Origin of the sequence: Serinicoccus shuyuelongi, from assembly GCF_045032955.1 — a bacterium.
Lineage (GTDB): Bacteria > Actinomycetota > Actinomycetes > Actinomycetales > Dermatophilaceae > Ornithinicoccus.
On record NZ_JBJFZU010000006.1, the window covers coordinates 224,341 to 278,471 of the forward strand.

Here is a 54,131-nt window from a genome sequence, read left to right on the forward strand (position 1 = left end):
AAGAGAACCTCGCGTGTCGGTGACCTGCTGGACGGGCGCGGACCCTCACCTGCGCCGGACGCCGGGAGTGACACACACCGACCTACCAGAGTACCCGAGCAGGTCGGTCTCACTCAAGTTCGCGCAAAGCGGCCAGCACCCCGCCCGGGACCAGGGCCGAGACGTCACCGCCGTACCGGTGCACCTCCCGGACCAGCGAGCTGGAGACGTGCTCGAGCCCGGGGTCACCGGGCAGGAACAACGTCTCCACCCCGCTCAGGTGCCGGTTCATCAGCGCCATCGGCAGCTCGTAGGCGAAGTCCGTGCCGCCGCGCAGGCCCTTGACGACGGCCTGGGCCCCGACCTCGCGGCATACGTCGACGAGCAGCCGGTCGGCGTAGGCCTCCACCCGCACCGTCGCCCGCAGCTCCTCGCCCAGCGCCTCGCGGACCAGCGCCAGACGTCGCTCCACCGGGAAGGTCCCCTGCTTGGCCGGGTTGTGCAGCACGGCCACCACGACCTCGTCGTAGAGGGCCGCGGCACGGCGCAGGATGTCCAGGTGGCCCAGGGTGACCGGGTCGAAGGAGCCTGGGCAGACGCAGCGGCGGGTGGTCATGCGCTCGAGCCTAACGAGCGGGTGCCCGGCTCAGTCGTCCTCGTCCTCGAGCAGCCCCTCTGCGTGCGCGTCCTGCACCAGCGCGCGCACCGTCTCCACGGTGACGCCGGCGTCCAGGTGCTCGCCCCGGACCGTGAGGAAGGCCGAGCCCAGGGCCTGCCGGTCGGCCTCGCTCACCTCGTCCCGCGCCGGGTTGAGGATCGTCAGCTCCTCCTCGGTGAGGTGGTGCTGGAGCACCTCGTTCACCTTCTCGACGGCGTCGTCGAACTTCTGCGTGTCGGTGCCCTTGCACTCCAGGAGCTCCAGCAGCGCCTGGTTGATCTCGGCGTGCTCCTCCTCGCCGTGCTCGGCCTCGTGCTCGTCGATCGCGTCCTTGCGCCGCAGCCGGGGGTAGACCTGCTGCTCCTCTGCCTCACCGTGCGCGACCAGCACGGCCGCGAAGGCGTCCCGGGCACCTGCCCGGTCGGAGGAGCTGTCGCGCATCTCGCGCATCAGGCTCTCGAAGAGGCGGTGGTCGTCCAGGATGAGCTCGACGACGTCACCGGACACGGGGCGGGGGATGGAGTAGTCAGTCACCCTCCGATCCTGACACCGAGGCCGTTCACCCGCTCGGCGAGACGGCGTCCCCCTCCCCGCCCGGGGTCCGTTCGGCCAGGTGCACGGCGGTCTCGCCGTAGCGCCGGGTGTCGAGCCGGTGCAGGCCCGTGGGCCACGTCGGTGCCGGGGAGCGGGAGCTACGCTCCAGGACGACGAGGGCCTCGTCGGTGAGCCAGCGGTGGGTGACCAGGGCGGACAGCACCTGGGTCAGCTCCTCCTCCCCCATCGGGTAGGGCGGGTCCAGCAGCACCAGGTCGTAGGGCTCGTCGGGGTGCGACCCGGTCAGCACCACCTGCACCGGCCCGCTCCGGACCTGCACGTGCCCGCCCAGGTCGAGCCCGTCGGCGTTCTGCTCGATGAGCCGGGCGGTGGGTCGGTGCCGTTCCACCGCGAGCAGGTGCCCGGCCCCCCGGGAGAGCGCCTCCAGCCCGAGCGCCCCCGACCCCGCGAAGAGGTCCAGCACCCGGGCGTCGTCCAGCACCAGCAGCGACTCCACCCGGGAGAAGAGCGCCTCCCGCACCCGGTCCGTGGTGGGCCGGGTGTCCCGGCCGGTCGGCGTCCGGATCGTCCTGCCCCCCGCGCGGCCGGCGATGATGCGCGTCACCGCCGGCTCACCCGCGCTCCAGGAAGGCGGCCCGGGCCTGGTCCAGCCGGTCCAGCTCGGCGGCCAGGGCCGGGTGCCCGGCCAGCTCCGGGTCGGCCTCGACGGTCCGCCAGGCCGCCTCGTGGGCCGCGACGATGAGGTCCTCGTCGCGGGCCAGCCGCAGGAAGCGCAACGTCCGGCGCCCCCCGGACTGGGTGGCTCCGAGCACGTCGCCCTCCTGGCGGGTCTCCAGGTCGAGCCGGGCCAGCTCGAAGCCGTCGGTGGTGGCCGCCACCTGCTCCAGCCGTGCGACCCCTTCCGGGTCCTGGCCCTGGGTCATCAGCAGGCACAGCCCGGACCGTCCGCCCCGACCGACCCGGCCCCGCAGCTGGTGCAGCTGGGAGATGCCGAACCGGTCCGCGTCCAGGACCACCATCGTGGTGGCGTCCGGGACGTCGACGCCCACCTCGATCACGGTGGTCGAGACCAGGACGTCGACCCGGCCGGCGGCATACGCCTGCATCACCGCGTCCTTGTCCTCGGCCGGCATCCGACCGTGCAGCACCTCGATGCGCAGGTCGCGGGTGGCGGCCAGCTCCCGCAGGGACCGGGCCACCTGGTGCACCCCGTGCAGGGACGGTATGCCGCTCCCCGCCCCGGCGGCGGCCACCTCGAGCAGGTCGGCACCGTCCTCCCCGGCGCTGCGGGCCTGGTCGGTCGGCGGGATCGGCAGCCCCGGGCCCTCCTGCGCCGAGCCCGGGAGGTCGGCGTCGTCGACCTCGCCGATCCGGGGGCAGACGACGTAGGCCTGGCCGCCGCCACGGACCTCCTCGGCGACCCGCTCCCAGGTGCGCCGCACCCAGCCCGAGCGCTCGGCCTGCACGACGAAGCTGCTGATCGGTCGGCGTCCCTGCGGCAGCTCGCGCAGGGTGGAGATCTCCATGTCCCCGAAGACCGTCATCGCCACCGTGCGGGGGATCGGGGTGGCGGTCATCACCAGGACGTGCGGGGAGGAACCGGCCCGTGCCTTGGCGCGCAGCGCATCCCGCTGCTCCACCCCGAACCGGTGCTGCTCGTCCACGACCACCATCCCGAGGTCGGCGAACTGCACGTGGTCCTGGATCAGCGCGTGCGTCCCGACGACGATCCCGGCCGCACCGGAGGCGGCGTCGAGCAGGGCCTCCCGACGGTCGGCGGTGGACTGGCTCCCGGTGAGCAGCGCCAGCCTGGTCCCCTCCGCGGCCCCGCCCAGCATCCCCGCCTCGGCGAGCGGACCCAGCAGCATGGTCATCGACCGGTGGTGCTGGGCGGCGAGCACCTCGGTGGGCGCCAGCAGCGCGGCCTGCCCACCGGCCTCGACCACGGCCAGCATCGCCAGCAGCGCGAGCACCGTCTTGCCGGAGCCGACCTCACCCTGCAGCAGGCGGTGCATGGGCACCTCCCGGGCGAGGTCCCCCAGGATCTCGGCGAGCACCTCCTCCTGGCCGTCCGTCAGCGCGAACGGGAGCCGCTGGCGCAACGCGTGCGGCAGCCCGTCCTCCCGGGCCACCCTGGGCACGGCGGGGACCGCGTCCGCGGAGCGTCGGGCGCGGGCCAGCTGGGCCTGGACCACGAAGGCCTCCTGGAACGCCAGCCGCCAGCGGCCACGGCGGTGGTCGGCCTCGGTGCGGGGCCGGTGCACCAGCCGGTAGGCCTCCAGCAGCCCGGGCAGTCCGACGCTGCTGCGCACCTCCTCCGGGAGCGGGTCGGGCAGCTCCTGCAGCTGGTGCAGGACCAGGTCCAGGGAGTCCCCGTGGACGATGGGCGAGAGGCCCTTGGTGGCCGTGTAGACCGGGACCAGCCCGTCCAGCAGCCACTGTCCGGATCCGCTGCCGGCAGCCGAGAGCACGGCGTAGTCGGGGTGGGTGAGCTGGAGGGTGTCGCGCCAGTGGCCGATCTGTCCCGAGCAGACCACCTTGGCTCCCGGGCGCAGCCGCTCCTCGTGCCCCCAGGGCTTGAAGAAGGTCAGCTGGATGACGCCACCGGCGTCGTCGGAGACGTCGGCCACCAGCCGGCGGCCGCGTCGGTTGCGCATCTGAAGGGTGCGGGCCGACACCACGGTGCCGACCACCACGACGTCCTCGCCGTGGGGCAGCTCCCGGAACGCGACGGGCCGGCTGGCGTCGAGGTAGCTGCGCGGGAGCCAGTCCAGGAGCTGGCCGACGGTACGGATCCCCCGGGTCTTCTCCAGGACCGGGCCCCCCTTGCCCACGATGTCCCGCAGCGGCGCGTCCAGCTGGTCGCTGCCGTCGTCGGCCACCGGGCGCAGGTGCCGGGCCATCACTCGACCCCGAGGAGGACGGGGTAGGTGGGCTGGCCCCCGTCCCAGGTGGTGACCTCGACCGGCTGTCCGGCCAGCACTTGGTCGAGCACGGCGGCGACCTCGGCCCGCACCTCGGCGGTGGCGTCCTGCCCCTCCAGCACGGTGACGACCTCGGCACCCGGGTGCCAGATCGTCTCGAGCACGGCACGGGCGGCCGGGCGCACGGTGTCCGCGACGGCGACGATCTCGTGGTCGACGATGCCCAGCCACTGGCCGGCACGGCACCGTCCGACGGGCGTGTCCGCGGCGCGCTCCGCCCGGGTCAGGGCGCCGCCGTGCACCCCGGCGACCGCCGCGGCCATCCCCGCCACGACGTCCGCCGGCCTGCCGGCGGGGTCGTGCACCGCGAGCGCGGCCAGTCCCTCCACCAGGGTCCTGGTCGGCACCACCTCGACGACCAGCCCCTCGTGGCGGGCCTCCAGGGCCGCAGCCCTGGCCACCATCACGGTGTCCTCGTCGTTGGGCAGGACGACCACCGCGGCGGCGGTGCCGGCCCGGACCGCGGCCAGCAGCTGGCCGGCCGAGGCGCGGTGCCGGGGACCGCTGGGCACCACGGCGGCCCCCGCCTGCTCGAAGAGCGCCACGACCCCGGCGCCGAGGGCGCAGGCGACCACCCCCACCCCGGTGGGCAGGGACGCGGCGGGAGCCGGGTCGTGGGGACGCCCACCGTCCAGGGACGAGAGCCGGACCTCGCCGACCACCCCGGCCAGGCTGCCTGCCTCGACCGCGAGCGAGGGGTCCTCCAGGTGCACGTGCACCTGGTACTCCTCCGGTCCGCCGGCGACGGCGACGGAATCGCCGAGGTGCGCCAGGTGGGTCCGCAGCCGGTCGGCTCGTTCGGGGTCGCTGGCGGTGAGCAGGTACATCACCTCCATGGCGCCCTCCCCCTCCCCCGCGCCGGGGCCGGCACCGGCGCCGCGCGGCGCGGCGGCAGGCGGGCGTCCGGTGCCGTGCCACCACTGCGGCAGGTCGGTCTCGACGTCGACGGGCCCCCCAGCCAGGACCGCCTGCAGCGCCTCGACCACCAGCAGCAGCCCGGCCCCACCGGCGTCCACCACCCCGGCGGCACCCAGCTCGGGCAGCAGCTCGGGGGTGCGTGCGAGCGCTTCCTCGGCCGCGTCGTGCGCCGCGTCCACCACCTCGGTGACGTCATCGGCCCCCCTGTCGACGGCCGCGCGGGCGCCCGCACCGGCCGCCCTGGCCACGGTCAGGATGGTGCCCTCGACCGGTGCCGCCAGCGCGTCCCAGGCCGTGCGGGCGGAGGCCTCGAAGGCGGCCGCCACCTCGTGCGGGCCGGCCTCCTCCACGTCCGGTCCGACGGCGTCGGCCAGGCCGCGGGTGAGCTGGGCGAGGATCACCCCGGAGTTGCCGCGGGCGGAGAGCAGCATCCCCCGGGCGATCAGCGCGAGCCCCTGCTGCAGCCGGTCGGTGTCGACGCCCAGCTCGAGCTGCACCCGGACGTGCTCGAGGGCGCCGTCCAGGGTCAGGTACATGTTGGTCCCGGTGTCCCCGTCGGCGACCGGGAAGACGTTGAGCGCGTCGATCCGCTCCCGTGCCGCGCCCAGCGAGAGCCGTGCCGTCATCGCCCACCGACGGGCGGTCACGAGGTCGAGGGCGTGGCGGGACACGGCTCAAACCTAACGCTCGGCGGGTCGGCGCCGGTGCGCCCGTCCACCGCGGCAGTGATTTGGGGCGGACCCGCATGCTCCGGTACTCTGGACCGGTTGCCTGCCGGTCCCGACCGCAGGCCCCGACGACCACTCACCGGACGACCTTCAGGAGAACACCGTGGCTGCCACTTGCGACGTCTGCGGCAAGCGACCGAGCTTCGGTCACAGCATCTCGCACTCGCACCGCCGCACCAAGCGTCGCTGGAACCCGAACATCCAGCGCGTCCGCGCGACGGTGGGCGCGACCCCCAAGCGGCTCAACGTGTGCACCTCCTGCCTGAAGGCGGGCAAGGTCACCCGCTGACCCCCTTCCGCACGCAGGTCGAGCCGGCGACACCCACGGGGTGACGCCGGCTCGTTCGTGTCCGGGGACGTATGCCCCCGCCACCACACGGCACGAGCGGTTCAGCGGCTGAAGTGGTCCCACCCGCCGCGGCCCGGGTCCAGCCGCTCGGTGCCGAGCAGCACCCCCGGGTGTCGGTGCGGGCCGGGCTCCTGGGCACGGCCGATCTCGAACCATCCCGAGGGCACCGCACCGGGCGGGAAGGTCGCGAGCAGCTCGTGCTCCTCACCCCCGCCCAGCACCGCCCGGTGGGCGGCCTCCGTGCCCAGCGCCGGGGTCAGGGCCACGGCCAGCCGGTCGACGGCCGCCGGGTCCAGCACGAGCAGCACCCCGCTGGCCCGGGCTACCCGGTCGGCGTCCCGGCCGAGGCCGTCCGAGACGTCGATCATCGCCCGCGCCCCGGACCGCGCGGCCCGGGGTCCCTGGGACAGGTCCGTCAGCGGCCGGCGGTGGTAGTCCACCCACGGGCCGTCGCGGTGACCCGCCGCGAGCAGCTCCAGCCCCGCGGCCGACCGGCCCAGGGGCCCCGAGCAGGCCAGCACGTCGCCGGGCCGGGCGCCGGAGCGGAGCACCGGCGCGTCCACCCCGGGCCCGAGCTCCCCGAGCGCGGTGACCGAGACGGTGACCACCCCGGCCGGGGCGGCGCTGAGGTCACCACCGAGCACCGGCACCCCGGCCCGACGCCCCGCCCACGCCAGCCCCTCGGCGAGCCCGCGGGCCCACCGCAGCGGCAGCTCCGGGTCCGCGACCAGGGTGACCAGGACGCCGGTGCCGAACCCGCCCATGGCGGCCAGGTCGGCGAGGTTCTGGGTCATCAGCTTGACGCCGACGTCGGTGGGGCCGGACCAGTCGTCCCGCCAGTCGTGACCCCGCACCATCGCGTCCGTGGTCGCCAGCACCGCTCCCCCGGCCACCCGCAGCTGGGCCGTGTCGTCCCCGGGCCCGACCGGCACCCGGTCGTCGAGGGGGTGCCCGTCGGCCAGGGCCGCGAACACCTCGGCCAGCACGCCCCGCTCCCCCACGTCCCCGATGCGCGGCTCCTGCGGACGGGGCGGACCCTGCGCCCCCTGGTCGGCCCGGTCGTCGCCCGCTGCCATCCTCTCCTCCCACGCGTCCACCCCTGCACGGTAGCCTCCCCTGCACGGTCCGGCGACGACAGAGGAGGACGCCATGATCAAGGCATACATGCTGGTGCAGACAGAAGTCGGTGCCTCGGCCTCGGTCACCACCGCGATCCGGCAGATCCCCGGCGTGGTGACCGCGGAGGACGTCGCCGGCCCCTACGACGTCATCGCCGAGATCGAGGCGGCCACGGTGCGTGAGCTGGGGCGGGACGTCATCTCCACGATCCAGGCGGTCCCCCGCATCACCCGCACCACCACATGCACCGTCGTCGAGCTCTGAGGACGGGCACCCTCACGGCCGTCTGTCTGCTGGTGCTGACCGGGTGCGGCGAGGCCGCCGTCCGGGCGGTGCCCTTCGAGGCCTCGGACTCCGCCGCCTGCCAGGAGGTCGCCCAACGCTGGCCCACGACCGTGGGGCCCTACGAGCCGCGGGTGACCGCCGTCCAGTCCCCCGGGGTCGCGGCCTGGGGCGAACCGCCGATCGTGGCCCGGTGCGGCAAGCAGCCGCCCGGGGCCACCACCGACCCGTGCATCGACGTGAACGGGGTGGACTGGGTCGCCACCACGCTGGACGACGGGGGCACCATGTTCACCACCTTCGGCCGGTCCCCCGCGATCGAGGTGCTGGTCCCGGAGAGCTACGACAGCCACCCGCTGCTGCTGCCGCCCTTCGGCGAGGCCGCCGAGCAGGTGGAGCAGACGCTGGGCCTGTGCACCTCGCCGGACGACTGAGACGGCTCAGCGCAGTCCCAGCGGCCGGTCCAGGGCCAGCGTGATGAGCTCGTCGACGAGCTCGGGGTAGCTCACCCCGGAGGCCGCCCAGGCCTGCGGGTACATGGAGTAGGGCGTGAACCCGGGCATCGTGTTGATCTCGTTGAGGACCACGTCACCGGTGGGCGTGACGAAGCAGTCCACCCGGGACAGCCCCTCACCGCCGGCGACCTCGAAGGCGAGCGCGGCGATCCGGTGGACCTCCTCGCGGACCGGCGCCGGCAGGTCCGCGGGGGCGGTGATCCGGACGCTCGACTCGTCCAGGTACTTCGCCTCGAAGTCGTAGAAGGCGTGCTCGCCGCTGACGACGATCTCGCCGCACTCGCTGATCCGGGGCGGTGCGGTGCCACGACCGGCGAGCACCCCGCACTCGACCTCCCGACCCTCGATGCCCTGCTCGACGAGCACCTTGGGGTCGTGGTCACGGGCCTTCTCCACCGCCACCTCGAGCTCCTCGGGCCGGTCGACCTTGTGGACACCGACCGAGGACCCGGCCCGGGCGGGCTTGACGAAGACGGGGAACCGCAGGCTGGTCGCGGCGTCCAGCGCCGCGGCCCGGTCCCGCCGCCACTGCAGGTCGGTGATCACGGTGAACGGCCCCACCGGGAGCCCGGCCGAGGCGAAGAGGACCTTCATCACGTGCTTGTCCATCATCGCCGCCGAGGCCAGCACCCCGCACCCGACGTAGCGAAGGTCCGCGAGCTCCAGCAGGCCCTGGATGGTGCCGTCCTCGCCGAACGGCCCGTGCAGCAGGGGGAAGACCACGTCGACCACCCCCAGCGGGCGCACCTCGCCGTGCGCGTCCACCACGCTCCACTCGTGCTCGACGCCGCCGAGCGGCACGATGACCCGCTGCCCGGTGTCGCCGACCGCGGGTAGCCGGCCGTCCCGGATGTCCAGCGCCGCGGGGTCGTCCTCGACAAGCACCCAGTGCCCCTCCCGGGTGATGCCGACCGGCACCACGTCGTAGCGGTCCCGGTCGATGGCGCGCAGCACGCTGGCGGCGGTCGCGCAGGAGATGGCGTGCTCGTCGGAGCGACCGCCGAAGACGAGGGCGACCCGGGTGCGGTCGGTGGCCGGCGGGGTGCCGGTGCGGGGCGAGATGTCCATATCGGCACGAGACTAGTGCCCGGCCCACGCTCCCCCGGGCGGGACGCGCCTGTCAGTGCCGTTCGTGCTTGCGGGCCCGGGTCATCAGCTCCCCGGTGAGCCGGTCCGGGGTCACCTCACCGGCGACCACGGCGCTCACGCCCTGGCAGATGGGCATGTCCACCCCGTGCCGCCGGCCGAGCTCGACGACGCTGCGGCAGGACTTCACGCCCTCCGCGGTCTGGTGCGGCACGGCGAGCACCTCCTGCACGCTGCGGCCCTGCCCGATCGCCACCCCGACCCGGTGGTTGCGGGACAGCGGCGACATGCAGGTGGCGATCAGGTCGCCGACGCCGGCCAGCCCCATCAGGGTGGCCGGGTCGGCGCCGAGCGCCTGTCCCAGCCGGGCGGTCTCGGCGAGCCCCCGGGTGATGAGCGTGGACTTGGTGTTGTCCCCGTAGCCCAGACCCTCGGCCATCCCGACGGCCAGCGCGATGACGTTCTTGACCGCACCGCCGAGCTCGGCCCCGACCACGTCCGTCTGGGTGTACGGCCGGAAGTAGGAGGTCATCACCGCCTCCGCCACCCGGTCCGCGGTGGCGTGGTCGGCCCCGGCCACCACCCCGGCGGCGGGCTGGCGGGCGGCGATCTCCCGGCTCAGGTTGGGGCCGGTGACCACGACGACGCGGTCCCGGTGGACCCCGCTGCTCTCGACCACCTCGCTCATCCGCAGCCCGGTGCCCAGCTCGATACCCTTCATCAGCGAGACCACCGGCACGTCCGCGGGCAGGTATGCCCCCCAGTCCGCCAGGTTCTCGCGCAGGCTCTGCGAGGGCACGGCCAGCACCACCAGGTCGGCGTCCGCCGCCGCCCGGGCAGGGTCCGAGGTGGCGGTCACCGAGGGCGCCAGCTCCACCTCGGGCAGGTAGTCGGGGTTGCGGTGCTGCTCCCGGATCCCTGCGGCGACGCTCTCCCGACGGGCCCACAGGGTGACCTGGTCGGCCCCCGCGTCGGCCAGGACCTGGGCGAACGCGGTGCCCCAGCTCCCGGCCCCGAAGATCACCACCCGCCTCACGGGGTGGCCTCCGGGCGACGCCCCGGGTCGAAGGGCTCCTCCGGCGGTGTCTGCCCCCGCAGCGCGGCGAGCTGGGCGGTGATCGCCACCATCACCCGTCGGGTGGCCTCTACGTGCGCGGACGGCTCCTCGGCCCGGTCGTAGAGGTCGTCCAGGTCGACGGGAGCGCCTGCGGACACCTGCTGCACCGGCCGCTTCAGCAGGTTCCCGGGGCGGCGCGCGTAGTGGCCCAGCACGTGCTGGGCCCCCCACTGCGCGACCGGCACCAGGGGGGCCCGCGAGGTCAGGGCCAACCGTCCGACCCCGGGCTTGGCCCGCATCGGCCACAGCTCGGGGTCACCGGTCAACGTGCCCTCGGGCATGATCCCGATGCACCTGCCCGCCGCCAACGCCTCCCGGGCGGCGACCAGGGCATCCCCCGCCCGGGACGTGGTGCGGTAGACGGGCACCTGCTCGAGGCTGCGCAGCGCGGTGCCGAGGACGGGGACGTCGAAGAGGGACGACTTCGCCAGGAAGAAGGGGGCGTGGCCGTGGTCGACGAGGTAGTGGGCGAGCATCACCGGGTCGGCCTCGGAGTAGTGGTTGCTGGCGACGATGAAACCGCCCTGCGGAGGCAGGTGCTCACCGCCGGACCAGTCCCGGCGGGTGATGCCCATCAGGACCGGCCGGACCGCGCCGATGACGGCACGGTAGGACCAGGGCAGCTCGTGGCGGATGGGCTGGCGTCTCACGCCCGTCATCCTTGCATCCGGGCCGCGCGGTGGCGAGGATGCACCGGTGACCGGTGAGCCTGCGACCCCTGACCGCGCGGGCGTCCGGTGGCGGGTGGTGGTCCCGGTCAAGGAGGCGGACCGGGCCAAGACCCGGCTGCAGCCCACCCACCCGCTCTCCCGACCGGCGCTCGCCCGGGCCGTGGCCCAGGACACGCTCACCGCGGTCTGCGCCGCGCTCCCGCCGCGGGACGTGCTGGTGGTGACCACCGACCCTGCCGCGGCCGGCGCCGCCACCGCGCTGGGCGCCACCGTGGTGGCCGACCCCGGCGCCGGTCTCGACGCCGCGGTCCGGACCGGCCTGGCACGGGTGCTGCCGGTCGACGACGGGCATACCCCGGGATGGGCGGTGCTGCTGGGAGACCTGCCGTCGCTGCGGCCGGAGGACCTGCGGGATGCGCTGGCCCGGTGCGCGGAGCACCCGCGAGCGGTGGTCCCGGACGCCGACGGGACCGGGACGGTGCTGCTCACCTCGACGGTGGGCCCTCCCGAGCCCCGGTTCGGTCCCGGTTCGGCCGCGCGGCACGGTGCGGACGCCACCGTGCTGGAGCTGGCCCTGCCCCGGCTTCGGCGGGACGTGGACACGGCCGCCGACCTCGCCGCCGCGCTCACCCTCGGGGTGGGGACCGCCACGGCCCGGGTGCTGGCGGGTCCACCCGGCTGACCGGTGCCCGGTGGTGCGGGTGCCTACAGTGGGGGTATGCAGGCCAGCGTGCACAGCTTCGACCTCGACCGCCGCTGCGGTCAGGTGCTCCTCGACACCGGCCGCCTGGTGCCCTTCGACGCCGAGGTGTTCGACGGCAGCGGGCTGCGCCACCTGCGTCTGGGGCAGCGGGTCAGCATCGACGTGGAGGGTGACCCGGAGGCCGCCGACGCGCGGTTGGCCCGGCTGTGGATCGTCGGCATCGGTCCTGGTGAGGTCATCCGCTGACCTGACGCCCAGGGGGCAGGATCGCCGGCGGGCGGCTCAGCCCTTCGTGCCCTTGTTCTTCTTGCCGTCCTTCTTCTTGGCCTTCTTCTTGGTGTCCTTCTTGTGCTTCTTGTCCGCCTTCTTCCGGGCGGCGGTCTCGTCGTCCTTGACCCGCGCCAGCTGCGCCTTCTTCGCGGTGATCATGCCGGCGGTGATGTCCTCGCCGCCGGGATAGGTCCCGGGACCGGCGGCGGGCGGCGTGTGGGCACCGTCCGGCAGGTCGGTCCGCGCGGCGGGTGGCTCCGGTGCCGGCTCCCTGCGCACCGTCTGCGGTGTGCCGCTGGTCGCCGGCCGGGGCCGGTCCTGACCGCGCGGACGCTGCTTCTGGGAGCCCTCCTGCCCCGGTGCCGCGCCCGCGGAGGTGCGGCGCACACTGGTGGGGGTCCCGGCGCCGGCGACGGCCGTCGAGGCCGTGGGGGCGGTCCGTCCGGTGCTGCCGACCCGGACCCCGGCAGGGCCCTCCGCCGGGAGCGTGCCCGGGTCGGAGACCACGTCGCGGAAGTAGCTGCCCGGGCGGAAGCGCGGGCTCGGGGTGCCCGCGATCGGCACCGCCTCACCGGTCCGGGGGTTGCGACCGGTGCGGGGGGCCCGCTCGATCTGCTCGAAGGTGCCGAAGCCGGTGATGCCCACCGTCCCGCCGGCGGCCACCTCCCGCAGCACCACGTCGACGACGGCCTCCACCGCGGCGGCGGCCGCGGCGCGGCCCCCGAGTCGGGGCGCCAGGGCCTCGATCAGATCCGACTTGTTCACCAGTGACACCCTCCTCGGTCCGGCACGACGTCCCCCAACCTACGCGTCGGACGCCTCCGGCGGGGCCGGGACGGAAGGACAGAGGAACGGCCCCCACCGCTGTCGCGATGAGGGCCGTTCGACACGGGTAGCCCCGACGGGATTCGAACCCGCGCTACCGCCTTGAGAGGGCGGCGTGCTAGGCCGCTACACAACGGGGCCGTGTCCGACGCGCGTGCGCCGAGCGGAGAGCCTACCTGATCGGTGGGCCTTCCTGAAATCGAGGCTGAACGCCTCGATCTGCGCTGGGGTACCAGGACTCGAACCTAGAACAACTGAACCAGAATCAGCCGTGTTGCCAATTACACCATACCCCAAGGGGTGTCACCGGCCCTGTTTCCAGGACGGCGAACCGAGGATCAACCTTACCGTGCCGCAGGCCCGAGCCAAAATCCCGACGCGTCCGGGTCACAGCCCCGCGCGGAGACGGCGCAGCCTGTCGAGGGTCTCCTCCTTGCCGAGGATCTCCATGGACTCGAAGAGCGGCGGGCTGACCCGCTGCCCGGAGACGGCGGTCCGCAGAGGGCCGAAGGCCAGCCGCGGCTTGAGACCCATCCCGTCGATGAGGGCCTCCCGCAGGGCCTGCTCGATCCGCTCGTGAGTCCACTCGACCCCCTCGCCCAGCGGCCCGGGGCGGGCGCCGGAGATCGGCTCCAGCGCCGCCACCGCGGCGTCCAGCACGGCGGGGGCGTCCTCCTTGAGCTGGGAGCGGGCCTCCTCGGCGACGGGCAGCTCGGCGGCGTCCAGGTAGAACGGGGACACCATCGGCACCGCCTCGGAGAGCACCTGGATCCGGGTGTGGATCAGGTCGGCGACCGCCTCCAGCCGCGCGAGGTCGCCCATACCGGCCTGGGCCCCCAGGACCCCGCTCTCCCGCAGCGTCGGCAGCAGCCGGGTGGTGAACTCGGGCAGCGGCAGCCGGCGCAGGTGGTCGCCGTTGATGGACTCCGCCTTCTTCTGGTCCCACCGCGCTGGGTTGGGGTTGACGTCCCGGACGTCGAAGGCCCTGACCAGCTCCTCCGGGTCGAAGATGTCGCGGTCGGCGCCGATGGACCAGCCCAGCAGCGCGAGGTAGTTGATCATGCCCTCCCGGACGAAACCGCGGTCCCGGTGCAGGAAGAGGTCGGACTGGGGGTCCCGCTTGGACAGCTTCTTGCTGCCCTCGCCGAGGACCAGGGGCAGGTGCGCGAAGGTCGGCACCCGCTCGGCGACCCCGATCTCGATGAGCGCACGGTAGAGCGCGATCTGGCGCGGGGTCGAGGACAGCAGGTCCTCCCCCCGGATCACGTGGGTGATCCGCATCAGGGCGTCGTCGACCGGGTTGACCAGCGTGTAGAGCGGCTGGCCGTTGCCCCGCACGATGACGAAGTCCGGCACCGACCCGGCCCGGAAGGTGATCTCGCCGCGCACCAGGTCGTGGAAGGTGATGTCCTCCTCGGGCATCGCGAGCCGCAGCACCGGCTCTCGCCCCTGCGCCCGGAGCTCCTGCCTCTGGTCGTCGGTGAGGTGGCGGTCGTGGTTGTCGTAGCCCAGCTTGGGGTCACGGCCGGCCGCCCGGTGCCGCTCCTCGACCTCCTCGGGGGTGCTGAAGGACTCGTAGGCGAGGCCTGCCTCCAGCAGCCGCCGGGCGACGTCGGCGTGCAGGTCCGCGCGCTCGCTCTGCCGGTAGGGGCCGTAGGGGCCGCCCACCCCCGGGCCCTCGTCGTAGTCGAGCCCGAGCCAGTCGAGGGCCTCGAGCAGCTGGTCCATGGAGTCCTGGGAGTCCCGGGTCGCGTCGGTGTCCTCGACCCGGAAGACGAAGGTGCCGCCGTGGTGCCGGGCGAAGGCCCAGTTGAAGAGGGCGGTCCGGGCCAGCCCGACGTGCGGGGTGCCGGTCGGGCTCGGGCAGAAGCGGACCCGGACGTCGGCGCCGGTGGCCTCGTCGTGCTCGGTCGGGGAGGCAGGGGCTGGCGTCGGGTGCGTCGTCATGATGGACGTCAGCCTAGGACAGCAGCGCCGTCGTCACCGACTCCTGCACCCAGGAGAGGAAGTCGTAGTAGGCCATCTTCTGCGCGGTGGCGGGGTCGATCTCGCTCTCCCCGGCGAGCGCCGCCTCCAGCTCCTCGTGCAGCCGGACGGAGTCCTCGTCGGTGCGCAGCCCGAGCCGCTCCCCCAGGATGAGCCGGGCGTCGGTGAGGCCCATCGCGAGCGCCCTGGCCTGGTCGAGGTCCAGCTCCAGGCGGGGCGGCACGGCCTCCTCCAGCGCCGCGATCGCGGTGGCCAGGGTGGCGGCCTTGCGCCGCCGCAGCCCGTGCTCGGTGAGCCGCCGGAACTCGGTCGCCTGGGCCTCGTCGTCCCGGGACGCGGGCGGCAGGAGGCGGGCCAGCGCCGGGTCGCTCGGCTCCTCGGGGTCGACCTCGTCGCCGAGGCCGGCGACCAGGTCGAGGAAGGGGTCACCGCTGTCGGGACGCTCCGGGGCCACGAAGTCCCTGGTCAGCCGCAGCACGTGCACGACCACGGCGATCTCGTCGGCGTCGAAGCGGGCCACCAGCCGGCCCCGCTTGCGGCGGAAGGTCGTCGCCACGGCTCAGGTGTCCTTGCTGAAGGTCGCCCACAGGCCGTAGCCGTGCATGGCCTCGGTGTCGGCCTCCATCTTCTCCCGGCTGCCGGTGGAGACCACGGCCCGACCCCGGGTGTGCACGTCCATCATCATCCTCTCGGCCTTCGCCCGGGGGTAGCCGAAGTGGGTCTGCAGCACCCAGGTCACGTAGCTCATCAGGTTCACCGGGTCGTTCCAGACGAGCGTCACCCAGGGGGTGTCGGCCTCGGGGCGGTCCAGGACGGCGACGTCGCCCTCCTCCTGGGGCGCACCGGTCGGTCCCGCGACGGCGGACGGCGGAGCGGAGGTGTCGGTCGGCACCCCACCACCATAGGGTGATCGGCGTGAACCCGAGCACGGCCCTGCTGACCGACCACTACGAGCTGACGATGATCCAGGCGGCGCTGGCCAGCGGCCACGCGGACCGGCGCTGCGTCTTCGAGGCCTTCGCCCGCCGGCTCCCCGACGGGCGACGGTACGGCGTCGTCGCCGGGACCGGCCGGGCGCTCGAGGCGCTGCGCGACTTCCGCTTCGGGGAGGAGGAGCTGGACTTCCTGGCGCGGCAGCGGGTGGTGGACCGGCGCACCCTGGACTGGCTGGCCGACTACCGCTTCACCGGCGACATCACCGGGTATGCCGAGGGCGAGGTCTACTTCCCCGGTTCACCGCTGCTGGTGGTCGAGTCGACCTTCGCGCAGGGGGTGGTGCTGGAGACGCTCTTCCTGTCGATCCTGAACCACGACTCGGCGGTGGCCTCCGCGGCCTCCCGGATGAGCGGTGTCGCGCAGGACCGGCCCTGCGTGGAGATGGGGTCGCGCCGCACCCACGAGGAGGCGGCGGTGGCCTCCGCCCGGGCCGCCTACCTCGCCGGCTTCGCCTCCACCTCGAACCTGGAGGCGGGTCGCCGGCACGGCATCCCGACGATGGGAACGGCCGCGCACTCCTACACGCTGCTGCACGGCGACGAGCGGGAGTCGTTCACCCACCAGCTCGCCAGCCTGGGGCCGGCCACCACCCTGCTGGTGGACACCTACGACGTCACCGGTGCGGTGGACCTGGCGGTCGAGCTGGCCGGGACGGCGCTGGGCGGCGTCCGGCTGGACTCCGGCGACCTGGTGAACCAGGCCTTCGAGGTCCGGGCACAGCTGGACCGGCTGGGGGCCACGGACACCCGGATCGTGGTCACCTCGGACCTCGACGAGTACGCCATCGCCGCCCTGCAGGCCGCCCCGGTGGACGCCTACGGGGTCGGCACCAAGGTCGTCACCGGCTCCGGGCACCCCGCGGCGGGGATGGTCTACAAGCTGGTCAGCCGGGAGGGCGACGGCGGCGGGATGGAGGGGGTGGCCAAGGCCAGCAAGGACAAGGCGAGCGTGGGCGGTCGCAAGTACGCCCTGCGTCGACGCTCACCCGAGGGTGTCGCCACCGAGGAGATCGTCGGGATCAACGAGACGCCGGAGAACGACGGGGACGACCGGGGGCTGATGGTCCCGCTGGTCCGGGCGGGCGAGGTGGTCGCCCCCACCGACGTGCACACGGCCCGGGAGCACCACACGCTGGCCCGGGCGGAACTGCCACCCTCGGCGTGGCGGCTGTCCCAGGGGGACCCTGCCCTGCCGACGACCTACCTGGACGACTGGAGCTGAGCGCCGGCCGCCTGCATGGCCTCCAGGGCCTGCTCGGTGGTCTCCGGGGCGACCCCGGCGCACAGCGAGGTCAGCACCGTCGTCCCCAGGCCGGCCGCCAGGGCGTCCAGGACGGTGGCCCGCACGCAGTGGTCGGTGGCCAGGCCGCACACGTCCACCTCGGCGACGCCCCGTTCGGTCAGCCACTCCCCCAGGCCGGTGCGTCGTCCGTGCACCTCCGCCCAGCCCTCGAACCCGCTGTAGGCGGCCTCCCGCTCCCCTTTTCGGAAGACCTCCTGGACGTGCTCAAGGGCACCGGCCAGCTCGGGCCGGAAGTCCGCCCCCTGGGTGCCGACCTTGCAGTGCACCGGCCAGGAGTCGCGGTAGTCGGGGTCCTCGGACCAGTGGTCGCCCGGGTCGATGTGCCAGTCCGCGGTCGCGACGACCGCGGCGTAGTCGCGCGCGTGCCGTTCGACGTGCTCGCTGATCAGGGTCGCGACCTCGACCCCGCCGGGGACCGCCAGCGAGCCGCCCTCGCAGAAGTCGTGCTGGACGTCCACGATGATCAGCGCTCGGCTCATACCCCGATGGTGCCAGACCGGCACGGGTGGTGGCCGGGGTCCACCCGCGGGGTCGGCGGCGGCGCTGCTCAGCTGGTGCTGAAGACCTCGTCCTGACCGGGCGGGTCCTGGCGGGGTCGCCCGCCGGCCAGACCGCGGACCCAGGACCGGGCATACTCCCCGTCGTCCACCGCGGCGCCGGCCTCGCCGAGCTCCAGCGGCCGGAAGGTGTCGACCATGACCGCGGTCTCGTCGAAGTACTCGACCCCGATGGAGGCCTCGGTGGCCCCGGGCTGGGGACCGTGCGCGTGCCCGCCCGGGTGCACCGAGATCGACCCGAGGCCGATGCCGCTGCCCTTGCGGGCCTCGTAGTCGCCGGCGACGTAGAACATGATCTCGTCGGAGTCCACGTTGGAGTGGTAGTACGGCACCGGGATCGACAGCGGGTGGTAGTCCACCTTGCGGGGTACGAAGTTGCAGACGACGAAGTTCGTGCCCTCCCAGACCTGGTGCACCGGCGGCGGCTGGTGGACCCGGCCGGTGATCGGCTCGAAGTCGGCGATGTTGAGCACGTAGGGGTAGAGGCAGCCGTCCCAGCCGACGACGTCGAAGGGGTGGAAGGGGTAGGTGTGGATCGTCCCGACCATCCCGCCGCTCGCGTGCTCACCGGTGCCGCGGTGCTTGATGTAGACGTCGGTCGGCTGGTCGGCGTCGGCGCCCACGTGCTCGGCGAGCAGCGGCCCCTCGGGCAGGCGCAGGTCGCGCTCGCAGTACGGCGCGTGCTCCAGCAGCTGGCCGAACCTCGACAGGTAGCGCTTGGGCGGACCGAGGTGGCTGTTGGCCTCGATGCAGTAGGCCCGCAGCGGCTCGACGTACCCGGGGTCGCCTTCGACCAGCGGGACCCAGCGGTGCGTGGTGGCGCGGGGGATGATCATGTAGTCGCCCTCACCGACGACGAAGGACCCGAAGACGGTCTCCACCCGCGCCCCGCCACGCTCGAGGTAGACGCACTCGTCGCCGATACCGTTGCGGTAGTAGGGACTCGGGGTGTCCGCGACCACGTAGCAGAGCCGGACGTCGGCGTTGCCCAGCACCAGCCGGCGTCCGGTGACCACGTCCACGCCGGCCTGCAGCCCGCCCTCGGCCGCTTCGTCGGTGAACAGGTCGTGCAGGGTCAGGTGGCGGGGCACCAGCGGGTGGTTGGGGGTGGTGGCGAAGTCGCCGAGGTCCCAGACCCGGGCGTCGGCGATGGCAGAGGGGATGTTGCGGTGGTAGAGCAGGGAGGAGTCGGAGGAGAAGCCCTCCTCCCCCATCAGCTCCTCGTAGTAGAGGTTGCCCTCGGGGTCCCGGTGCTGGGTGTGCCGCTTGGGGGGCACCGCCCCCCGGTGCTGGTAGTGCGCCATCGTCCGCCTCCCGTCCAGCCGTCCGACTATCGGACGACACCGTCACTCCTGCTGTCACCATGCAGTAGCGTGCTCGGCATGTCAACGAGCGGGCGAGGACATGCTGCGCTGCTCGCCGGGTGGGTCGACGACGCCGCGGTCTTCCCGCCCGGCAGCTCCCCGCTCCCGCAGGCCTGGCGCGATCATCGGGCGCTGCGCGCCGGGAGGTATGCCGGCCTGCTGGGTCCGCTGCTCATCGGCACCTCCATGGCGCCCGGTCTGGTGGAGCTGCTGACCGGCGCGGACGGACCGGCGGTGGCCGAGGAGCCCACCGCGCTCGCCGTGGTGGCCCGGCCGGGGACCAGGGTCGAGGAGCTGCTCGAGGCCGTGGACCTGCTGCGCGGCTGCCCCGCCCTGCGGCTGGTCGGTGTGGAGCTCGCCGAGCCCGCCCCCGCAGATCTGGACCGGGTCCTGGACCTGGCGCACCGGCTGGGTGCGGGCACCGCGGTCGAGCTGTCCCGGGACGCCCCGGCGTCGGCCTTCGAGGCGCTGGCCGAGCGTGCCGTGCGTGGTGGCCGGGCCGACGAGGCCGGTTCGCCGGACCACCCACCCGTGCTCGCCAAGCTCCGCACCCAGGCCACCGCCGGGTCGCCCCCACCCACCCCCGGCGAGCTGGCCCGTTTCCTGGTCCGGGCATACCGCGCGGGGCTGCCGGTCAAGCTCACCGGTGGGCTGCACCGGGCCGTGCGGCACGGCACCGGGGACGACGCCGAGCACGGCTGCCTCAACGTGCTGGTGGCGGCCGGTGAGCTGGGCCGCGGTGCCGACCAAGACCTCGACGCCCTGGTGCGGATCCTGGAGCTCCGGACCCCGGAGCCGCTGGTGGGTGCCCTGCGGGACTGGACCCCGCAGGAGGGGACGGTGGCCCGCACGCTCTTCCGCTCCTTCGGGTGCTGCGGTGTCCTGGACCCGATCGGCGACCTGGCCGACCTCGGCCTGCTGACCGCGCCCGGCCTGCCCTGACCCGATACCCGACCGCCCTACCCGAGGAGATCGATGCACCCGTTCGACCTGTCCGACGACCACCCCTTCGGCCCGCACCACCTGCCCTACGGCGCGGTGAGCGAGCCGGGTGGACGACCGCAGCTGGCGGTCCGGCTCGGGGAGCACGCGCTCGACCTGTCCGGCGTCGCCGCCGGCACCCCGTGGGAGCAGGCGGTGGGCGAGCCCACCCTGAACGCGCTGCTCGAGCTGGGTCCGTCCGCCTGGGGCGGGCTGCGGGCACACCTGCAGGAGCTGCTCCGCGACCCTGCGCGGCGGGGCGAGGTGGAGCCCCACCTGCGTCCGCTCGACGGGCTCACCGAGCACCTGCCGGTCGACGTCAAGGACTACGTCGACTTCTACGCCAGCGAGCAGCACGCCACGAACGTCGGCTCGATCTTCCGCCCCGACGGGGACCCGTTGACGCCGAACTGGAAGCACCTGCCGATCGGCTACCACGGACGCTCCTCCACGGTCGTCGTCTCCGGGACCCCGGTGACCCGACCGACGGGGCAGCGCAAGGCCCCGCAGGACAGCGCCCCCACCTTCGGGCCGAGCACCAAGCTCGACATCGAGGCCGAGCTGGCGTTCGTGGTGGGTGGCGGCACCCCGGTCGGGTCCCGGGTGGGTGTGGACGAGGCGGCGGGGCACCTCTTCGGAGTGGCGCTGTTCAACGACTGGTCGGCGCGTGACATCCAGGCCTGGGAGTACGTCCCGCTCGGCCCGTTCCTGGGCAAGAGCTTCGCCAGCTCGATGGCGGCCTGGGTCACCCCGATGGAGGCGCTGCGCGCCGCCCGGGTGCCGCTGCCGGAGCAGGACCCGGTCCCGATGGACTACCTGAGGGGGCAGGGCGACTCCCTCTTCGGGCTCGACCTGACGATGGAGGTGCGGCTGCGGGACACCGTGGTGGCGCGTCCGCCCTACGCGACGATGTACTGGTCGCCGACGCAGATGCTGGCGCACCTGACCGTGAACGGGGCCGCCCTCACCAGCGGTGACCTCTTCGCCTCGGGCACCACCTCCGGTGCCGGTGCGGGCGAGCTCGGGTCGTTGCTGGAGCTGACCTGGAACGGCAGCCGGCCGCTCAGCCTGGACGACGGGCGCAGCCGCACCTTCCTCGAGGACGGGGACACGGTGACGATCACCGCGACCGCCCCCGGGCCGGGGGGCAGCGTGATCGGGCTGGCCGAGGTGAGCGGCACCATCACCCCGGCCGGCTGAGGGTCAGCGGTTCTTGACGACGTTGGTCTTGGCGACCTTGTCGTGGATGGCCTGCTTCTTGCTGTCCCAGAGCGGCCACAGCACGTTGATGAGGTTGAACAGGCCGAGCACGCTCAGCGCGGCGTTGAGCTGGGCGATCAGGCCGACCCCCTGGTAGACCAGCGCCCGCATCACCGAAGGGCCCCAGCCGATCTTGCCGGGCTCGTCCCGCAGGCGGACCCGCAGCCCGGTGATGAGCTTGCCGACGGTGCCCCCGGCCAGGCTCACCATCACCACCTCGTAGAGGATGCCGATGATGCCGAGGGTCAGGGTCCAGCGCAGCTGCAGCGCGACCAGCTCGGCCGGCGGCGGGGCGAACGGGTCGTCCATCGTGGCCGCCCAGTCCATGTAGCCCTGGAAGAACCCGGGCACCAGGAAGGTGGCCAACGCCCCGCCGACGATCCCGATCAGGAGACCGTCCAGGATCCGGGCCCCCACCCGGTGCCACCAGCCGGCCAGCGGTTGGCCGTCCGGGGTGCTGGGTACGTTCTGCTGCTGGTAGCCCCCCGGCGTCATCTGCCCCTGCCACTCGCCCTGGTAAGGGCTCTGCCCGGTCTGGCCGGCGTAGGGGTTGGGCTGGCCGTAGCCGCCCTGCTGCTGTCCGTACCCCTGCTGGCCGTAGCCGCCCTGCTGCTGGCCGTGCCCCTGGGTGGACCCCTGCTCCCCCGGTGCCTGCCACTGACCGGCCCGGTCCAGGTTGGGCTTCTGCTTGGGGGCCGTGTGGTTGGTCCACTGCACGCCGTCCCAGTACCGAAGGTTCGCGTCGTCCTGGGGGTCGTCGTACCACCCTGCTTGCTGACTCATGCCGCTCAGCCTAGCCGCGACGGCGCCGCGTCAGGACGAGCGGCGCCGGGCATACCTGCGGGCCGGTATGCCGAACGGTGGGTGACGCATCCCAGTGCGTCACCCACCGTCCGTGTCCGGCCCCGGTCAGAGGTTGCCGCGACGCTCCTGCTCGCGCTCGATCGCCTGGAAGAGGGCCTTGAAGTTGCCCTTGCCGAAGCCGAGGGACCCGTGCCGCTCGATCAGCTCGAAGAACACGGTGGGCCGGTCCTGCACCGGGCGGGTGAAGATCTGCAGCAGGTAGCCGTCCTCGTCCCGGTCCACGAGGATGCCGCGCTTCTTGAGCTCCTCGATGGGCACCCGGACCTCACCGATCCGCTCGCGCAGGCCGGCGTCCTCGTAGTAGGAGTCCGGCGTCTCCAGGAACTCGACACCGTTCGCACGCATGTGGTCGACGGTGGAGAGGATGTCCCCGGTCGCCACCGCGAGGTGCTGGGCACCGGGTCCGCGGTAGAACTCCAGGTACTCGTCGATCTGGCTCTTCTTCTTCGCGATCGCCGGCTCGTTCAGCGGGAACTTGACCCGGTGGTTGCCGTTGGCGACGACCTTGGACATGAGCGCGGAGTAGTCGGTGGCGATGTCGTCACCGATGAACTCGGCCATGTTCGTGAAGCCCATGACCTTGTTGTAGAAGGTCACCCACTCGTCCATCTTGCCGAGCTCGACGTTGCCGACGATGTGGTCGAGGGCCTGGAAGAGGCGCTTCGGCTCGCCCTCGCGCTTGGCGTAGCCGGAGGTCCGCTCCACGTACCCGGGCAGGTAGGGACCGTCGTAGGTCCGGCCCTCCACGGTGCGCTGGACCAGGGTGTGCCGGGTCTCGCCGTACGTGGCGATGGCCGCCACCCGCACGGTGCCGTGCTCGTCGCTGAGGTTCTCGGGCTCGCGCAGGATGGTGGCGCCGACGGACCGTGCGTGCTCGATGCACCGGTCGACGTCGGGGACCTCGAGGGAGATGTCGACGACGCCGTCGCCGTGCCGGCGCACGTGGTCGTGCAGGGTGCTCTCGGGGTCGACTCCGCCGGTGATCACGAAGCGGATCGAGCCGGACTTCAGGACGAACGCCTTGTGGTCGCGGTTGCCGGTCTCCGGGCCGGAGTAGCCGACCAGCTCCATCCCGAAGGCGGACTGGTAGAAGTGCGTCGTCTGGGTGGCGTTGCCCACGACGAAGTGGATGGCGTCCCAGCCGGTCACCGGGAAGACGTCCGTGCTCTCGTCGTAGGGGACCAGACCGACGAGCTGCTTGAGCTGGTCCAGCTCGAGGTCGGCCTCGCGCTCCTGGTCGGTCAGTTGGTTGGGGTCGGACACCGTAGTCATGGGTGGAGCGTGGCGCGGGCCCCGTCGGGACGCAACCCCGACGTCTGGCGGTGCACAGTCTGTGCATATTGCTCTGCCATCGACCCAGGATGCTGCACACTGTGCGTATGCCGCATCCGATCGACGATCTCGACGCCCGCCTGCTGGCCCTGCTCGAGGAGGACCCCCAGGTCGGGGTGCTCGGTGCCTCCCGTCGACTGGGGGTGGCCCGGGGCACGGTGCAGAGCCGGCTGGACAAGCTGGTGGCCCGAGGCGTGATCCGCAGCTTCGCCCCGCAGCTGGACCCGGTCGGCCTGGGCTACCCGGTGACCGCCTTCTCCACCCTGGAGATCCGGCAGGGCACCGGGGGCGGACCGGTCCTGGAGCACCTGCACGACATCCCCGAGGTGCTGGAGGCGCACACCATCACCGGCTCCGGGGACCTGATGGTGCGGATCGTGGCCCGCGACAACGCCGACCTGCAGCGGGTGATCGACCTGGTGGTGATGCACGAGCACGTGGAGCGTTCCTCCACCCTGATCGCGCTCTCCACCCGCATCCCGCACCGGACCCGGCCGCTGGTCGAGCGCGCGCTGAGCTGAGCCCCGGTGAACCGGGCCGGGCCGGGCCGGGCCGACCGGGCCGTCGAACGGGTCAGTCGAACCAGGGGCGGGCACTGCCTCCCGGGTGCTCGCCGAGCGCGGCACGGACATCCCTGTCCACCTCCATGAGGGCGACCTCCGAGCCGTCGTCGCAGGCGTCGCAGCCGCAGTGCGGCGTCCACCGAGCCGGGGTGGCGTCCTCGCCGACCCCGACGGACCAGAGCACGGGATCACCGCCGTCGATCTCGAGGATCCGCACCACCGAGGTCCCGGGACGCGACGAACGGAACGAGTGACCACGGTCGTACCGGCCCGCACCTCGACGAGGCTCGGGCCCTGCGGGCAGCACCTCGTGCTCGACACCGGGCAGGCCCGCGAGCGCCGCCGCCCAGGCGCGCCCCCGCAGCAGCACGGCACGCCACCGCTCGGGCTCGCTGGTGCGGGAGTACTCCTCATCCCGGGGAGACTCCATGAACCCGCGCGGCGGCGGCCACACGGGCGGGTCCAGGAGGGCATACTGCCGCTCCACGTCCTGCTGCACCTCGTCCAGGCTCACCATGCCCGCACGGTATGTCGCGCGCCCCGTCGCGGCATACCCCCTAGCCGGGACGTCGCGCCGAGGTGAGGTTCGCGGCCACCTCGGCGGCGGCGGCCATCACGGCCTCTCCCACGCCCGGGGCGTCCAGCGGGGAGGTGGCCACCACCCCCACCGACGCCTCCAGGCCGGGCACCCCGGGGACCGGGGCCGCGAGACCGTGCGCCCCCTGCTGCAGCTCCCCGCTGGTCAGCACCGGGCCGGGCGCGCCCTGCCCGGCCTCCAGGATCGCCCGGCCCGCGGCGCCACGGGTCAACGGGTGCCGGCTGCCGACCCGGTAGGAGACGTGCAGGTCCGTCCAGGTGGGCTCTACCACCACCAGCGCCAGCGCCTGCTCCCCCTCGGCGATGCTGAGGTGCGCGGTGGCACCGATCCGGTCGGCGAGCGCCCGCAGCACCGGCCCGGCCGCGGCCGCGAGGACCGGACGGACCGCCAGCTGCAGCCGGGTCACGCCGAGACCGAGGCGCACCCGGGCATCTACGCCGCGGGTGACGAAGTCCCGCGCCTGCAGGGTAGCCACCAGCCGGTAGACCACCGCCCTGCTCACCCCGAGCGCCTCGGCCAGGGCGCTGATCGTGAGTCCGGACGGCGACGCCGAGACCAGCTGCAGCACCGTCAGGCCACGGTCCAGGGTCTGGGCCGTCTCCGGCCGCGTTCGCTCGTCCACCTGGGCAGGCTAGCGACCGTGGGGGGCTCCGGCGCGCCCGACGAGACGGACCGGGGCGCCGTCACCCGGCTCGTTGGTGATGTTGCGCAGCCGGGTGGGGGACGGCTCGGCGGCGACCAGCTCGAACCGGGAGAGCACCTCGCAGAGCATCACCACCCCCTCCATCAGCGCGAACGCGGCCCCGACGCACCGACGCACCCCTCCCCCGAACGGGATCCAGCCACGGGGCGGCGCTGAGCCCTCGAGGAAGCGCTCCGGCCGGAAGCGGCCGGCGTCACCGAAGAGCTCCTCGTCCAGATGGGTCAGCATGATCGCAGGAGCCACCGTCACCCCCGCCGGCAGCGACCAGCCGGCGACCACCTGGTCCTCGGTCAGGGTGCGGGCGACGTAGTCGATGATCGGGTGCAGTCGCATACCCTCCTTCAGGCAGGCCTCGAGGTATGCCTCGTCCCCGTCGTCGGCGGCCCGCCGGGCAGCGGCCTGCGCGGCCGGGTCCCGGGCCAGCTCGTGCAGCGTCCAGGACAGGGCCGACGCCGAGGTCTCGTACCCGGCCAGCAGCAACGTCACCAGCTGGTCGCGGATCTCGGCCGGTGGGAGCGACCCGCTCGAGCCGTCCTCGGGGGCGACCTCCAGCAACCGGGAGAGCAGGTCCGGCGAGCTCCTCGGGGACTGCCGCCGCTCGGTGATCTCCTCGTGGATCAGGGTGTCGACCGCCCTCAGGTTGGCGGCGTGCCCACGCCAGGGAGGGAGCAGACGCAGCCGTGGGTAGAGCCACCCCAGCGCCACCACCGGGTCGACGTCGGTCAGCCGCAGCAGCCGCGGCCGGAGCCGGTCCAGACGGGGGCCGTCGGTCAGCCCGAACACCACCTGCATCATGACCTCCAGGGTGACGGCGGCCATCCGGTCGAGGGTCGGCACCTCCTGCCCGGACCGCCAGCCGGCGACCTCCTGCTCGGCGATCCGCTGCACCATCGGCCGGTACCCCTGCACGGCGCCGGGAGAGAAGGCGGGCATCAGGTAGCGGCGGATCTGCCGGTGCGCCTCGCCGTCCTGGAGCATCACCGAGCGGTCCCCCATGGCGGCCCGCAGCACCTCGTTGCCGCGGGCACCGCTGAGCACCACCGGGTCGCCGGCGAAGATCTCCTTGATGTCGTCCGGGTCGCTGAACATCACGATCCGCTGGGGCCCGGGCAACGTCCACACGCTGAAGGTGGGTCCGTACCGTTCCCGCAGCCGCGGGAAACCGTCCTTGCGCCCGGCGAGGGTCTGCAGCGTCTGCACCATCGCGGGGGTGCGGGGACCCGGTGGGAGGGTGTAGCGCTTCCCCGGTCGCCCCTGCCTCATCCGCCGACGGTATACCGGCACCAGGTGGTGCGGGCGCGGCGGGGCGTCACCGCTCAGCGACGCCCGACGAACCACTTCCGGATCGTCTCGATCCGGGTGCCGACCTGGTCGGAGGTGGCGGTGGCCAGCTCGGGACCGCCGCAGGCCCGTCGCAGCTCGGCGTGCACGACCCCGTGCGGCTGCCCCTTCTTCTGCGCGTAGGCGGAGACCAGCTTGTTGAGCTCTTTGCGGTGCTCGGCGAGCGCACGGTGGGCGGACACCGCCTGGGCGCGGGCGGCGCCGCCGTCCCGACCGACCTGCTTCTTCTGGCGTTCCCGCAGCAGGCTCGCGACCTGGTCCGGCTCCAGCAGGCCCGGGAGGCCGAGGTACTCGTCCTCGTCCTCGGACCCGGGCATACCGCCGAGGCCGTACTGCTCCGCTTCGAAGAGCACGTGGTCGAACTCGGCGTCCGAGCCGATCGCCTCGAAGCTGCCGGCCAGCTCGTCGGAGGTCCCCTCGTCAGCGTTGGCGGCGGCCATCAGGCCGTCCTCCTCCGACCACAGCTGGTCCTCGTCGGAGGCCGGCCGGTTCAGCGCGTGGTCGCGCTCCACCTCCATGGTGCCCGCGTGGGTGAGCAGCAGCGGGACGTTCGGCAGGAAGACCGAGGCCGTCTCCCCGCGGCGACGGACCCGGACGAAGCGACCGACGGCCTGGGCGAAGAACAGCGGCGTCGAGGTGGACGTGGCGTAGACGCCCACCGCCAGGCGGGGGACGTCCACCCCCTCGGAGACCATCCGCACCGCCACCATCCAGCGGGAGTCGCCGTCGGCGAACTCCTCGATCCGCTCGGAGGCGCCGGCGTCGTCGGAGAGCACGAGGGTGGCCGCCTCCCCGGTGATCTCACGGAGCACCTTGGCGTAGGCGCGCGCCGAGCGCTGGTCGGTGGCGATGACCAGGCCACCGGCGTCCTCGACGTGCCGGCGCACCTCGGAGAGCCGCTTGTCCGCGGCTCGCAGCACCGCCGGCACCCAGTCACCGGCCGGGTCCAGGGCGGTGCGCCAGGCCTGCTTGGTCATGTCCTGGGTGACCGGGTCCCCGAGCCGCGCCTCCAGCTCGTCCCCCACCTTGGTGCGCCAGCGCATGGTGCCGCCGTAGGACAGGAAGAGCACCGGACGGACCACGCCGTCGCGCAGCGCCTCGGCGTAGCCGTAGGTGAAGTCGGCGGAGGAGCGGAGAATGCCCGCAGAGTCCATCTCGTAGCGCACGAACGGGATGGCCGAGGTGTCCGAGCGGAACGGCGTCCCGGTCAGCGCGAGACGTCGGGTGGCCGGCTCGAAGGCCTCCCGGACCGCCTCGCCCCAGCTGAGCGCGTCCCCGCCGTGGTGCACCTCGTCCAGGATCACCAGGGTGCGGGCGGCCTGCGTCCTGGCCCGGTGCAGCAGCGGCTTGCTGGCGACGCCGGCGTAGGTGAGCGCGACCCCGTCGAAGTCGGTGCTGTGCCGGCCCTGGGCGTTGGCGAAGCGCGGGTCGATCCGGATGCCGACCTTGCTCGCCGCCTCGGCCCACTGGGTCTTGAGGTGTTCGGTGGGGGCGACCACGGTGATCCGGTCCACCTCGCCGCGGTCCAGCAGCTCGGTGGCCACCCGCAGCGCGAAGGTCGTCTTGCCGGCACCCGGGGTCGCGACCGCCAGGAAGTCCCGGGGCCGCTCGGTGAGGTACTGCTCCAGCGCGGCGTGCTGCCAGGCACGCAGCTTGCCCGCCGTACCCCAGGCGGCACGCTCGGGATAGGCGGGAGGAAGGTGGGAGGCAGCTGAGGTGGACATCGACGGCCCAGGATAGGCGCTCCCGCGGGGCGACTCACCCGAGCCTGCACTCGCCTCCCGAGACGGACGGGCGTGGTATGCGCGGTCCCGCCCGGCATACCTCCGGGGCGGCGACGCGGGTCCTAGACTGGGGCCATGAGCGTGCGCATGACAGACCAGCCGCTGGACGCCCCCGAGGCCCCGACCGCCCCGGCCACCCGCACCGCGCTGCTGGAGCGGGAGGACACCAAGGTCGAGCCGGACCTCTCCGAGCCGGGTGACCACGAGCGCTTCGCGCACTACGTGCGCAAGGAGAAGATCATGGAGTCCGCGATGAGCGGCAACCCCGTGATCGCGCTCTGCGGCAAGGTCTGGATCCCCGGCCGCGACCCGGAGAAGTTCCCGGTGTGCCCGGCGTGCAAGGAGATCTACCAGGGCCTGCGGGAGCCCCAGGACGGTGGTCCGGGATCCGGGTCCGGCGGAGGGTCGGGCTCCGGCGGCTCCGAGAGCTGACCCCTCCGCCTCACCGCTTCCTGCCCGCCGCTCTTCCCCTCTGCCTCCCTTCTCCCGCCCGCCCCCCTTTCCGACCGGGCGCGCGTTGTGTTCGCACCGGGCGAGCACTATGCATCGACCGGGCGAGCACTATGCATCGACCGGGCGCGCGTTGTGTAACCACCGGGCGAGCACTATGCATCGACCGGGCGCGCGTTATGCGACCACCGGGCGCGCACTGTGTCATGGAATGCCGGTATGCACAACGCTCGCCCGGTCAGAACAGAACGCTCGCCCGGTCAGAACAGAACGCTCGCCCGGTCAGTTGAGCTCGGGGCTGTCCGTGAACGTGGTCAGGAACGACACCGACGAACGTTGGCGCAGCAGCACCTCGCGCCACATGTCGTCGGTGCTCTCCTGGAACGGGTCCCGTGGTTCCCGGGGCACGACGTGCCAGGCGCCCTGGCGTACCTCCCCCTCGAGCTGCCCGGGCCCCCACCCGCTGTAGCCGACGAAGATCCGGAACGCCCCCAGCTCCGGGACCACCAACGGGGCGGGCGCGTCCAGGTCGACCAGGCCGATCCCGCCGAAGAGCAGCTGCGTCCCCAGCGGCGCGTCGCCCGGTTCGTGTCCCGGCACGCTGACCAGGCCCATCGCGGTGTCCCGTCCGACCGGACCGCCACGGAAGAGGACGCCGGGGTCGGTGACGAAGGGCTGCCACTCCGGCAGCACCACGTCGACGCCCGCATCCATCGGCTGGTTCAGCACGAGGCCGTGGGCGCCCTCGTCGTCGTGGTGCAGGACCAGCACCACCGACTCTTCGAACGGGTCCCCGGTCAACGGGGTGGCCACCAGCAGCTGACCGGTCAGGGGTTCCTGCGAGGCCCGACGCGCACCCTCGGTCGGCATCATCGCTCCTGGGCGCCGGTCGGCAACATGTCTCCACTATGACCCCACCGACGTAGGGCCGTCGCGGCGATCCACACCCCGAGGCCGATCCCCAGCAGGTTCGCGGTGGCATCCAGCGGGTCCATCTGCCGCGCCGGGGCCAGAGCATGCTGTAACGGCTCGCTGACCAGCGCGTGCAGCACCAGCAGCACCACCAACCACCGGGCCCGCAGCAGCCAGGCCAGGGCGGCGGGAACCCCGAAGGCCAGCAGGTGGCCCAGCTTGTCCAGCCCGGCCACCCCGCCCGGACCCGGCGCGGTCGGTGTGTAGAGGCCGTAGCCCTGGATGCACAGGCATACCAGCAGCGCCATCCAGCCGCTCAGCACGATCGGGTCCAGCTGACCGGGCGGCCGCCCGGGAGGTCCGCCCGTCAGCTCGGCTCCCCGTCCTGCTTCGCGGCCCGGGCGGCCTTCTCCACGGCCTGGGCGACGGCCTTGGTGGCCTGCGGGTTGAAGACGCTGGGGATGATGTAGGTCGGGTTCAGCTCGTCGGCCGAGACCACGTCGGCCAGGGCCTCCGCCGCCGCCAGCAGCATGTCGTCGTCGATGTGGTCGCTGGCCGCGTCGAGCAGCCCGCGGAACACCCCCGGGAAGACCAGCACGTTGTTGATCTGGTTGGCGAAGTCGCTGCGCCCCGTCGCGACAACGGTCGCGTGCTTGCCGGCCTCGACCGGGTCGACCTCGGGCACCGGGTTGGCCATCGCGAAGACGATGGCGTCCTCGTTCATCGTGGCGATGTCGTCACCGGTCAGGATGTTGCCGGCAGACACCCCGATGAAGACGTCGGCGCCGGCCAGCGCGTCCTTGAGCCCGCCGGTCTCCAGGCCACGGTTGGTCTGGCTGGCGATCCAGGCGAGGTTGCCGTTGTCGCCCCGGACCACGTCCGCACGGCCCGCGTGCACGATGCCGTCGACGTCGGCCACGATCACGTCCTTGGCACCCGCCTGGAGCAGCAGCCGGATGATGGCGGACCCGGCCGCCCCGGCGCCGGACATGACGATCTTGACCGCCCCCAGCTCCTTGTGGACCACCCGCAGCGAGTTCTTCAGCGCCGCGAGCGCCACGATCGCGGTGCCGTGCTGGTCGTCGTGGAAGACCGGGATGTCCAGCTCCCGCCGAAGACGGGCCTCGATGTCGAAGCACCGGGGCGCGGAGATGTCCTCCAGGTTGATCCCGGCGAACCCGGGCGAGATGGCCTTGACGATGCGGACGATCTCGTCGGTGTCGTGCGCGTCCAGGCAGATCGGGAAGGCGTCGATGTCGGCGAAGCGCTTGAACAGCGCGGCCTTGCCCTCCATCACCGGCATCGCGGCCAGCGGGCCGATGTCCCCGAGCCCGAGCACCGCCGAGCCGTCGGTGACGACGGCCACCGTGTTGCGCTTGATCGTCAGGCTGCGCGCGTCCTCGGGACGCTCGGCGATCGCCTGGCAGATCTTCGCCACGCCGGGGGTGTACACGAGCGACAGGTCGTCCCGGTTGCGGATCGGCAGCTTGGACTTGACCTCGAGCTTGCCCCCCAGGTGCGCCAGGAACGTACGGTCGCTGACCCGGCCGATCTCGACACCGTCGACCGCGCCGATCGCCTCGACGACCTCGGCGGCGTGGTCGGTGCCGTAGGTCGCGATCGTGAGGTCGGCCTGCAGCCGCTCGGTGCCGGAGTCGCTGATGTCGACCGCGGTGACCATGCCTCCCACGTCGGAGACGGCGGTGCTGATCTCGGAGACGGCGTTCACGCGAGCCGGCATCTCGAGCCGGACGGTGATGGAGTTGGAGACGGAGGGGACGGGGCTCATACCCCCATTGTCGCCCTATCGCACCTCGGACCGGTATGCGGACACACCGCCCGGCGCGCCGCCCGTCCCGGGCACCCCCGTGGTCGGCGTCACCAGCGGAGCACCACGTCGCACCAGGTGCGCAGCAGCTCCTCGTCGTGCGAGGCCACCAGTACCCCGCAGCCGGTCCGGTGCTGGTGCTCGTGGACCGCCGCGACGACCGCGCGCGAGGTGCCGGAGTCCACCATCGAGGTCGGCTCGTCCAGCAGCAGGTAGTCCGCATCCATCGCGATCGCCCGGGCCAGCACCACCCGTTGCAGCTGACCGCCGGACACCTCGTCGGGGCGGCGGTCCGCGAGCTCGGGGTCCAGGCCGACCAGCTCCAGCAACCGGGGCACGGAGGCGTCGTCGACGCTCCGCCCGGCCAGCCGGAGCGGCTCGGCCACGGTGCGACCCAACCGCCAGCGCGGGTCCACCGCCTGCCGCGGGTCCTGGGGCACGTACGCGATACGGCGACGCAGCTCGGCCGGCACCTGGTGGCCGGTGCCCCGGACCACCCGACCCTCCAGGCGGACCTGCCCGGCCGAGGGTGCGTGCAGCAGGGCCAGGGTGCGCAGCAGCGTCGTCTTTCCCGCACCGGAGGGTGCCATCAACCCGGTGGTGGTGTCGGGACGCACCCTGATGTCGACGTCGCTGCGCACGAGCCGGCCCCGTCCGCGACGCAGGGTCAGCCCGACACCGGCCAGGCCCGCGTCCTGGGAACCACCGCGCCGGGCACCGGGAGAGGCGTCCGGCGAGGAGGTCGGGGTGGCGCGCTGCGGGGTGGCGCGCTGCGGCGCGAGGCCCTGCGGCGTGGAGCGGTGCGGGTCGAGGTGGTGCGGCGCGTGCTCGTGGCTGGCAGCCCGGACCCGGGCGAGCACGTCCCGAGAGCTGAGGTCCTCGTGGTCCCGGGCGCGTCCGTCGTCCAGCTCGACCACCCGGTCCGCGACCTGCTCCGCGAGCTCGAGGTCGTGGGTGACGACCAGCACCGCCCGGTTCTCCTCGTGGGCCAGCACGGACAGCTCGGCCCCGGCTGCCCGCGCCCGGTCCCGGTCCAGCCCGGTGGTCGGCTCGTCGGCCAGGACCAGCCCGGGGTCACCGAGCAGGGCCAGCGCGTTGGACACCCGCTGCGCCTGACCGCCGGAGAGCTGCGAGGGCAGCCGGCGCAGCCAACCGGGCTCGACGTCGTGCCGCCGCAGGGCCGCGTCGACGCTCGCCCGCACCTGCCCGGAAGGCACGTGCACGCGCGCCTTCTCCTGGAGGTGGTGCCGCACGCTGAGCACCGGGGTGAGCGCGGAGACCGGCGACTGCGGGAGCCAGGCCGCGACGCGACCGCGCAGCCGGGCCCGCTCACGGCGACCGGGGTCGAGCAGGTCCACCGGCCCGGACGCGGCGCCCTCGTCGTCCCACCAGGCATACCCCCGGACCTGGGCGCCCTGGGGCAGCAGCCCGAGCAGTGCGCCGAGCAGGGTGGACTTGCCGGCTCCGCTAGGGCCCAGCAGCACGACGACCTCGCCGCGCCGGACCTCGAGGTCCACCTGCTCCAGCACCACCTGGTGGTCGCCACCGGCGACGCTCGGTGGCCCTGTGGGCAACCACCGGCGACGCCCGGTGGGGGTGGCGGGCGTGGGGACCGGCAGCGCCACCCCCAGCCTCTGCACCCGCAGCCCGCTCATGAGCGTCCCCGGGCGGTGGGCCGCAGCCGTTCGGCGAGCAGGAAGACGGTCAGGCTGAGCAGCACCAGGACCAGCCCGGGCAGCACCGCCGGCCACCAGAAGCCGGACAGGATCGCGGTGCGCGACTGCTCGATGATGGTGCCCAGCGACGCCTGGTCGTCGGGCAGCCCGAGTCCCAGGAAGCTCAGCGCCGACTCGTGCATGATCGCGTGCGGCACCATCAGCACCGTCGCCAGCAGCACCCGCCCCAGGACGTGCGCGAGCAGGTGCCGGCTCAGCACCCACCACCTGCCCGCGCCGGCACCCACCGCCGCCTCCACGAAGGAGGCCCCCTGCAGCGCCAGCAGCTCGGCCCGGACCAGCCGGGCGGTGGTGGTCCAGTGGGTGAGCGCGACGCTGAGGACGACGCTGCTCAGGGAGGGTCCGAGCATCGCGACGATGACGATGCCGAGCACCAGGTGCGGCAGCGCGTTGACCGCGTCCACCACCCGCATCAGCAGGGCGTCCACGACGCCCCCACCGCGCCGCGCGGACATGCCGGCCAGACCGCCCACCAGCAGGCCGACCAGGCTCGAGGTGGCCGCGGCGACCAGCCCCACGATGAGGGACACCCGGGCCCCGGACAGGGTGCGGCGCAACAGGTCCCGGCCGGCGTAGTCGGTCCCGAACGGGTGCTCCCCGGACGGTGGCTGGAAGGCCCCGGCGAAGTCCGCACGCTGGGCGCCCGCTCCCCCGATGCCGAGCAGCAGCACCACCGCCACCAGCACCGCCAGGCCGAACCACCGCACCGCACCCGAGCGGGGCGCGTCCGCGCCGAGGGTGGACCAGGGGCGGGTCCGCTCGTCGCGCACCTGGCGCCAGGGCTCAGCCATCCTGCTGCCCCACCCTCGGGTCGACGAGCCGGTAGGCCACGTCCGCGGCCAGGTTGCCCAGCACCACGATCACGGTCGTCAGCACGGTCAGCGCGGCCAGCAGCGCGAAGTCCAGGCGCAACGCCGACTCCACGGTGGCGCTGGCGATCCCCGGCCAGGAGAAGACGGTCTCGACCAGGACCGCACCGGTGATCAGCTCGGGCACCCGCACCCCCAGCACCGTCACCAGCGGCAGCAGGGCCGGGCGCACCGCGTGGTGGCGCAGCAGCCGCTGCCGAGGTATGCCGCGGGCCCAGGCGCCGCGGACCGCGCTCCCGGCGAGCGCGTCCCGGGTGGCGTCCCGGACGACCAGCCCGAACCACGGCAGCTGGGAGAGGGCGAGCACCAGCACCGGGAGCACCGCGTGCGCGAGCACGTCACCCGGGCGCACCGAGGTGGCCTGCGGTGAGGTGGCACCACCGGTGGGCAGCCAGCCCCACCACACGGCCAGCACCCAGATCGCGACCAGACCCAGCCAGAACGGCGGCGCGGCCTGCAGGGCGAGCAGCCCGCCACCGGTCAGCCGGTCCACCAGGGACCCCGGACGGGTGCCCGCCCACGCCCCGACCAGGACCCCGAGCAGCACCGCGAGCGCCAGGGACACCCCCATCAGGCCCAGGGTCCAGGGCAGCCTCTCCACGATCACGGTGAGCACCGGGGCACGCTGGCTGGAGGAGGACCCCAGGTCACCCTGCAGGGCGTTGCCCCACCAGGTGGTCCACTGCTGCACCGCGGAGGTGTCCGCCATCCCGGCCCGCATCGCCTCCAGGGTCGGCCCGTCCATGGTCAGGGCGCGGTCCCCGAGCGCGGCCAGCACCGGGTCGAAGGGTGCGCGCTGTGCCAGCACGAACATCACCAGGGTCACCAGGGCGACGAGCACCGGGATCAGCAGCACCCGCCCCAGCACCAGACGGGCGATCCCGCGCCCGGTGCCCGGCCCGGCCGCAGCCTCCGGGCGCTCGGACGGGCGGCGGTCCGCCGTCAGCGCGCGCCGCCGGTCCACGCCTGCAGGTTCCACCACGGGCCCCCCTGCAGCCCGTGCTCGTGCGGCTCGACGAGCGGCACGTCATACCCGGACCAGGTGTCGGCGCGGATGACGTAGTCGTGCTCGACGTAGGCCAGGAACACCCACGGCAGGTCCTGCGCCAGCTGCTCCTGGACGTCGGCGTAGGCCTGCACGCGCGCGTCGTCGTCCTGGGCGGCCCGGCCTGCCTCCAGCGCGGCGTCCATCTCCGCCGAGTCGTACCCGCCGGGGTTGTCGAAGCCCTGGAAGGCCCGGGAGGAGTGGAACAGCGGGTACGTCGACAGGTCCGCGTTGTAGGGGTTGCCGCTGCCGTAGACGACGGCGTCCTCGCTCATCCTGGGCTCGATGGCCTCCCAGCTCAGGCCCTCGGTCTCGACCTCGATGCCCAGTGCGTCAGCCTGCGCCTGGACCTCGAGGGCGACGTTCTGGCGCAGCGTGTCACCGGCCGGGAACATCAGGACGAACGCCGCACGGCGCCCGTCCTTGGACCGGACACCGTCGTCGCCGACCACCCAGCCCGCCTCGTCCAGGAGATCCTCGGCACCCGCGACGTCGGTCCCGGTCTCGACGACCTCGGAGTACTCCGGGGCCTCCGGCGGGATAGGCCCGTAGGCGGGTCGCCCGGCACCGGCGAGCGCGCCGTCGACCAGGGCCTGCCGGTCGATCCCGGTGTGCAGGGCGCGGCGGATCGCCGGGTCACCGGCGACCGGGTCGGACTCCGGCATCACCAGGGCACGGAAGTCCGCGGTGTCCCGGCGGACCACCTCCCAGTCGGGGTCGGACTCGAAGCGGTCCAAAGCCTGCGTGGGCAGGATCGCGGCGTCGACCTCCCCCGAGGCGACGCGGGCCGCGCGTGAGGCGTCGTCGTCCACGAAGACGAAGGTGGCCCGCTGCACCTGCGGTTGCTCACCCCAGTAGTCCTCGTTCGCCTCGAGCACCAGGCGCTCCCCCGGCCGGTAGCTCTCCATCCGGTAGGGCCCGGTGCCGGGCGGGGCGGTCTCCGCGTCGAGGTCCCGCACGGTCTCCGCGGGGACGATGCCGAGCACCATGGCGGTCACGAACGAGGACTGCGGCGCCTCCAGGGTGAACCGGACGGTGTGCTCGTCGACGGCCTCCACCTGCTCCATCGCGGTGAGGTCGGCCGCCACCGGTGAGGCGTTCTCCGGGTCGACCGCCGCCTGGTAGGTGGCCACCACGTCCTGCGCGTCGAGCTCGGTGCCGTCGTGGAAGAGCACGTCCTGCTGCAGCCCCACCGTGTAGGTGAGGCCGTCCTCCGAGACCTCCGGCGGGGCGTCGGCGAGCAGCGGCTCCACGGTCAGGTCGTCGGTGAGTGCGACGAGACCCTCGGAGACCTTGCCGTCGCCCCACCGGGCATACCCGAGGACGGGGTTGAAGGTGTCGGGGTCGCTGGCACTGGCCACGATGACGTCCTCGGCGCCGGTGGTGCCACTGGTCGAGGCGCCGGGGTCTGCGGAGGTGTCCTCGATGGTCGGATCGGTGCATCCGGCGACCGCGAGCGCGAGGACGCCGGTGGAGATCAGGGTCAGGGGGCGGGGACGGGACGCATGAGTGCGAATCGTTCGCATGTGAAGACGCTATCAGGGCGGTCGAAGACGCCTGGAAGAAGGAGCGGCCTCGATGACGTTGGACCCACCATGAGCACAGTAGACCTGACCGCCGACACCTTCGAGCAGACCGTCACCGGCAACGACATCGTGCTGGTGGACTGGTGGGCCGAGTGGTGCGGCCCGTGCAAGATGTTCGCCCCCACCTACTCCGACGTCTCGGGCAAGCACGAGGACGTCGTCTTCGGCAAGGTCGACACCGAGGACCAGCAGGCGCTCGCCCAGGGCGCCGGGATCTCCTCGATCCCGACGATCATGGCCTTCAAGGAGGGCGTGCTCGTGTTCCGCCAGGCCGGTGCCCTGCCCGCGCGTGAGCTGGAGTCGGTCATCGAGCAGGTGAAGGAGCTGGACATGGACGAGGTCCGGGCCAAGATCGCCGCCGAGGAGACCTCGGAGGAGAACGCCCAGGCCTGACCTGGAGCCTGTGCAGGAACGGTGTGACACCTCCGTCGTCGCGATGACGGATGTGTCACACCGTTCGTGCACACCGGTCGGTATACCCGCACGCACCGACCCCCGTACCGCCGGTCCTGCCATACTCGCCCCATGTCCGTCGGGGCCCTGGCCCGAGCAGCTCGGGCCGACCTGTCACCCTGGGGTGCGGTGCTCGGCGGGCTCGCCGTCGCCGCCTCCTTCTCCCCCAGCCTGCTGCCGCGGACCTGGCCCCTGCAAGGTGCCGCCGCCGGGATCACCGGGGCGCTCGTCTACCTGGTCACGGTGCTGGTCGTCCGGCTGGTCCGGGAGGTGGCCACGCTGGCCGAGGTCAGCGTCGGGATCACCGTGCGGGCCACCCGGGCCGTCCGGATCGGCGTTGCCGTCCTCCTCGGGCTCGCCTTTCTGGCCTACGGACTTTGGGCGCTGGCGGAGCAGCGGACCACGGCCCGGCTCGTCCTGATGCCGCCCCCGCCCTGGTGGCACCCGGTGCTGGCGCTGGGGCTGGCGATCGTGGTCGCCGCGGCGTGCATCGCCGTGGCGCGGGTGCTGCGCAGGGCGTCCGAGGCGGTCGCCCGACACCTCCCCCGTGCGGTGCCCCGCTGGGTGGCGGTGACGGCCGGCGCCCTGGTGGTCGCCACGACGACCGTGGCGCTCACCGACGCCGTGCTCGTCTCCCGGGTCAGCCAGGCGCTCGGTGAGCGCTTCTACGAGATCAACGCGCAGGTCCGCGAGGGGTTCACGCCGCCGACCACGGACGGTCGCTCCGGAGGCCCGGGCTCGGGCGTGGCCTGGGAGTCGCTCGGGCAGGAGGGCCAGGTCTTCGTGGCCGGCGGTCCGGACGCCGCCCGGATCACCCGGGTCACCGGCGCGCCGGCCGTCGAGCCGGTCAGGGTGTATGCCGGTCTGGAGACCTCCGGGAGCATCGACGAGGCCGCCGACCGGGTGGTGGACGAGCTGCGCCGCACCGGGGCCTTCGAGCGATCGGTGCTGGTCGTGTACTTCACCACCGGCACCGGGTGGGTCAACGAGTGGTCCGCCCAGTCGGTGGAGTACCTCACCGGTGGCGACAGCGCGATCGCCGCGATGCAGTACTCCTACCTGCCCAGCCCGCTGGCGCTGATCTCGGACCGGGTGTCCTCGCCGCGGGCCGCCCGGGCGCTCTTCGACCGCGTGCAGACCGAGGTGCTGTCCCTCCCCGCCGACGACCGCCCGCAGCTGATGGTCGCGGGCGAGTCGCTGGGCTCCTTCGGCGGTCATGGCGCCTTCGCCGACGCCGAGCAGATGCTGGCCGACGTCGACGGCGGGGTGTGGGTCGGGACGCCCGCGTTCACCCCGCTGTGGCGCACCATCACCGACGAGCGTCAGCAGGGGTCGCCGGAGGTGGCGCCGGTGGTCGACAACGGGCGCCACCTGCGGTTCGCCACCCGCGCCGAGGACCTGGAGGCCGACCTCTACGGTCGCCCGCTGGGCGAGTGGGAGGAGCCCCGCATCGCCTACCTGCAGCACGCCTCTGACCCGATCTCGCGCTGGGACGGTGACCTCCTGCTGTCCCGTCCGGACTGGATCAGCGAACGGGCCGGCACGGACGTCAACCCCGAGGTCCGCTGGCTCCCGCTGGTGACCTTCTGGCAGGTGACCACCGACCAGGCGGTGGGCAACTCCACCCAGCAGGGACACGGGCACATCTACCACGACGACGTGGTCACCGCCTGGGCCGCGGTGCTCGGCGCCGAGGGCACCGACGTCGGACCCGTCATCGAGGCGATCCGGTCCCGGTAGGACCGTTCCTGGGCCGGTGACAAGAAATGATCGTCACCGCTCGGTGATCCGTACCGCTTTCACCAGAATTTTGTCTCGTTCTGTGATTGTATGAGCCCACCATGAAGGTCGTCGTGGATTCATCAGAATCCTTGCGCCAGCCAGGGTGTTCTCCCACCGGGATACACCTCCTGACCACGGTCCCACGTGGTCCAGAATTCATGGACGCGGCCCCACGACGTCGTGGGGCCGACATTGTCCGACGGTGACACGAATCCCTGCCGGCGGACTGATCGAAAAGGATGTCCCGATGAAATTCTCACGCACACTCATGGCCGTTCCTGCCGCCGGCGCCGCGCTGGTGCTGCTCGCCGGGGCCCCTGCCCTGGCGTCCACCTCCGAGCCCGGTGCGGCCGCCGCCGAGCTGCTGCCCGTCCCGCTGAACGACGCCCCGGGCTCCGGTGCGGCACTGCTGGAGGTGGACGGCACCACGGTGACCTTCGCCCTCGCCTACGAGGGGCTGCTGGCGGACGCGCCGCACGCCGCGCACATCCACTACGGGCCGGACGCCCGCAACGCCTGCCCGACCGCCGAGGACGACGCCGACGGGGACGGCTTCCTGACCACCACCGAGGGCGGCCCCGCCTACGGTGGAATCAAGGTCTCGCTGACCACCGAGGGTGACACCAGCCCGGACTCCGGCCTGGCCATCGACCGCTTCGGCGTCGGTGACGCCGTCAGCTACGGCCGCGAGGGAGTCGAGGTCGACCAGGAGACGGCCGACGCACTGATGGCCGGCGAGGCAGTCGTCGTCGTGCACGGTGTCGACCACGACGGCAGCGGCGCCTACGACGAGGGTGATCGCGGTGCGTCCGACCTGGACCCCTCGCTGCCCGGTGAGGCCACCGACCCCGCCCTGTGCGGCGTCCTCCAGGCTGCGCAGATGGGTGAGATGCCCGGTGGCGGCGTCGGCACGGGTGAGGCCGCTGTCGGCGGCCAGAACCTGGCGCTCGCCGCGGCCGGTGGTGTCGCCCTCGCCGGTGGCGCGCTGATCCTGGCCCGTCGTCGCAACGCCGACCAGAGCTGATCGAGAACAGCTGATGACCGAGGACGTCGGGCAGCCGGGCATACCCCGCGCTGCCCGACGTCCAGGTCCCGTCCGACCCGGGCAGTCTCAGCCGTCGACGCCCCTCACAGGCTCTCGGCGACCGACCTCAGGTAGGCCGCGAGCGCCCGGGGCGCGGACCGCGGCGCCAACTGCTCGACGGCCGCGTTGTAGTTGGTGTTCGTGTTGACGTCGTAGGTCAGGATCCGGCCGTCCACCGACTCGATGAACTCGATCCCGCAGACCTCGAGGTCGTTGTCCCGCGCGAAGGCCAGGTATGCCTCGATGATCGGGTGGTCGAACCCCTGGCGCAGCGAGAAGAGCTGCTGTCCGATCTCCGGTGCCACGGTGGCCCCGGGCGGCATCACCGGTCGACCGGTCTCGGGGTCGATCGCACAGGCGTCGGCCGGGCAGAGCTGGAACCCGCCGCGGGCGGTGTCGGCCTCGATGGCGTAGATGAACTCACCCCCGACGATCTCGACGCGGGTGATGCTCGGGCGGGCCGGTTGCACGTACTCCTGGATGAGGGTGATCCCGTCCTGCGGCTCCTCGAACTCGTCGGAGTCGACGTACCGGCGCAGCTCGGCGTGGCTGTCGAACTTGCGCACCCCGAGCCCCTTACCGCCCTGGTTGTGCTTGGTCACGAAGGGCGCCGGGACGGAGTCTGCGGCGACGGCCACGTGCTGGCGACCGACGGCGGCGACAGTGTGCGGGGTGTCGATGCCGGCCGCCCGCAGGCGCGCGAGCTGGTCGACCTTGCTCATCTCCAGCTCCAGGACCTGTCGGCCGTTGACCGTGCGACGTCCGTACGACTCAAGCCAGGACAGCACCGCCCGGCTGTAGTCCTTGGACAGGTCGTGCCCCCGGGTGTGCGAGGAGGCGCTGATCCGTGACCAGAAGACCCCTTCGGGCGGTGCCGAGCCCAGGTCGAGCACCCCGTCGGTGAGCAGCCACTCCTCGACGTGCAGACCTTCGGCGGCCAGCGCCTCAGCGAACGGCGGGAACCACTCGGGGTTCTCGTGCAGCGCATAGATCGTGGGGGTGGTCATACCTGCCCACCCTACGTTCCTGGCCCCGGGTCGACCCTGTGGCCCGTCGGCGGCACAGGGTCGCTCAGGACCCGAGGAACGAGCTGCTGACCCGTTCCTCCAGGGCGTCCTCGAGCAGCGTGACGAGCGCCTCGAGCTGCACGTCGGCGGAGTCGGGGATCTCGTCGTCAGCGCCGTCGAGCGCCCGCGCGGCGAGGCCCGCCTTGCTGTCGATGAGCTCGGCGATCCTGGAGTCGAGGGTCTGCGCGGCGATGATCCGCCAGGCGGTGACCGGCTCCTCCTGGCCGATGCGGTGGATGCGGTCGATGGCCTGGGTCTGCTCGGCATCGGTCCACGACAGCTCCGCCAGCACCATGTTGGAGGCGACCTGGAGGTTGATGCCGACGCCTGCGGCCGTCAGCGAGCAGACGACGACGGCGACGTCCGGGTCGTGGGTGAACGCGTCGATCTGCTTCTGCCGGGCCGAGGCGCTCTGGTCGCCGCGGATGGAGGCATACCGGATGCCGCGCTGGGCGAACGTCGCCTCGGCGGTGTCCATGACATCGATGTGCTTGGCGAAGAAGACGACCTTGCCTGCGCTGCGGGCGAGCTGCGCGGCGTAGTCGGCCGCCAGGCCGGCCTTCGCCTGCCCGATGCGTCGCATCATGGTGAAGACGTTCTCCTCGGAGGCCTTGGCGGCCTTGCTCGCCCGTTCCCGGGCGGCCACCTGGCGCACCAGGTCGCGATCGATGCCGTCGCCGGCTCGTTCGGGACGTGCCTCCAGCGCCCGCTCGTAGCGGGTGACGAGACGACGGGCCAGGCTCTGCTCGGCGGCGCGGATGGATCGGCCGGCCTCGCCGTCGATCTCGACGGGGACGTCGGCAACCCGGCGGGCCGGCAGGTCGGTGGCAACGTCCACCTTGCGGCGCCGCACGATGCCCCGGTTGATGACGGCCGCGCGGGCGGCGGCGGAGAAGCCGCGGTCGGCCGGGGTCAGGCCGATCTCCTCGAGCGCCTCCATCAGCTCGCCGACCGGCTTCGCCTCGTCGATCCAGCCGAGGAACTGCCAGATCGCCGTGAAGTCCTCGATGTCGTTGATCAGCGGCGTGCCGGTGAGCGCCATCAGCAGCGGGTCACCGACCCGGGTGCGGATGCGACGGGAGAGCTGCAGGACGTGCTGGGACCGCTGCGACTTCCGGTTCTTGATGTAGTGCGCCTCGTCGACCACCATCCCGCGCAGACCCAGGTCGCCGAGCCAGCCCACGTGCCGGTCGAGCACCTCGTAGTTGACGATGATGATGTCGGCGAAGCCGTCGATCGTGTCGCCGTCCCCGTGGACCACCGTCGCGGGGTGGTTCGGCGTCCACAGCTCGGCCTCGCGCGCCCAGTTCATCTTCACGACGTTGGGCACGACGACGAGCAGGGGGTAGGCGTTCGCCGCCTTGGCGGCCAGCAGGGCCTGCGCGGTCTTGCCCAGACCGGGCTCGTCGGCGAGCAGGAACGTCCGGTGGCCCTCGGCCGCTGCCGCGACCATCTTCGCCTGGTGCGGCATCACGTCCAGCCGCCCGCCCGCCCGGGTGGCGCGCGGCGCCGGCAGGTCCATGCAGGACAGTGAGCCGCCGGCCTCGAAGGACCTCAGCAGCGGCTGGATGAGCTCCCACCCGGCGAGCCTGCGGGGTGCCGCGGTGAGCTTGGCGACGGCGGAGAAGTCGGGTGCCAGGAAGGGGTTGGCGAGCTGTCGGGACACCACCGACTGGGGCACCACCTGGCGCTGGTCGGCCGGTGTGGGCTCGACGGGCACGGGCTCCTGGACGGGCTCGTCCGGCACCTCGATGCCGGCCGCCTCCAGGAGCTCACGGCGCAGCGCACGCGCCCGGTCGGAGATGACCGCGTCGTCAGCGAGGAGTCCCAGCAGCGAGGTGTCACGGGCGGCGGTCGTGGCCAGGATGGTGGCGATACCGTCCAGCCGCTTCAGCTCCTCGACGCGGCGGGCTCCGGGCTTCGTCTCGTCCGCCTTGACCCGGGCACGTTCCTCACGCATCAGGAGGGCGACCACCTGGAACTTCGTCCGGGTCGCCGGCACCGTCCGTCCACGCTGGACCGTGGACTCGACCTCGCGGACGACCTGGGCCAGCACCGGGATGATGCCGTCGTTGTCATGACGGGGTCGCCGCTGGGTGCGCGTGCGTGCGCCGTTCTGACGCTGGGCTCCTCGAGCCACGGGCTCCTCCTCGGAAACGATCATGCATTCACCGGCGACGGGACGGAGCCGGCACCGCAGCCGCGGCGGCCGACGGACGCCCGGGCGGTCACGGCTGGAGGCCGCCCCCCGGGTGCAGACTGGTCCAGCGGATCTTCACGAGATCGACGCGACGAACGGGACCAACCACAATGACAGTACCCAGCGTACCGCGTGCCGGCGGTGCTCGGCGCACGGCTCGCAGAGGCGCGCGTCGTCAGAGCCTGGGGTCGACGGGCTCGGACTCGAGGGCCAGGACGGCGAAGACCGACTGGTGCACCTTCCAGAGGGGCGCCTGGTCGACGACGTCGGTGAGCGCTTCCAGCCCCAACCCGTGCTCGCGTCGGGCCAGCTGTCGCTTCCGGCCGAGGTTCCGGTCGCGGAGCAGCGGCAGCGAGTCCGTGTAGTCGGGCCCGTACACGATGCGCAGGTACTCCCGTCCCCGCACCTTGAGGCCGGGCTGGACCGAGGCGTCGGTGAGGTGGGCCGGCTTGACGACCATCCCCTCTCCCCCGCCCGCCGTCAGCTCCTCCCACCACCGGGTCGCGGCATCGCGGTCCTGACCGGAGGCGAGGTCGACGAAGCGGTGGCGGGTCGGCGTGATGAGGTCGCCGCGCAGGGCGGCGAGCGCGCGAAGGTGCCACTCGTGGGGACGGGTCACCGCCAGCGCTTGCCCTTCAGCGGCGAGGACCTGGAAGGGAGCCAGCGTGACGCCGCCCAGGCCCTGGGCCGGGGAGACGTGGGCGGCGTAGGCGGCCCGGAACTTCTCGGCGTTGGCGAGGCGACGTCCGGTGTCGCGGGTCAGGTCGCCGACGTCCAGGCCACGCGCGGCAGCGCTCTCCAGGAGCCTGAGGGCCTCAGGCAAGGCGTGGCTCGCGGCCGCCCCGACGGAGGCGTACTGGGTCTGGATGAGGTCCAGCGCCTTGACAGACCACGGGAGCAGCTCGCAGTCGAGGGCCACCCAGTCCGTCTCCAACGACTCGAACAACGGCACGACCGCGTGCCGGAGACGGTCGAGCAGCTCACCGCTGCCGGGGAAGAACGGGCGGCCGGTGCGGGTGTAGATCGCGCCGCTGGTGCCGTCACCCACGCCGAAGCGCCGCTCGGCGGTCTCGGCGTCCCGGGCGACGACCGCGATGGCGCGCGAGCCCATGTGCTTCTCCTCGCACACCACCCGCGTGACGCCCCACCCGGCATACTCCTCGAAGGCCTGCTCCGGGTGCTCCAGGAAACCTTCCCTCGACGAGGTGGCGACCGGCGACATGGTGGGCGGCAGGTAGATCAGCCACCGCGGGTCGACGGCGAACCGGCTCATCACCTCCAGGGCGGCAGCAGCGTTCTCCTCCGGGACCTTGACCTTGCCGGCGTGCGTGGTCTGCAGCCACCGGGTGCCGGCCACGTCGTCGATGCGCAGCACCGAGGGCTCCCGGTCGCGGACCGCCGGGGCGAGCGGTCGGACCGGCTCGTACCACTCCTGCTCCGCCGGGACCGACACGACCTCCCGTTCTGGATAGCGCAGCGCGGTGAGCTCGCCACCGAAGACGACGCCGGTGTCCAGGCAGATGGTGTTGTTGACCCACTCCGCCGTGGGGACCGGGGTATGCCCGTAGACGACCGTGGCGCGGCCGCGGTACTCCTGCGCCCAGGGGTAGCGCACGGGTAGCCCGAACTCGTCGGTCTCCCCGGTGGTGTCGCCGTAGAGGGCGAACGCGCGGACCCGCCCGGAGGAGCGGCCGTGGTATGCCTCCTTCAACCCGGCGTGGGCGACGACCAGCCGTCCGTCGTCGAGGACGTAGTGGCTGATGAGCCCGTCCAGGAAGGCCTGGGTACGGGACCGGAACTCCGCAGGCTCCTGCTCCAGCTGGGCGAGGGACTCGGCCAGCCCGTGCGAGACGGTGACCTTCGAGCCACGCAGGGCCCGCAGCAGCTTGGCCTCGTGGTTGCCGGACACGCAGAGCGCGTCGCCGGACGCCACCATGCCCATGACCAGACGCAGCACACCGACCGTGTCCGGTCCCCGGTCCACCAGGTCACCGACGAAGACGGCCTGCCGCCCCTCCGGGTGGGACGCGCCGACGGCGACGCCGGTCTCGTCCAGGGCCAGGGTCCACCCCAGCCGGGAGAGCAGTGTCCGCAGCTCGGAGGCGCAGCCGTGGACGTCGCCGATGACGTCGAAGGGGCCGTGCAGCTCGGTCCGGTCGTTCCACGGGCGCTCGCGCACGATCCGCGCCGCGTCGATCTGCTCGCTCCCACGCAGGACGTGGACCCGGCGGAAGCCCTCCTTGGTCAGCTTGCCCAGGGACCGCTGCAGGTCCCGGTGCTGCCGGGTGACGACGTGACGGCCGAAGTCACGATCCGGGCGTGCCTCGTTGCGTTGGGCCGCCACCGTCTCGGGCAAGTCCAGCACGAGCGCGTCCACCAGGACGTCCTGACTCTTGGCGAGGCTGACGAGCGCGGCGCGCGCGCCTCGTTGCACGTTCGTGGCGTCGACCACCGTGAGCAGACCGCGACGCAACCGCGTTCCGACGATGTAGTGCAGCACGTCGAAGGCGTCGGGCGTGGCCGTCTGGTCGTTCTCGTCGTCGGCGACCAGACCCCGGCAGAAGTCGCTGGAGAGGACCTCGGTCGGTGCGAAATGGGTGCGGGCGAATGTCGACTTGCCGCTGCCCGAGACACCGACCAGGACGACCAGGCCCATGGCCGGGACGGTGATCGGACGCTCCTGCGCGACCTCAGTCATCCTGCTTCTCCTTCCGGGTGAAGAGGGCCATCTGGGTGGGCTGACCGTGGTCGGTGTCGCTCTCGCCGATGCCGCGCTGCTCCACGGCGTAGCCGTAGGTGGAGGCCACGCGCTGGGTCCAGTCGGAGAACTCGCCACGGGTCCACTCGAAACGATGGTCCGGGTGGCGTGGGCCGTCGAGCTCGTCGTACAGGATGTTGTACTCGCTGTTGGGGGTCGTCACGACGACCAGGTCGGGCCGGGCGGTGCCCCAGACCACCCGCTCCACCGCCTCCAGCCGGGAGGGGTCGACGTGCTCGACGACCTCCATCAGGACGGCGGCGTCGAAGCCGCCGAACCGGTCGTCCTCATAGGTGAGAGCGCCCTGGAACAGGTGGACGCGCTCTGCCTGACGCTCACTCATCTGCTCCAGCCGGACACGCGCGGCGGCCTGCTGAACGGACCGCGCCGACACGTCGGCGCCTGCCACCCGGGTGAAGGCCGACGTCCCGACGAGGCGCTCCAGGAACTGCCCGGAGCCACAGCCGAGGTCGATGACCGACCGCACCTGCGCATCGAGCAGAACCTGGTGGACAGCGGCATGACGCTGCGCGTTGAGCGGGACGCGCTTCTCGTCCGGCTGCCGTACCTCTTCCTCCGCCGCCGGCTCCACCTCGTCCAGGTCGTCGCCGAGCTCGGCCAGGCGCGCCAGCGCCACCCGGCGCAGGGCACCGGCACGTCCGAGGTAACGGCGGGTGATCAGGTCCCGCTCCGGGTGGGTCGGCAGCCAGCCCTCCCCGGAGCGCATCAGCTTGTCGACCTCGTCGGGTCCCTGCCAGTAGTGCTTGGACTCGTCCAGCACCGGCAGCAGGACGTGCAGCTGGTTCAGCGCGTCGGCCAGGCGCACGGTGCCGGTGATGCGCAGCCGGACGTACCGTGAGTCGCCCCACTCGGGGAAGGTGTCGTCCAGCGGGAGGGCCTCGGCCTCGACGGTCCATCCCAGGGGTTCGAAGAAGCGGTGCGCGATGCCCGGTCCCCCACGGCACGGCAGCACCGGGATGGTGACCTCGAGCGGGATCGGCGTGTCCGCCAGGTCCTGGCGGGAGTCGCAGCGCCCGCTGCGAGCGGTGCTGAAGACCTGCCCCATCGACACGGCGAACAAGGAGGAGGCGGCATACGGACGGTCGTTGACGTACTGCGCCAGGCTGAAGTCCGGGGAGCCCTTCCTGCGGGAGCGTGCGAGACGGACCGGGTCGACCTCGAGCATGAGGGCGGCGGTGCACCTCTCCTCGCTCGCCTCGGGGTAGAAGACCGTGGCGGTGCCGAACGACTGGTCGAAACGTTGGACGCGGTCGGGGTGCTTGTGCAGCAGGTAACCCAGATCGGTCGCCGGCCGGTGCGTCGTCGCCACGGTCAGGAGCATCCGCCCAGTCTGCACGAGCACCGGCCGGTCCACCATCAGCCGGTATGTCATCTCTCGGCCTGCACGAACAGGCCGAGAGATGACGTGGCGGCTGTCGGTCGCTAGCCGGCGTGCTGCGCCAGGACGTCCTTGGCGTGCGCCTTCCGGCGACGCAGCTCCCAGTAGGCGGTGACGAAGTAGATGACGGTTCCCACGGACGCGACCCAGTAGAACAGCGCCTGCCGGGACTCGTAGGCCGAGACGTCCGGGCTGGACAGGAGCACGACCAGGGCCATCGCGAATACCGCGACGAGGTCCACGATCCAGACGACCCTGAGGACACGGCTGAGCGTGCTGCGGTCCTGGGTATCGACATCGGGGGCGGCCTGCGTCTCATGATAGGCCTGCACCCGCTCGGCGAACACCCTGTCGTCGGCCTCACCTTCGGGGTAACTCTCCGCCGCGCCCATCCTCTTCGCCAGGAGGACGTAGAGGACGATGCTGAGCGCGAAGGCAGGCACGAAGGCGAAGTACACCGGCATCAGGTCGAGGGCCACCGAGGCTGCTGCCAGCCCCAGGGTGATGCCCCAGGTCAGCAGTGCGGGGGTGTTCATGACGTTCTTGTAGCGCGCCCAGAACACCGTCATGCCGAGTCGCGGCAGGATCCAGTAGGAGGCGAAGAGGATGCCGCCGATCGGCACCAGCGTGATCCCGGCATACGTCACGAAGAGCAGGTAGTTGCGATAGATGAAGGGGAAGATGCTGGCCACCAGCACGATCACGCCGATGATCAGGGTCGCCTTCTTCCGTGACAGGGAGGTGACGACCCCCTGCGCTGCCAGCCCGGAGCGGTACAGGTTGGCGTTGGCCGTGGTCCAGCCCGCGACCACCACCACGACCAGCCCGGTGTAGCTCAAGGCGGTGAACGCCACGTTTCCGGGCTCGATGTCCACAATGCTGATCTGCACGATCGTGGCTGCGGCAGCGCCCATGAACCCCGCTGAGATCCATGCCATGTAGTGGCCCAGGAACATCCCGGTGGCGGACATGTATCCGTACCAGCTCTTCTTGGCGTAGCGCAGCAGGGACATGTCGATCAGGCCGGTGTGCGCGAAGCTGTTGGCTCCCCAGGAGTACCCGATGATCCCGAGCAGCGTGATGCCCGCCGCCCCGTCGGGGGTCTCACCGGTGAACACCTCGCTCCCACCGATCTCCAGGAACCCGCTCCACCCGTCGACGACGGTGGACCCGGTGGCCGTCTGAGCGACCGCAGGGAGCATGACGAGACCGCCGACGGCGAACATGGTCATCAACCACGGCGCGCAGATGCTGGCGAACTCGGCGAGAGCGTTGAAACCGAAAGCGGCGACGAGGACGGCGACGCAACCGATGGCCGCCGCGAGGATGATGAAGCTCAGGCTCGTGGGAAAGGCCTCGGTCTGCGGCTCGAAATCGAGGACGAGGTTGAAGGCGGTGGCTGACACCGTGATCATGGCCGCGGAGATGAGCGCGAACAAGAAGGCGTTCACACCGTTGAAGAGCTTGGACGGCACCCCGCCGGCCACACGTTCCAGGTAGGTGTAGACGCTCATCCGTGTGCCCACGGCGATGGGCGCCGCCAAGAAGCGGAAGCTCAGCACCGCCAGCAGGTTGCCGATCGCCAGGCCGATGAGGACATCGACGAGGGATGCTCCCAGGATGACGAAGGTCGCACCGAAGATGAACTCTGTCCCGGCCACGTTCTCGGCGGCGTAGAGCCCCGCGAAATGTCCCGGTCGGTGCGTCTCGTGCTGGCCGGCAGGCAACTGCTCGGCGTCCATCTCCCTGATCTGTTCATCGATGTCGGTTGCAGCATCGTTGGACATCTTCGTCCCTCCCCAGATGAGTTCTCCACAGCGTCGAACACATCAGGTATGGACGACCTGGTGAGGGTTACACGCGGTCGTGGGACCAGCAACCTGGTTCGTCGGGTTCGCGCCACCGGCGTGGTGTGGTTCGGTTACCGGCCCGACCTGTGACGGGAGTGCCTCAGGAGGCGGGCGCCCAGCCCCCTCGCGTCTGAGCCCGGGGAGCTGTGCGCCGGTACCAGTCCAGGCAGAAGAGCACGATGAGGGCGAGGTCGATGTAGTCGCCGCCGTAGTACATGACCTGTGCGCCGGCCCGGGCCTCGGCTGCCTCTACTCCCTCCGGCGGGTGGGCGTAGAGGTGCTTGGACAGGATCGCATGCAGAGCCAGGAACGCGACGAGCACGACGGCGCGCGCAGCATGGCTGACCGGATGCGGCGTGGGGTCGACCTGCAGGACGGCTGCGGTGAACAACCATCCGGCCAGCAGGACGTGCAGGTGGATGAGGAGGTGACCTAGCGTCGAGGAGTGCATCCAGGTCTGCGCGGCCGTGGTGTACAGCAGCCATAGTCCACCGATATTCAGCACCGCTGCCACCGCGGGGTGGCTCAGGACACGCACGGCCATCGTGCCGAGCAGTGCCGTGAGCTGCCGGGCCACCGGGACGGGGAGCCCTCGCAGAGCTGCGGTGACGGGTGACGCGAGGACCAGGAGCAGCGGACCCAGCATCCCCAGCAGCAGGTGCCCCCACATGTGGGCCACGAAGTCGTGGTGCCCGGCAGCTCCCAGCGGTCCCAGCGCCACAAGACAGGCTAGGACGCCGGCAACGGCACACATGGTGCGCCACAGGGGCCACGAGCGCCCGCGTCGACGGCCGAGGACCAGGACCCCGAGATATGACATCAGGAACAGCAGCAGAGCAGCGCCGATGACGCTGCTGGTGACGTCGACCACGGCCCCTGTCTCAGTCTGGTGCACGGCGGGCATCACTCTTCCGCGTGGCAAGGCGCCACGCCACCAGCCCGACGACGAGCGGGAGGGCCCCGGAGGCGAGCCAGGCGACGTCGTAGACCAGGAGATCGTCGACCGGTTGATGCGGACCCGGCCCGGCAACCCCGGCCGGCACGACCTCGTAGCGAACCTGGTGCACGCGGAGCACCTTGTGCACCAGGATGCCGTCGAAGAGCTGGAAGCCCCCGGCGCCGACCAGGACCGCCGGCCACCAGCGCGGGATACCGGGCCCGCGTCGGCGGCGCACGTCGGCGAGAAGGAACAGGCCCGCGACGGTCGCGAACCACCCGAAGGCGTGCAGGACGCCATCGGAGACGAGTCCGACGCGCGTCGTTGACAGGTCGTAGAAGTGGTGCCAGTGCAAGAGCTGGTGGAAGACCACTTCGTCCACGAACGCCGCGACACCGATACCGAACAGCACGCCTGAGGTGAGCAGGCGACGGTCCAGCGGGGAGGAGAAGGTCCCGGGGTCGGTCATCTGCCCGAGACTAGATGGCCGGACAGGGCCCGGCTCGCTGGACTTCCGGTGCCCGACGTCGTCCCCGTGACCCACACGCTGCCGGTCTCATCTGAGCACAGGTGTGACCACTCCCGTCCGGCCGCACACCCACGGATCCGCGCCGTTGTGCGGAATCTGGGGGTTGACGTGAGACGACGCGCACACCGTGAGACACGTGGGTGGAGGTGGCGGGAATCTCCTCGCCACTCCCCTGACCTGCGGTTTCGCAGAGTCTCGCTCTGTTGTGTCAGTACTGTGACAGTTTCTTGCCGGCTCGGCGCCACGCCTGTGCGAGCGCTGGTGACGATGTGACTGAAGGGCGGGTCACACCAGGACGTCGTTGTCCCTACGCTCTCGCATCTGCGTGAGGTCCTCGTCTGGCTTCGGATGGCCGCTGACGGCAGAGAGAATGTGGCTACACTTGTGGCTATGAGTGTGGACGCTGCCATGGCCCTGCGGGATGTGAAGAACCGCCTGTCCGAGGTCGTAGACCAGGTTGAGCGCGAGCACGACAGGGTCGTCATCACCCGCCACGGCAAGCCGGCGGCAGTCGTGATCAGCACGGATGATTTGGCTTCTCTGGAAGAAACCTTGGAGGCCATGAGCCGGCCCAAGCTCATCTCGCAGGTCCGGGACAGTCTCACCGAGCTTGCCGCTGGTGAAGCCGAGGTCTTGGGCAAGGAAGAGATCCTCGCGACGCTTCGCGACTGATGGCTGACGCGTACGAGGTCGCGTGGACCCCCGCGGCCAAGCGTGCGCTGCGGCGCCTGCCTGAGAAGGTCGCTACGGCGGCCATCGAGGTCATCTACGGCCCGCTGGCCGGCAAGTCGCAACGCGTCGGCAAGGCGTTGCGACTCAACCTGGAAGGGCTCCTTATCGCGCGCCGCGGCGACTACCGGATCATCTACCGGATCGACGCGCGAGTCACCGTCACCGCGATCGAGCACCGCGCGGACGTCTACCGGTGACGTCTCGCCTGGCGACGGTGCGGAGGTCAGAGCGGTGACGGGTGTCGCCCGGGAGATGGCATGTAGCCCTCGGCTGCTAGCCATGCCCGAGCACGGCCTCGGACGCGGTCTTCGCTGAAGGCATACCAGCGATCAGCGGCTTCCGGGTGGGGTGCCAGCGCGTCCTTGAACCGGCGGAAGGCACCATCCCCGCTGATGGCAGTGGTCAGTACCTCGGCCAGACGGATACGAGGTGGGATCTGGACCCTTCATTGCACCGTGCCGTGTTCGAGGATGTCCTCACACGCGAGGCGCAGTGCACCCCGACGCTCGCAAAGACCCTCTACGACACGATGCCCGAGCAGTGGGTGCCCGTCCCGGGCGCCGTCGATCTCCTTCAGTGCCTGCGGGCACGTGGCTGTCGAGTTGGGCTCCTGTCCAACACGGGGATCGACCTGCGGCCACGCTTGGGCGACCTGGGCCTGCTGGCCTACTTCGACACCGTGGTCCTGAACTTCGAGGAGGGTCTCGTCAGGCCCGACCCGCGCATCTTCCGGCTCGCCGCGGACCGCCTGGCGGTCGCTGCCAGCGAGTGCCTGTTCGTGGGAGATACCCCGCACACGGACGGCGGCGCCGTGCACGCCGGCATGACCAGCCTCCTGATCCCGCTCGCTGGTGATGAACCTCAACTGCACACGGCCGCAGCACTCCTTGCCGGGAGCTGACGACGCTCCGGGACTCTCCCACGTGGCTCATTGAACGCGGGGGCAAAACCGTCGTGACGCGAAAGATTCTGTGTAGGGCGAACCGGGTAGTCCGTTACAGGCCACGCGCCTCCTCGCGCAGCTGGGGCTCGACGCGCCGGTCGGGGCGGGCACCTGCCTTGTCGGCATAGAACGCGCGGATGCGGTCCATGTCGGCGCTGACGTCTCCGGTCATCTCCAGGGTCGGACCCAGACCTGTCGTCATCGTGGTGCGGTCGACATAGCCGAGCGTCACGGGCATACCGCTCTCGCGGGCGATGCGGTAGAAGCCTGACTTCCAGTGGGTGTGCCCTCCCCTGGTTCCATCGGGTGTGACCACGAGGCCGAAGACCTCGCCCGACCGGACGCGCTCGATGACCTCGTCGACGACGCTGCTCGCGTTCGCCCGGTCGACGGGGATGCCCCCGAGCGCACGCATCAGCGGGCCACGCCAGCCCGTGAAGAGGCTCTGCTTGCCCAGCCACCGGATGTCCATGCCCAGGCGCCAGGTGATCCCCAGCATGAGGACGAAGTCCCAGTTTGAGGTATGGGGTGCACCGACGAGCACCGTAGGCCGCTCTGGTGCAGGGGTGGTGGACAGTTTCCAGCGGCTGAGCGACCAGAAAGCGCGAGCCACAAGGGGTCGAAGCATGGGCATACGGTAGTGGCTGACCGCCTCGCGAGAGCTCTGCGGCGTTCATCCTGACGCGTCAGGAAAGCTCCCTTCCACAGAGGATCCCTATCATCCGGGACTGCTGCACCGGATGGTGACACCTGGGACTGCTGCACCGATAGGTGACAGTGGTTAGTCACGCAGCCTGGTCGGCTGGTGTCGTCATGATGGTCTCGTACTCGATGGGGGTCAACCGGCCAAGAGCGGCTTGTCGTCGGCGGCGGTGGTAGGTCCGCTCGATCCAGGTCACGATCGCGATCCGCAGGCCGTGGCGGGTGGCCCAGGGGCCGCGGTTCAGGACGTTCTTCTGCAGCAGGGCGAAGAAGGATTCCATGGCGGCGTTGTCGCCCGCGGCGCCGACCCTGCCCATGGATCCGACCATGCTGTGGTGGTTGAGAGCGTGGACGAACTTCCTGCTACGAAATTGCGATCCTCGATCGGTGTGAACCACGCACCCGGTGACGTCACCGCGCCGGGCGACGGCATTGTTCAGTGCGGTGACGGCGATCCGCGACTTCATCCTGGAGTCGATGGAGTAGCCCACGATCCGGTTGGAGTACACGTCCTTGAACGCGCAGACATAGAGCTTCCCTTCACCAGTCCAATGTTCCGTGATGTCCCCGACCCACAACTCGTTCGCAGCGTCGGCGGTGAACTCGTGCCGGGTCCGGCCCAACTCATCGATCACAGCGCACCGGTCCTCATGCACCGGCGGGCCGGGCTTCCTCCCGTTCTTGCCCCGCTTCTTACCGAAGGCGGACCACCAGCCGTTGTCCGAGCACAAACGCCACGCAGTCCGCGTCGCCATCAGCTGGCCCGCCTCAGCGGCCTCGTCCACCAGGAACCGGTACCCGAACTCAGGGTCGTCGCGGTGGGCGTTGAACAGGGCGTCCGCGCGGTACGCCGCCGCGAGGTCGGCGTCGGTGACCGGG

Annotated in this window: 54 protein-coding genes and 2 tRNA genes; 16 read left to right on the top strand and 40 right to left on the bottom strand. The window is 72.2% G+C overall.

The features are described from left to right. Positions 1-109 precede the first annotated feature (109 nt). The 5 genes from coaD to ACI3EY_RS10230 are packed head-to-tail and all read right to left on the bottom strand — an operon-like array spanning position 110 to position 5,765. Positions 110-595 carry a pantetheine-phosphate adenylyltransferase gene (coaD, locus tag ACI3EY_RS10210; protein WP_405040341.1) on the bottom strand — a complete coding sequence of 162 codons (486 nt, stop codon included), beginning with the start codon at positions 593-595 and terminating at the stop codon, positions 110-112. Positions 596-625: 30 nt separating this feature from the next. Beyond that, entirely contained in the window at positions 626-1,171 is a 546-nt protein-coding gene (locus ACI3EY_RS10215; RefSeq protein ID WP_405040342.1) for a hemerythrin domain-containing protein, read from the bottom strand. Between the two features lie 25 nt (positions 1,172-1,196). Next, positions 1,197-1,796 carry a 16S rRNA (guanine(966)-N(2))-methyltransferase RsmD gene (gene rsmD, locus ACI3EY_RS10220; protein ID WP_405040343.1) on the bottom strand — a complete coding sequence of 200 codons (600 nt, stop codon included), beginning with the start codon at positions 1,794-1,796 and terminating at the stop codon, positions 1,197-1,199. Positions 1,797-1,803: 7 nt separating this feature from the next. Further along, on the bottom strand, positions 1,804-4,095 hold the full coding sequence (locus ACI3EY_RS10225; protein WP_405040344.1) for an ATP-dependent DNA helicase RecG: 2,292 nt from the start codon (positions 4,093-4,095) through the stop codon (positions 1,804-1,806). Then, complete coding sequence (locus tag ACI3EY_RS10230; protein ID WP_405040345.1) at positions 4,095-5,765, bottom strand: DAK2 domain-containing protein; 1,671 nt, start codon at positions 5,763-5,765, stop codon at positions 4,095-4,097. The genes ACI3EY_RS10225 and ACI3EY_RS10230 overlap by 1 nt, the downstream gene beginning before the upstream one ends. A gap of 160 nt (positions 5,766-5,925) precedes the next feature. Here ACI3EY_RS10230 and rpmB point away from each other — a divergent pair, with 160 nt between their 5' ends. After that, the gene (gene rpmB / locus ACI3EY_RS10235; RefSeq protein ID WP_405037448.1) at positions 5,926-6,111 is read left to right on the top strand and encodes a 50S ribosomal protein L28; all 186 of its coding nucleotides are present in this window, start codon (positions 5,926-5,928) and stop codon (positions 6,109-6,111) included. A 101-nt stretch (positions 6,112-6,212) separates the two neighbouring features. On the opposite strand, the gene ACI3EY_RS10240 is transcribed toward rpmB, so the two are convergent. Then, the gene (locus ACI3EY_RS10240) at positions 6,213-7,268 is read right to left on the bottom strand and encodes a thiamine-phosphate kinase (protein WP_405040346.1); all 1,056 of its coding nucleotides are present in this window, start codon (positions 7,266-7,268) and stop codon (positions 6,213-6,215) included. A 52-nt stretch (positions 7,269-7,320) separates the two neighbouring features. Between ACI3EY_RS10240 and ACI3EY_RS10245 the strand changes: the two genes are divergently transcribed. Both ACI3EY_RS10245 and ACI3EY_RS10250 read left to right on the top strand, forming a co-directional pair. Further along, a complete protein-coding gene (locus tag ACI3EY_RS10245) occupies positions 7,321-7,554 on the top strand; it encodes an Lrp/AsnC ligand binding domain-containing protein (RefSeq protein WP_405037446.1) in 234 nt (77 codons plus the stop codon). After that, complete coding sequence (locus ACI3EY_RS10250; protein ID WP_405037445.1) at positions 7,533-8,006, top strand: DUF3515 family protein; 474 nt, start codon at positions 7,533-7,535, stop codon at positions 8,004-8,006. The genes ACI3EY_RS10245 and ACI3EY_RS10250 overlap by 22 nt, the downstream gene beginning before the upstream one ends. A gap of 6 nt (positions 8,007-8,012) precedes the next feature. On the opposite strand, the gene ACI3EY_RS10255 is transcribed toward ACI3EY_RS10250, so the two are convergent. From ACI3EY_RS10255 to ACI3EY_RS10265, 3 genes are read right to left on the bottom strand one after another with little or no spacing between them, the layout of a single operon-like run. Then, on the bottom strand, positions 8,013-9,155 hold the full coding sequence (locus ACI3EY_RS10255) for a D-alanine--D-alanine ligase family protein (RefSeq protein ID WP_405037444.1): 1,143 nt from the start codon (positions 9,153-9,155) through the stop codon (positions 8,013-8,015). A gap of 52 nt (positions 9,156-9,207) precedes the next feature. Then, a complete protein-coding gene (locus ACI3EY_RS10260) occupies positions 9,208-10,209 on the bottom strand; it encodes an NAD(P)H-dependent glycerol-3-phosphate dehydrogenase (RefSeq protein ID WP_405037443.1) in 1,002 nt (333 codons plus the stop codon). Continuing rightward, positions 10,206-10,949 (bottom strand): lysophospholipid acyltransferase family protein, encoded by a 744-nt coding sequence (locus ACI3EY_RS10265; RefSeq protein WP_405037442.1) that lies wholly within the window; start codon positions 10,947-10,949, stop codon positions 10,206-10,208. The genes ACI3EY_RS10260 and ACI3EY_RS10265 overlap by 4 nt, the downstream gene beginning before the upstream one ends. 37 nt (positions 10,950-10,986) lie before the next feature. Here ACI3EY_RS10265 and cofC point away from each other — a divergent pair, with 37 nt between their 5' ends. Both cofC and ACI3EY_RS10275 read left to right on the top strand, forming a co-directional pair. After that, complete coding sequence (cofC, locus tag ACI3EY_RS10270; RefSeq protein ID WP_405040347.1) at positions 10,987-11,643, top strand: 2-phospho-L-lactate guanylyltransferase; 657 nt, start codon at positions 10,987-10,989, stop codon at positions 11,641-11,643. Positions 11,644-11,679: 36 nt separating this feature from the next. Continuing rightward, the gene (locus ACI3EY_RS10275) at positions 11,680-11,910 is read left to right on the top strand and encodes a hypothetical protein (protein WP_405040348.1); all 231 of its coding nucleotides are present in this window, start codon (positions 11,680-11,682) and stop codon (positions 11,908-11,910) included. 36 nt (positions 11,911-11,946) lie between these two features. Here ACI3EY_RS10275 and ACI3EY_RS10280 read toward each other — a convergent pair whose 3' ends face one another. From ACI3EY_RS10280 to clpS, 6 genes are all read right to left on the bottom strand, one after another. Beyond that, positions 11,947-12,699 carry an HU family DNA-binding protein gene (locus ACI3EY_RS10280; RefSeq protein WP_405040349.1) on the bottom strand — a complete coding sequence of 251 codons (753 nt, stop codon included), beginning with the start codon at positions 12,697-12,699 and terminating at the stop codon, positions 11,947-11,949. 128 nt (positions 12,700-12,827) lie between these two features. Next, a tRNA-Glu gene (locus ACI3EY_RS10285) sits at positions 12,828-12,900 on the bottom strand. Between the two features lie 83 nt (positions 12,901-12,983). Continuing rightward, positions 12,984-13,055 (bottom strand) — tRNA-Gln (locus tag ACI3EY_RS10290). Between the two features lie 91 nt (positions 13,056-13,146). Then, complete coding sequence (gene gltX, locus ACI3EY_RS10295) at positions 13,147-14,706, bottom strand: glutamate--tRNA ligase (protein WP_405040350.1); 1,560 nt, start codon at positions 14,704-14,706, stop codon at positions 13,147-13,149. A 13-nt stretch (positions 14,707-14,719) separates the two neighbouring features. Then, the gene (locus tag ACI3EY_RS10300; RefSeq protein ID WP_405037437.1) at positions 14,720-15,301 is read right to left on the bottom strand and encodes a DUF2017 family protein; all 582 of its coding nucleotides are present in this window, start codon (positions 15,299-15,301) and stop codon (positions 14,720-14,722) included. Positions 15,302-15,304: 3 nt separating this feature from the next. After that, complete coding sequence (clpS, locus tag ACI3EY_RS10305; RefSeq protein ID WP_405040351.1) at positions 15,305-15,637, bottom strand: ATP-dependent Clp protease adapter ClpS; 333 nt, start codon at positions 15,635-15,637, stop codon at positions 15,305-15,307. Between the two features lie 23 nt (positions 15,638-15,660). Between clpS and ACI3EY_RS10310 the strand changes: the two genes are divergently transcribed. Further along, a complete protein-coding gene (locus ACI3EY_RS10310; RefSeq protein ID WP_405040352.1) occupies positions 15,661-16,962 on the top strand; it encodes a nicotinate phosphoribosyltransferase in 1,302 nt (433 codons plus the stop codon). Here ACI3EY_RS10310 and ACI3EY_RS10315 read toward each other — a convergent pair. Both ACI3EY_RS10315 and ACI3EY_RS10320 read right to left on the bottom strand, forming a co-directional pair. Next, entirely contained in the window at positions 16,941-17,522 is a 582-nt protein-coding gene (locus tag ACI3EY_RS10315) for an isochorismatase family protein (protein ID WP_405037434.1), read from the bottom strand. The genes ACI3EY_RS10310 and ACI3EY_RS10315 overlap by 22 nt on opposite strands. Before the next feature lie 68 nt (positions 17,523-17,590). Then, positions 17,591-18,904, bottom strand: a complete 1,314-nt coding sequence (locus tag ACI3EY_RS10320) for a homogentisate 1,2-dioxygenase (protein ID WP_405040353.1) — start codon at positions 18,902-18,904, stop codon at positions 17,591-17,593. A gap of 78 nt (positions 18,905-18,982) precedes the next feature. Between ACI3EY_RS10320 and ACI3EY_RS10325 the strand changes: the two genes are divergently transcribed. Both ACI3EY_RS10325 and fahA read left to right on the top strand, forming a co-directional pair. Further along, on the top strand, positions 18,983-19,906 hold the full coding sequence (locus tag ACI3EY_RS10325; protein WP_405040354.1) for a hypothetical protein: 924 nt from the start codon (positions 18,983-18,985) through the stop codon (positions 19,904-19,906). Between the two features lie 33 nt (positions 19,907-19,939). Beyond that, a complete protein-coding gene (gene fahA / locus ACI3EY_RS10330) occupies positions 19,940-21,145 on the top strand; it encodes a fumarylacetoacetase (protein WP_405040355.1) in 1,206 nt (401 codons plus the stop codon). Positions 21,146-21,148: 3 nt separating this feature from the next. On the opposite strand, the gene ACI3EY_RS10335 is transcribed toward fahA, so the two are convergent. Both ACI3EY_RS10335 and hppD read right to left on the bottom strand, forming a co-directional pair. After that, positions 21,149-21,988 carry an RDD family protein gene (locus ACI3EY_RS10335; protein WP_405040356.1) on the bottom strand — a complete coding sequence of 280 codons (840 nt, stop codon included), beginning with the start codon at positions 21,986-21,988 and terminating at the stop codon, positions 21,149-21,151. A gap of 126 nt (positions 21,989-22,114) precedes the next feature. Beyond that, positions 22,115-23,341, bottom strand: coding sequence for a 4-hydroxyphenylpyruvate dioxygenase (gene hppD, locus ACI3EY_RS10340; protein ID WP_405037429.1), 1,227 nt, complete (start codon positions 23,339-23,341; stop codon positions 22,115-22,117). Positions 23,342-23,448: 107 nt separating this feature from the next. On the opposite strand from hppD, the gene ACI3EY_RS10345 reads away from it, so the two are divergent. After that, a complete protein-coding gene (locus ACI3EY_RS10345; protein ID WP_405037428.1) occupies positions 23,449-23,922 on the top strand; it encodes an Lrp/AsnC family transcriptional regulator in 474 nt (157 codons plus the stop codon). A gap of 52 nt (positions 23,923-23,974) precedes the next feature. Here ACI3EY_RS10345 and ACI3EY_RS10350 read toward each other — a convergent pair whose 3' ends face one another. From ACI3EY_RS10350 to ACI3EY_RS10365, 4 genes are read right to left on the bottom strand one after another with little or no spacing between them, the layout of a single operon-like run. Beyond that, complete coding sequence (locus ACI3EY_RS10350) at positions 23,975-24,481, bottom strand: DUF6226 family protein (RefSeq protein WP_405037427.1); 507 nt, start codon at positions 24,479-24,481, stop codon at positions 23,975-23,977. Between the two features lie 40 nt (positions 24,482-24,521). After that, positions 24,522-25,184 carry an IclR family transcriptional regulator gene (locus ACI3EY_RS10355; RefSeq protein ID WP_405040357.1) on the bottom strand — a complete coding sequence of 221 codons (663 nt, stop codon included), beginning with the start codon at positions 25,182-25,184 and terminating at the stop codon, positions 24,522-24,524. A gap of 9 nt (positions 25,185-25,193) precedes the next feature. Further along, the gene (locus tag ACI3EY_RS10360) at positions 25,194-26,528 is read right to left on the bottom strand and encodes a cytochrome P450 (protein WP_405040358.1); all 1,335 of its coding nucleotides are present in this window, start codon (positions 26,526-26,528) and stop codon (positions 25,194-25,196) included. Between the two features lie 53 nt (positions 26,529-26,581). Continuing rightward, the gene (locus ACI3EY_RS10365; protein WP_405040359.1) at positions 26,582-28,330 is read right to left on the bottom strand and encodes a DEAD/DEAH box helicase; all 1,749 of its coding nucleotides are present in this window, start codon (positions 28,328-28,330) and stop codon (positions 26,582-26,584) included. Between the two features lie 135 nt (positions 28,331-28,465). Between ACI3EY_RS10365 and ACI3EY_RS10370 the strand changes: the two genes are divergently transcribed. Further along, positions 28,466-28,822, top strand: coding sequence for a DUF3039 domain-containing protein (locus ACI3EY_RS10370; protein WP_405040360.1), 357 nt, complete (start codon positions 28,466-28,468; stop codon positions 28,820-28,822). 300 nt (positions 28,823-29,122) lie between these two features. On the opposite strand, the gene ACI3EY_RS10375 is transcribed toward ACI3EY_RS10370, so the two are convergent. The 7 genes from ACI3EY_RS10375 to ACI3EY_RS10405 all read right to left on the bottom strand — a co-directional run bounded on the left by ACI3EY_RS10375 (position 29,123) and on the right by ACI3EY_RS10405 (position 36,756). Continuing rightward, entirely contained in the window at positions 29,123-29,710 is a 588-nt protein-coding gene (locus ACI3EY_RS10375; protein ID WP_405037422.1) for a YqgE/AlgH family protein, read from the bottom strand. Next, a complete protein-coding gene (locus ACI3EY_RS10380; protein WP_405040361.1) occupies positions 29,710-30,075 on the bottom strand; it encodes a hypothetical protein in 366 nt (121 codons plus the stop codon). Before ACI3EY_RS10380 ends, ACI3EY_RS10375 begins: the two co-directional genes overlap by 1 nt. A gap of 44 nt (positions 30,076-30,119) precedes the next feature. Beyond that, the gene (locus ACI3EY_RS10385; RefSeq protein WP_405037420.1) at positions 30,120-31,541 is read right to left on the bottom strand and encodes an NAD-dependent malic enzyme; all 1,422 of its coding nucleotides are present in this window, start codon (positions 31,539-31,541) and stop codon (positions 30,120-30,122) included. Positions 31,542-31,630: 89 nt separating this feature from the next. Continuing rightward, positions 31,631-33,235 (bottom strand): ABC transporter ATP-binding protein, encoded by a 1,605-nt coding sequence (locus ACI3EY_RS10390; protein ID WP_405040362.1) that lies wholly within the window; start codon positions 33,233-33,235, stop codon positions 31,631-31,633. Next, the gene (locus ACI3EY_RS10395; protein ID WP_405037418.1) at positions 33,232-34,107 is read right to left on the bottom strand and encodes an ABC transporter permease; all 876 of its coding nucleotides are present in this window, start codon (positions 34,105-34,107) and stop codon (positions 33,232-33,234) included. Before ACI3EY_RS10395 ends, ACI3EY_RS10390 begins: the two co-directional genes overlap by 4 nt. Next, a complete protein-coding gene (locus tag ACI3EY_RS10400) occupies positions 34,100-35,149 on the bottom strand; it encodes an ABC transporter permease (protein ID WP_405040363.1) in 1,050 nt (349 codons plus the stop codon). The genes ACI3EY_RS10395 and ACI3EY_RS10400 overlap by 8 nt, the downstream gene beginning before the upstream one ends. Continuing rightward, the gene (locus ACI3EY_RS10405) at positions 35,128-36,756 is read right to left on the bottom strand and encodes an ABC transporter substrate-binding protein (protein WP_405040364.1); all 1,629 of its coding nucleotides are present in this window, start codon (positions 36,754-36,756) and stop codon (positions 35,128-35,130) included. The genes ACI3EY_RS10400 and ACI3EY_RS10405 overlap by 22 nt, the downstream gene beginning before the upstream one ends. Before the next feature lie 69 nt (positions 36,757-36,825). On the opposite strand from ACI3EY_RS10405, the gene trxA reads away from it, so the two are divergent. The 3 genes from trxA to ACI3EY_RS10420 all read left to right on the top strand — a co-directional run bounded on the left by trxA (position 36,826) and on the right by ACI3EY_RS10420 (position 40,075). Further along, entirely contained in the window at positions 36,826-37,209 is a 384-nt protein-coding gene (gene trxA, locus ACI3EY_RS10410) for a thioredoxin (protein ID WP_405040365.1), read from the top strand. 132 nt (positions 37,210-37,341) lie between these two features. After that, complete coding sequence (locus ACI3EY_RS10415; protein WP_405040366.1) at positions 37,342-39,009, top strand: alpha/beta hydrolase; 1,668 nt, start codon at positions 37,342-37,344, stop codon at positions 39,007-39,009. Between the two features lie 310 nt (positions 39,010-39,319). Further along, a complete protein-coding gene (locus ACI3EY_RS10420; protein ID WP_405040367.1) occupies positions 39,320-40,075 on the top strand; it encodes a CHRD domain-containing protein in 756 nt (251 codons plus the stop codon). 104 nt (positions 40,076-40,179) lie between these two features. On the opposite strand, the gene ACI3EY_RS10425 is transcribed toward ACI3EY_RS10420, so the two are convergent. From ACI3EY_RS10425 to ACI3EY_RS10455, 7 genes are all read right to left on the bottom strand, one after another. Then, positions 40,180-41,142: an ATP-grasp domain-containing protein gene (locus tag ACI3EY_RS10425; protein WP_405040368.1), complete on the bottom strand. Its 963-nt coding sequence runs from the start codon at positions 41,140-41,142 to the stop codon at positions 40,180-40,182. Positions 41,143-41,206: 64 nt separating this feature from the next. Further along, entirely contained in the window at positions 41,207-43,366 is a 2,160-nt protein-coding gene (locus tag ACI3EY_RS10430) for a DEAD/DEAH box helicase (RefSeq protein WP_405040369.1), read from the bottom strand. A gap of 211 nt (positions 43,367-43,577) precedes the next feature. Next, on the bottom strand, positions 43,578-46,100 hold the full coding sequence (locus ACI3EY_RS10435) for a polynucleotide kinase-phosphatase (protein ID WP_405040370.1): 2,523 nt from the start codon (positions 46,098-46,100) through the stop codon (positions 43,578-43,580). Continuing rightward, entirely contained in the window at positions 46,093-47,502 is a 1,410-nt protein-coding gene (locus tag ACI3EY_RS10440; RefSeq protein WP_405040371.1) for a 3' terminal RNA ribose 2'-O-methyltransferase Hen1, read from the bottom strand. The genes ACI3EY_RS10435 and ACI3EY_RS10440 overlap by 8 nt, the downstream gene beginning before the upstream one ends. A 101-nt stretch (positions 47,503-47,603) precedes the next feature. Beyond that, positions 47,604-49,346: a purine-cytosine permease family protein gene (locus ACI3EY_RS10445; protein WP_405037409.1), complete on the bottom strand. Its 1,743-nt coding sequence runs from the start codon at positions 49,344-49,346 to the stop codon at positions 47,604-47,606. Between the two features lie 163 nt (positions 49,347-49,509). Further along, positions 49,510-50,280, bottom strand: coding sequence for a cytochrome c oxidase assembly protein (locus ACI3EY_RS10450; RefSeq protein ID WP_405037408.1), 771 nt, complete (start codon positions 50,278-50,280; stop codon positions 49,510-49,512). Positions 50,281-50,290: 10 nt separating this feature from the next. Continuing rightward, on the bottom strand, positions 50,291-50,815 hold the full coding sequence (locus tag ACI3EY_RS10455; RefSeq protein ID WP_405037407.1) for a DUF2243 domain-containing protein: 525 nt from the start codon (positions 50,813-50,815) through the stop codon (positions 50,291-50,293). 450 nt (positions 50,816-51,265) lie between these two features. On the opposite strand from ACI3EY_RS10455, the gene ACI3EY_RS10460 reads away from it, so the two are divergent. Beyond that, positions 51,266-51,547, top strand: coding sequence for a type II toxin-antitoxin system Phd/YefM family antitoxin (locus ACI3EY_RS10460; protein ID WP_405040372.1), 282 nt, complete (start codon positions 51,266-51,268; stop codon positions 51,545-51,547). After that, on the top strand, positions 51,547-51,804 hold the full coding sequence (locus ACI3EY_RS10465) for a type II toxin-antitoxin system RelE family toxin (RefSeq protein WP_405040373.1): 258 nt from the start codon (positions 51,547-51,549) through the stop codon (positions 51,802-51,804). Before ACI3EY_RS10460 ends, ACI3EY_RS10465 begins: the two co-directional genes overlap by 1 nt. Positions 51,805-51,830: 26 nt before the next feature. On the opposite strand, the gene ACI3EY_RS10470 is transcribed toward ACI3EY_RS10465, so the two are convergent. Further along, positions 51,831-52,043 carry a UPF0158 family protein gene (locus tag ACI3EY_RS10470; RefSeq protein ID WP_405040377.1) on the bottom strand — a complete coding sequence of 71 codons (213 nt, stop codon included), beginning with the start codon at positions 52,041-52,043 and terminating at the stop codon, positions 51,831-51,833. A 24-nt stretch (positions 52,044-52,067) separates the two neighbouring features. On the opposite strand from ACI3EY_RS10470, the gene ACI3EY_RS10475 reads away from it, so the two are divergent. Beyond that, positions 52,068-52,508, top strand: coding sequence for an HAD family hydrolase (locus ACI3EY_RS10475; RefSeq protein WP_405040378.1), 441 nt, complete (start codon positions 52,068-52,070; stop codon positions 52,506-52,508). Positions 52,509-52,602: 94 nt separating this feature from the next. Here ACI3EY_RS10475 and ACI3EY_RS10480 read toward each other — a convergent pair whose 3' ends face one another. Both ACI3EY_RS10480 and ACI3EY_RS10485 read right to left on the bottom strand, forming a co-directional pair. After that, entirely contained in the window at positions 52,603-53,178 is a 576-nt protein-coding gene (locus ACI3EY_RS10480) for a 1-acyl-sn-glycerol-3-phosphate acyltransferase (protein WP_405040374.1), read from the bottom strand. A 157-nt stretch (positions 53,179-53,335) separates the two neighbouring features. After that, the coding region (locus ACI3EY_RS10485) for an IS3 family transposase (protein WP_405040375.1) at positions 53,336-54,131 on the bottom strand (796 nt) is incomplete at its 5' end.

Excerpts from the sequence above, each read along its gene's own strand:
- coaD (WP_405040341.1), bottom strand. The coding sequence starts at position 595 with ATGACCACCCGCCGCTGCGTCTGCCCAGGCTCCTTCGACCCGGTCACC.
- ACI3EY_RS10225 (WP_405040344.1), bottom strand. The coding sequence starts at position 4,095 with ATGGCCCGGCACCTGCGCCCGGTGGCCGACGACGGCAGCGACCAGCTG.
- ACI3EY_RS10245 (WP_405037446.1), top strand. The coding sequence starts at position 7,321 with ATGATCAAGGCATACATGCTGGTGCAGACAGAAGTCGGTGCCTCGGCC.
- ACI3EY_RS10250 (WP_405037445.1), top strand. The coding sequence starts at position 7,533 with ATGCACCGTCGTCGAGCTCTGAGGACGGGCACCCTCACGGCCGTCTGT.
- ACI3EY_RS10255 (WP_405037444.1), bottom strand. The coding sequence starts at position 9,155 with ATGGACATCTCGCCCCGCACCGGCACCCCGCCGGCCACCGACCGCACC.
- ACI3EY_RS10265 (WP_405037442.1), bottom strand. The coding sequence starts at position 10,949 with ATGACGGGCGTGAGACGCCAGCCCATCCGCCACGAGCTGCCCTGGTCC.
- ACI3EY_RS10275 (WP_405040348.1), top strand. The coding sequence starts at position 11,680 with ATGCAGGCCAGCGTGCACAGCTTCGACCTCGACCGCCGCTGCGGTCAG.
- gltX (WP_405040350.1), bottom strand. The coding sequence starts at position 14,706 with ATGACGACGCACCCGACGCCAGCCCCTGCCTCCCCGACCGAGCACGAC.
- ACI3EY_RS10315 (WP_405037434.1), bottom strand. The coding sequence starts at position 17,522 with ATGAGCCGAGCGCTGATCATCGTGGACGTCCAGCACGACTTCTGCGAG.
- ACI3EY_RS10320 (WP_405040353.1), bottom strand. The coding sequence starts at position 18,904 with ATGGCGCACTACCAGCACCGGGGGGCGGTGCCCCCCAAGCGGCACACC.
- ACI3EY_RS10325 (WP_405040354.1), top strand. The coding sequence starts at position 18,983 with ATGTCAACGAGCGGGCGAGGACATGCTGCGCTGCTCGCCGGGTGGGTC.
- fahA (WP_405040355.1), top strand. The coding sequence starts at position 19,940 with ATGCACCCGTTCGACCTGTCCGACGACCACCCCTTCGGCCCGCACCAC.
- ACI3EY_RS10335 (WP_405040356.1), bottom strand. The coding sequence starts at position 21,988 with ATGAGTCAGCAAGCAGGGTGGTACGACGACCCCCAGGACGACGCGAAC.
- hppD (WP_405037429.1), bottom strand. The coding sequence starts at position 23,341 with ATGACTACGGTGTCCGACCCCAACCAACTGACCGACCAGGAGCGCGAG.
- ACI3EY_RS10345 (WP_405037428.1), top strand. The coding sequence starts at position 23,449 with ATGCCGCATCCGATCGACGATCTCGACGCCCGCCTGCTGGCCCTGCTC.
- ACI3EY_RS10350 (WP_405037427.1), bottom strand. The coding sequence starts at position 24,481 with ATGGTGAGCCTGGACGAGGTGCAGCAGGACGTGGAGCGGCAGTATGCC.
- ACI3EY_RS10360 (WP_405040358.1), bottom strand. The coding sequence starts at position 26,528 with ATGAGGCAGGGGCGACCGGGGAAGCGCTACACCCTCCCACCGGGTCCC.
- ACI3EY_RS10365 (WP_405040359.1), bottom strand. The coding sequence starts at position 28,330 with ATGTCCACCTCAGCTGCCTCCCACCTTCCTCCCGCCTATCCCGAGCGT.
- ACI3EY_RS10370 (WP_405040360.1), top strand. The coding sequence starts at position 28,466 with ATGAGCGTGCGCATGACAGACCAGCCGCTGGACGCCCCCGAGGCCCCG.
- ACI3EY_RS10375 (WP_405037422.1), bottom strand. The coding sequence starts at position 29,710 with ATGCCGACCGAGGGTGCGCGTCGGGCCTCGCAGGAACCCCTGACCGGT.
- ACI3EY_RS10385 (WP_405037420.1), bottom strand. The coding sequence starts at position 31,541 with ATGAGCCCCGTCCCCTCCGTCTCCAACTCCATCACCGTCCGGCTCGAG.
- ACI3EY_RS10390 (WP_405040362.1), bottom strand. The coding sequence starts at position 33,235 with ATGAGCGGGCTGCGGGTGCAGAGGCTGGGGGTGGCGCTGCCGGTCCCC.
- ACI3EY_RS10395 (WP_405037418.1), bottom strand. The coding sequence starts at position 34,107 with ATGGCTGAGCCCTGGCGCCAGGTGCGCGACGAGCGGACCCGCCCCTGG.
- ACI3EY_RS10405 (WP_405040364.1), bottom strand. The coding sequence starts at position 36,756 with ATGCGAACGATTCGCACTCATGCGTCCCGTCCCCGCCCCCTGACCCTG.
- trxA (WP_405040365.1), top strand. The coding sequence starts at position 36,826 with ATGAGCACAGTAGACCTGACCGCCGACACCTTCGAGCAGACCGTCACC.
- ACI3EY_RS10415 (WP_405040366.1), top strand. The coding sequence starts at position 37,342 with ATGTCCGTCGGGGCCCTGGCCCGAGCAGCTCGGGCCGACCTGTCACCC.
- ACI3EY_RS10420 (WP_405040367.1), top strand. The coding sequence starts at position 39,320 with ATGGCCGTTCCTGCCGCCGGCGCCGCGCTGGTGCTGCTCGCCGGGGCC.
- ACI3EY_RS10425 (WP_405040368.1), bottom strand. The coding sequence starts at position 41,142 with ATGACCACCCCCACGATCTATGCGCTGCACGAGAACCCCGAGTGGTTC.
- ACI3EY_RS10430 (WP_405040369.1), bottom strand. The coding sequence starts at position 43,366 with ATGATCGTTTCCGAGGAGGAGCCCGTGGCTCGAGGAGCCCAGCGTCAG.
- ACI3EY_RS10435 (WP_405040370.1), bottom strand. The coding sequence starts at position 46,100 with ATGACTGAGGTCGCGCAGGAGCGTCCGATCACCGTCCCGGCCATGGGC.
- ACI3EY_RS10440 (WP_405040371.1), bottom strand. The coding sequence starts at position 47,502 with ATGCTCCTGACCGTGGCGACGACGCACCGGCCGGCGACCGATCTGGGT.
- ACI3EY_RS10445 (WP_405037409.1), bottom strand. The coding sequence starts at position 49,346 with ATGTCCAACGATGCTGCAACCGACATCGATGAACAGATCAGGGAGATG.
- ACI3EY_RS10455 (WP_405037407.1), bottom strand. The coding sequence starts at position 50,815 with ATGACCGACCCCGGGACCTTCTCCTCCCCGCTGGACCGTCGCCTGCTC.
- ACI3EY_RS10460 (WP_405040372.1), top strand. The coding sequence starts at position 51,266 with ATGAGTGTGGACGCTGCCATGGCCCTGCGGGATGTGAAGAACCGCCTG.
- ACI3EY_RS10465 (WP_405040373.1), top strand. The coding sequence starts at position 51,547 with ATGGCTGACGCGTACGAGGTCGCGTGGACCCCCGCGGCCAAGCGTGCG.
- ACI3EY_RS10480 (WP_405040374.1), bottom strand. The coding sequence starts at position 53,178 with ATGCTTCGACCCCTTGTGGCTCGCGCTTTCTGGTCGCTCAGCCGCTGG.